Here is a 55,642-nt window from a genome sequence, read left to right on the forward strand (position 1 = left end):
TCGAAAGACCGGGTGTCACCTCATCGGCGGCGATCGCCGGGCCGGTTGCCGTTACGGCGGGCCGCCGGGCGGGCGCCCGGACGCGGGGTGGTGCCGGCCATCGCGGGAACGTCCGAGGCGGTGGCGTTCGCCGGGCGGGTCCGGTCGCGGGCCACGTCGTCGGAGCCCTTGGCCCGGCGCGCCAGGACCCGGGCGTTGTGCGCCTTGATCTTCGGCTCCTGGTCCTTCAGCGCGCTGAGCACCGGCGCCGCGAACAGGATCGAGGAGAGCACCCCGAAGCCCATGCCGACGAAGAGCACCAGGCCGAGGTCCTTCAGCGTGCCGGCGCCGAGCAGGCCGGCACCGATGAAGAGCAGACCACCGACGGGCAGCAGGGCCACCAGACCGGTGTTCAGCGAGCGCATCAGGGTCTGGTTGACGGCCAGGTTGGTCGCCTCGGCGTAGGTGCGGGTGCTGCCCGCGGTGATCCCGCGGGTGTTCTCCTGCACCTTGTCGAAGACGACCACCACGTCGTACAGCGAGTAACCGAGGATCGTCAGGAAGCCGATCACCGTGGAGGGCGTGACCTCGAAGCCGACCAGGGAGTAGACCCCGGCCGTCATCACCAGGTCGAACAGCAGCGAGGCGAGGGCCGCCACCGCCATCCGCACCTCGAACCGGATGATCAGGTACGCCACCACCAGCACCAGGAACACGATCAGACCGATCACGGCCTGCCGGGTGACCTGGCCGCCCCAGGCCGCCGAGACCTGGTCGTCACTGATCTTGCCGGCGTCCACCCCGAGGTCCTGGACGAGCGTGGCCTTGGCCTCCCTCGCCTCGTCGGTCGAGAGCGCCGAGGCCCGCACCGTGAAGGTGGCGTCGTTGCCGTCGCCGACCTTCTGGGTGGTGGTGATCGTGGCCTCCGGGGCCGCCTGCTTGACGGCCTTCTCGACCGCGGAGGACACCTCCTCCTGGGTCAGCGTCCTGGTCCCGGCCGCGGCCGGCACGCTGAACGAGGTGCCACCGGCGAACTCGATGCCGAGATCGAAGCCGCGGACCAGGAAGCTGCCGATGGAGATCAGCACCAGCGCGGCCGCGATCGTGAACCACATCTTCCGGCGGCCGACAATGTCGATGTTGGCTTCACCCGCGTAGAGGCGGGACGCGAGACCGGAACTGGCCATCTCAGGCCTCCTTCACACGCGAGGAGACGGACTCCTCGGTCGGGTTACGGCGCAGGACGCGGCCGAGACCGCTGACCCGCGGCGACAGGAACGCCTTGGTGTTGGCGAACATGGTCATGATCGGGTGCCGGAAGAGGAACACCACGAGCAGGTCGAGCACGGTGGCGAGACCCATCGCGAAGGCGAAGCCCTGGACCGCGCCGATCGACACGATGTAGAGGACCACCGCACACATGATGGTGATGGTGTTCGCCGAGATGATCGTCCGGCGGGCGCGGTGCCACGCTCGTGGCACGGCGCTGCGGGGGGAACGACCCTCGTGGATCTCGTCCTTGAGCCGCTCGAAGTAGATGACGAACGAGTCCGCCGCCACACCGAGCGACACGATGAACCCTGCGATACCCGCCAGGGTCAGCGTGTAGCCGATGGAGCGGCCCAGGAAGACCAGCGCACCGAAGGTGAGCAGACCGGAGAGCAGCAGGCTCAGGAAGATGACCGAGCCGAGCAGGCGGTAGTAGAAGAACGCGTAGATCGCCACCAGGCCCATGCCGATCGCGGCGGCGATCAGGCCGGCCTCGAGCTGCTGCAGGCCGAGGGTCGCGGAGATGGTCTGCGCCGGGCCGGACTCGAAGGTGACCGGGATGGCGCCGAACTTCAGCTGGTCGGCCAACTGCTTCGCGGACGTGGCGGTGAAGCTGCCGGTGATCTGCGAGGAACCGGTCAGCACGCCCTGGATCTGCGGCGCCGACAGGATCTCCTTGTCCAGCACGACCGCGACCGCGCAGTGGTCGGCCGAGCCGTAGAGCGACTGGACGGCGGTGAAGCACGGGTCGCTGGAGTTCGCGTTGTACGCCACGCGGGTCAGGTCGGCCCACTTCTTCTGGCCTTCGCTCTTGAAGTCGAGCGAGACGACCCACTGGCCGTTGGTCTGGTCGAGCTGCGGGCTGGCGCCGGAGATGTCGTCACCGACCACCTTCGCCTGGTCCAGCAGGACCTTGGCCTGACCGCTGTAGCACGCCACCACCTGCGAGTCGACCTTGTCGATCGAGCCGTTCGGCCGCTTGTCGAGCTGGTCGCAGCTGATCGTCGGCACGTACATCTGCATGTTCGGGCTCAGCACGGACACCTCGGCCGGCGTGAGCGCGTTGAACGGCTTGTAGACCAGGCCGGCCTTCGGGTCGGTGGTCAGGTCGACCGGGCCGGTCAGTGCGTTCGCCTGGGCCCAGAGCTTCGCGCCGATCTTCTTCTCGACCGCGGCACGCTGCTCCTGCACGCCGGCCGAAACCGGGGCCTCCGACGTGGCCGCGCTCGGGGTGGCCGCCGGGGCCGCGGCGGAGGCCGCCGGGCTCGGGTTCGCCGACGGGGTGGCGCTCGGCACCGCCTCGCCACCGCCCTGGCCACCGGTGCCGGCGGACGGGCCGGAGGTGATCGACGGGGCGCTGGCGCCGGCCGACGGCTTCACCGCGCCGGACGGGGCAGCCGAGGGAGCCGGGCCGCTCGCCGAGACGCTGGGCGACGGCGAGGCCGGGTTCAGCGCGCTCGCCGACACGTCCGGGGTGGTACCGACCAGCAGCCGGAACCGCATGTTGGCGGCCTGGGCCAGGTCCTTGAGCTGGTCGTCGGCCTTACCGGCCAGGGAGACCACGATGGTGTTCTTGCCCTGGACCACGACCTCGGCCTCGGAGACGCCGAGCGCGTTCACCCGGTTCTCGATGATCGTGCGGGCCTGCTCCATCGACTCCTGCGTCGGCGTCCCACCGGCCTGGCTCGCGATGTAGGTGGCCTGGGTGCCACCTCGCAGGTCGAGGCCGAGCTTGGGCTGCAGGCGGTCGGTGAAAGTGCCCTTGGCGTCACCGGCGAAGAAGACCAGCAGATACAGGACGACGAAGATCAGGCCGAGCACGCCGAGTTGGCGTCCAGGATGCATCTGTCCCTGTGGTGGTCGTGCCACGGCGTTAGGTCTCCCTGTGTTCGGCCGCGCGACCCGCGCGGCGCTGTCGATCGGTGGCCGGCCGTCGACTTCTCGGACGGCGGCCGGAGGGGACCGGACCCGTCGGCAGGGAAGCCGCGGGCCGGTCCGAGATGGATCTTGTCAGTCGTTCTTGCGGACGTCGACGACCGGGTTCGGCGTCTCCGTGAGGACAGTTTCCGTGCTGGTGACGGGCGCCTCGACGACCTCGTCCTCCGCCTCCGCGGCCGGCTCGCCGGCGCGGGTGACGACCCGGGCGATGGCCGGGCGGGCGAAGCGGACCTGCACCTCCGGCGCGATCTCCAGCAGGACCACGTCGTCCTCGATCGACACCACGGTGCCGTGCAGGCCGCCGATGGTGACGATCTCGTCGCCGGGGCCGAGCTTGTTCTGCAGCTCCATCGCCTCCCGGCGCCGCTTCTGCTGCGGCCGCATCACCAGGAAATACATCACGCCGATGATGAGGATGAACGGCAGGAACAGGCTCAGCGGGTTACCCCCGCCGGCGGACTCGGCCACGCTTAACACGAGAAAAAGCCTTCCGTAGGCCCCCGGGACCTCTGCGGAGATCGGGCCGGGGCGTCAAAACATCCGGGTTGAAGCGGGGGCGAGTCTAATCGGTCAACCTGGAGACTACGAATGCGGCACACGTCACGTTCACATCACGAGGGATATTTACGTATCTCGTGCGAACAGGTCCCCCTGAAACACCCCGGACCTGCCGTCTTGAGGCGGCGTCTTACCCAGATGCGCCCAACCGGCCTCGGTCGCGACCCGGCCCCGCGGCGTCCGGGCGAGCAACCCGGCCCGGACCAGGAAGGGCTCACAGACCTCCTCGACGGTGTCGGCCTGCTCACCGACCGCGACGGCCAGCGTGGAGAGGCCGACCGGACCACCCTTGAACGACTCGATCAACGCCCGCAGCACGGCACGGTCCAGACGATCCAGGCCGAGCGCGTCGACGTCGTACACCTGAAGTGCCGCTTTTGCGATGTCTGCGGTGACGACGCCGTCGCCGCGCACCTCGGCGTAGTCCCGGACCCGGCGCAGCAGCCGGTTGGCGATACGCGGGGTGCCGCGCGACCGGCCGGCGATCTCGGCGGCGCCCTCCGGCGTGATCGGCACCCCGAGAATGCGGGCCGAGCGGTGCAGCAGCGCGTCCAGGTCAGCCGGTGAGTAGAAGTCCAGGTGCGCGACGAAACCGAACCGGTCCCGCATCGGACCGGTCAGCAGCCCGGCCCGGGTGGTCGCGCCGACCAGCGTGAACGGCTCCACGTCGAGCGGGATCGCGGTGGCGCCCGGGCCCTTGCCGACCACCACGTCGACCCGGAAGTCCTCCATCGCGCTGTAGAGCAGTTCCTCGGCCGGCTTGGCGATCCGGTGGATCTCGTCGATGAAGAGGACGTCACCCTCGCTCAGCCCGGTGAGGATGGCGGCCAGGTCGCCCGAGCGCTCGATCACCGGGCCGCTGGTGGTGCGGATGCCGGTGCCCAGCTCGGCGGCGACGATGTTGGCCAGCGTGGTCTTGCCCAGGCCGGGCGGGCCGGAGAGCAGGATGTGGTCGGGCGGGGTGCCCCGGCCCATCGACGCCTTCAGCAGCAGTTCCAGCTGGTCACGGACGCGGTGCTGAGCGATGAAGTCGCTGAGCCGCCGTGGCCGGACGCTGGCCTCGGCATCGAGTTCCTCGTCGTGAACGTCCGGCGACAGATCACTCATCGGGTCTTGCCCAGCAACCGGATCGCCTGGCGCAGCAGCACCGGAACCGGCGGCACCTCACCGTCGATCGTCTCGCCGATCGCGGCGACCGCCTGATCGGCCTGCGTCGCACTCCAGCCCAGCGCGAGCACACCCTGCCGGACCTGCTCCTGCCACGCCCCGGCCAGCACGCTCGTGCCCGCGCCGTCGCCGAACCCGACCGGCCCGATCTTGTCCTTCAACTCGACGATCATCTTCTCCGCGCCGCGCTTGCCGATGCCCGGGACCTGCGTCAGCGCCGCGATGTCACCGCCGCCGATGGCACGGCGTACGGCATCGGGCTGATGCACCGCGAGCACCGCCTGAGCGATGCGGGGGCCGACACCGTTCGCCGTGAGGAGCAGCTCGAAGAGCTGCCGTTCGTCGTCGTCGGCGAACCCGTAGAGGGTGAGCGAGTCCTCCCGGACGATCAGCGTGGTGGCCAGCCGCGCCTCGGCGCCGTTGCGCAGCGAGGCCAGCGTGTTCGGCGTGCAGAACACGCGCATGCCGACACCGCCGACCTCGACCACGGCACTGTCCGGAAGGATCGCGGTGACGACACCGCGCACGCTGGCGATCATCGGCTGCTCCTGCGGGCGGCGGCGATCGCCGCGGCTTGGATCCGGGCCCGGGTGCCCCCGCGCCAGATGTGACAGATGGCGATGGCGATGGCGTCCGCCGCGTCGGCCGGTTTCGGCGGCGCGTCGAGCTTCAGCAGCCGGGTGACCATGGCGGTGACCTGTGCCTTGTCGGCGGTGCCGGAGCCGGTGACGGCCGCCTTGACCTCGCTCGGCGTGTACGTCTGCACGGGCAGCCCGGCCCGCGAACCGGCCAGGATCGCGACCGCGCTGGCCTGCGCGGTGCCCATCACGGTACGCGCGTTGTGCTGCGAGAACACCCGCTCGACGGCCACACTCTCGGGTTGGTGCCGGGCGACCAGCTCGGCGAGGCTCCGGTCGAGGTGGAGCAGGCGCAGCGCGATGTCCTCGTCCGGCTCGGAACGGACGACGTGGTAGTCGATCAGCGTTCCGGGACGGCCGGGCACCCCCTCGACCACACCGACGCCGCACCGGGTGAGACCCGGGTCGATGCCGAGCACGCGCACACGGCCTCCCCTCACGTACGTGTGTTCGACACCCTAGTACGGTCACCGCTTGCGCTCGCCGCCGACACGCTCCGACGATGGGGTGGGAGGTTCGCCGATGTGGCTCATACCACCGATGGACGAGGATCCACCGCCGGAGTTCGTCGAGGCCGTCGCCGCTCACGAGCACGAGCTGCGGCGCGAGGCACTGCGCCTGACCGGCGGCGACCCGATCGGCCACGAGATCTACCAGGAGTCGCTGATCGACCTGGCCGGCCACTGGCGCCGCCTGCGCCTGTGGGGACGGTTCACGCACACCGACGCGGCCGGCATCTACCTGCGCGAACGCCTCATCAAACGGACCACGGCGTGGCGCGACGACCAGGTCTACGAGGTCGAGGTCCGCGTGCTGCGCACGCCGGAGAAGCAGCTGGTCCAGGTGGGCGGCCCGGCCGCCAGCCTCGCTCTTCGCAAGGCCGCGGTGATCGACGGTACGGCCCGGGCGGGCTCACCGACCCTGGCGGACGCCACCATCGCGTGGTGTCACGCGTGGCGCCGTTCCCAGCAGCACCACGTCGCCCGCGTGATCCTCGGCGGCCTGCTCCTGGTCGCCGCCATGATCCAGTCGATGTCCTGGCTCGCCGGCCCGCCGTGAGACCGCGCACCGGCCGACCCGGCGTCGCCGCCCGGGCCCGATGACGCGGACGGGCCGGTCCCCGCACATGTCCGGAACACACCGGGAGAATGCGCGGGGACCGGCCCGTCCGGCCGATCGGACTCAGGCGTCGATCAGTGCCATGACCTCGTCGGAGACGTCGAAGTTGGCGTAGATGTTCTGGACGTCGTCGCAGTCCTCGAGGGCGTCGATCAGCTTGAGGACCTTACGGGCGGCTTCCTCGTCGACCTCGACCGTCATCGTCGGCAGCAGCGGCGACTCGGCCGAGTCGTAGTCGATGCCGGCGTCCTGCAGCGCGGTGCGGACCGCGACCAGGTCGGTCGGCTCGCTGACCACCTCGAACGACTCGCCGAGGTCGTTGATCTCCTCGGCGCCGGCCTCGAGGACGGCGACCATGATGTCGTCCTCGGTGAGCTCACCCTTGGGGACGATGACGACGCCCTTGCGGTTGAACAGGTACGACACCGAGCCGGCGTCCGCGAACGTGCCGTTGTTGCGGGTCAGCCGGGTGCGCACCTCGGTGGCGGCGCGGTTCCGGTTGTCGGTGAGGCACTCGATCAGCAGGGCGACGCCGTTCGGCCCGTACCCCTCGTACATGATCGTCTGCCAGTCGGCGCCGCCGGCCTCCAGGCCCGAGCCGCGCTTGACCGCGTTGTTGATGTTGTCGTTCGGGACCGACGACTTCTTCGCCTTCTGGATGGCGTCGTAGAGCGTCGGGTTACCCGCCGGGTCACCACCACCGGTCCGGGCCGCTACCTCAATGTTCTTGATCAGCTTGGCGAACATCTTGCCGCGCTTGGCGTCGACCACCGCCTTCTTGTGCTTGGTCGTCGCCCATTTGGAGTGGCCGGACATGCGAAACCTCCGTGTCTACCGTGCGGGTGCGGCCTGGCGGACCATCTCGACGAAGTACCGGTGGACGCGAAGGTCGCCGGTCAGCTCCGGGTGGAATGCCGTGGCGAGCAGGTTGCCCTGCCGAACGGCGACAATCCTACCGGCGTCGTCACCGGAGGCCACGCGACCCAGCACCCGCACGTCGGGGCCGACCTGCTCGACCCACGGCGCCCGGATGAAAACGGCGTGGAAATCGCCGCCCTCGATGCCCTCGATCCCCACCGCCGCCTCGAACGAGTCGACCTGCCGGCCGAAGGCGTTGCGCCGGACGGTCATCTCGATCCCCTGGAACGACTCCTGATCGGGACGCCCGTCCAGCACCGTGGTGGCCAGCATGATCATGCCGGCGCAGGAACCGTACACCGGCATACCGTCCGCGATGCGCTTCCGGATCGGGTCGAGCAGACCGAAAGTGATCGCCAATTTGCTCATCGTCGTGGACTCGCCGCCGGGGAGCACCAACGCGTCGACGTCGGCCAGCTCCTCGGGGCGGCGGACCGGTCGCGCCAGCACGTCCGACTCCGCCAGGGCCGACAGGTGTTCACGCACGTCGCCCTGCAGGGCCAGCACTCCGATGTTCACGCCGTCAACTCTAGGGGCCCCTCACGGCGTACGCGCAAATGGTCTTGACCTGGGGTTCGGCGCTAATTCAGGCCACCGGGGGGTCGATTGGCTATCGAGGTGGCCACCCGTCGCTCCGTAGCATCGCGCTACCGAACATTCGCACGAGGAGTCGTATGTCTGAGAACCAGCCCGCCGTCGGAACCGCCCGCGTCAAGCGCGGCATGGCGGAGATGCTCAAGGGCGGCGTGATCATGGACGTCGTCACCCCCGAGCAGGCGAAGATCGCCGAGGACGCCGGCGCCGTCGCCGTGATGGCGCTGGAGCGCGTCCCCGCCGACATCCGCGCCCAGGGCGGCGTGTCCCGGATGTCGGACCCCGACATGATCGACGGCATCATCAACGCCGTCTCCATCCCGGTCATGGCCAAGGCCCGGATCGGTCACTTCGTCGAGGCCCAGGTGCTGATGTCGCTGGGTGTCGACTACATCGACGAGTCCGAGGTGCTGACCCCGGCCGACTACGCCAACCACATCGACAAGTGGCAGTTCACCGTGCCGTTCGTGTGCGGGGCGACCAACCTCGGCGAGGCGCTGCGGCGGATCACCGAGGGCGCCGCCATGATCCGGTCGAAGGGCGAGGCCGGCACCGGTGACGTGTCGAACGCGACCACGCACATGCGCAGGATCCGGGGCGAGATCCGCCGGCTGCAGACGCTGCCGGAGGACGAGCTCTACGTCGCGGCGAAGGAGCTGCAGGCGCCGTACGAGCTGGTCAAGGAGGTCGCCGAGGCCGGCAAGCTGCCGGTCGTGCTGTTCACCGCGGGCGGCATCGCCACCCCGGCCGACGCCGCGATGATGATGCAGCTGGGCGCCGAGGGGGTGTTCGTGGGCTCGGGCATCTTCAAGTCCGGCAACCCGCGGCAGCGCGCCGAGGCGATCGTCAAGGCCACCACGTTCCACGACGACCCGGACGTGATCGCGAAGGTGTCGCGCGGGCTGGGCGAGGCGATGGTCGGCATCAACGTGGAGGAGATCCCGGAGCCGCACCGGCTCGCCGAGCGCGGCTGGTAAGGACCTCGATCGTGAAGGGCCGTCCTGGTGGGCGGCCCTTTTCGTGGGCTAGACGGCTTGAACCGGCAGCGCTTCCGGCGACGGGGCCGGGGACGGCAGCGGCGGCATCACCGGCTCGACGATGTCGAAGTAGCGGGGCTGCGGATACCGCCCCGGCAACCGCAGCACCCGCACCAGCTTGCGCCGCCGCGCGGTCAGCGCGTCCCGCACCAGGTCGGTGTGCACCTGCCGGGCCAGCACCACCCGGCGGCTGCTGACGATCAGGGTCCGGGCCGCCGGGTCCCCCGGGTCCAGGGCGATGCCCTGCAGCTGGCGGGTCAGGTCGTTCTCCGCGGATTCGCGCTCGTCGGGCTCGGCGTCGAGGGCGAGCCGGGCCGCGGCGTAGAGCTCGACCGATTCCGAGTGTTCGGCGACGACCGCGGCGGCGGCGGCCCGGCGGAGCAGGTGCGCGTCGAGGGCGCGTTCGGCGGACTGGGCGCGGGCGTGCACCCGTTCGACCCGCTGGGCGGTCCAGCCGAGGTATGCCGAGAAGATCGCGGCCAGCACGACGACACCCAGCACCCACCACATGCGGGGCATCGTAGTGCGGAATTGTGTCGGACCGTCACCTGCCCCGAGGCGATCAGGCCTCGTCGTCGTCGAAGACGCGCCCGTCGGTGGCCTCGATCGCCGTGGTGTAGACCTCGAGGACCCGCCCGGCCACACTCGGCCAGTCGAACGTCCGGACGACGTGACGTGCGCGGGAGGCCAGGTCAGCCCGGCGGGCCGAGTCGTCGAGCAGGTCGCCGAGGAGCCCGGTGAGTGCGTCGGCGTCGCCGGTGGGGAAGAGCGCGCCGGCGCGGCCTCCGTCCAATACCCGACGGAACGCGTCGAGGTCGCTGGCGGCGATCGCGGCTCCGGCGGCCATCGCCTCGGTGAGGATCATGCCGAAGCTCTCGCCGCCGGTGTTCGGGGCCACGTAGACGTCGACGCTGCGCAGCATCCGGGCCTTGTCGGGCTCACTGACCAGACCGAGGAACTCCACCCGGGCGTGCAACTCGGGCGGGATCTCGTCGAACAGCTCGTCGCGGTCACCCGGACCGGCCACGAGCAGGCGCAGGGCCGGGCGGTCACGGGCGAGCGCGACGAAGGCCGTACGCACGAGTGGGAAGCCTTTGCGAGGCTCGGTGAAGCGGCCGAGGAAACCGAGAGCACCGCCCGGGCCGGGCCATCCGGGCAAGGGCGGAGCCGAGGCGAACTTGCGCACCGCGACCCCGTTGGGGATCTCGACCGCGCCGCCGCCGAGGTGTTCGACCTGAACCTTGCGGGCGAGTTCGCTGACCGCGATCCGGGCGGTGATCTTCTCCATGACCGGCTGGAGGAAGTTCTGGGCGACGGCGAGCGCGCGGGAGCGGGTCATCGCGGTGTGGAAGGTGGCGACGACCGGGCCGCGTGCGGAGAGCACCGCCAGCAGGGACAGGCTGGGCGTGAGCGGTTCATGGACGTGCAGCACGTCGAACTCGCCGCGGGCCAGCCAGCGCCGGACCCGGGCGGTGGAGACGGGACCGAAGGCGATCCGGGCGACCGACCCGTTGTACGGCAACGGCAGCGCGCGCCCGGCCGGCACGAGGTACTCCGGCAGTTCCGCGTCCTCGTCGGCGGGGGCGAGCACGCTGACGTGGTGACCGAGTTCGATCAGCGCCTCGGCCAGGTCCATGATGTGGTTCTGCACACCGCCGGGTACGTCGAACGAGTACGGCGAGACGATCCCGATCCGCACGGCTACTCCTAGATCCAGATCTTCTGGAGCATGTGCCAGTCCTGCGGGTGTTCCCCGATCCCGGCCTCGAACGCGTCGGCCATCAGCTGCACGGTCCGCTTGACCCGTTCGTCGAGCGGCCCGTCGGCCGGCGGGGTGATCCGCCGCAGCCGCGCCTCGACGCGGTCCTCCGAGTACCACATGTCGACGGCGAACATCGGCGCACCGCTGCGGATGGCCAGGATCGCCGGGCCGGGTGGCATCTTGCTCCGCCCACCGAAGAACTCGACCTCGACGCCGCCGCGGGACAGGTCCCGGTCGGCCAGCAGCGGGACGACCCAGCCCTGCTGGAGGTGCTCGGTGAGCACGTCGAGCGGCGGGCGTTCGCCACCGGTGAGGGCCAGCACGCGCATGCCGAGGCTCTCCCGGTAGTCCATGAACTTCTGGAAGACCGCCTCCGGCTTGAGCCGCTCCTGCACGGTGATCATCTGCCAGCCGTTGGCGACCACCCAGGCCGCCGCCGCGTCCCAGTTGGCCACGTGCGGCAGGGCCAGGACCAGGCCGTTGCCCTCGGCGATGAGGCTCTTCATCTCGTCGTAGCAGTCCGGGCGCATGTGGAAGCCGGCCGCGTTCTGCTCGCGGGTCTTCGACGGGAGGCGGAACGCCTCCATCCAGTACCGCGCGTACGACCGCAGCCCGTCCCGGACCAGCGTCTCCGGCATGTCCGCGCCCACCACCTGCTGGTAGTTGCGCCGCAGCCGCTGGGTGCCCGGCCCGTTCTTCTTCCAGGCCCGATCGGCCGCCGCGGTGAACAGCGCCCGCGCGGCCGGCCGCGGCAGAGCGCGGACCAGACGCCACCCGGCGGTGAAACCGAGCGTGGTCAGCTGTTCCTTCACTCGGCCGGTTCCCTGACCTCGGTGCGCGCCGCGTTGATCAGCCGCTGGAAGACGGTGACCAGGGAGAGCGCGGCGAGCACCCAGAGCGCGGCGGGCAGGCCCCACTCCAGCCCGGCGGCGCCGAGCAGGCCACCGACGCCGACGATGAGCAGGCGTTCGAGGCGTTCGGCGATGCCGACGTCGGCGTTCAGGCCGAGGCTCTGCGCCCGGGCCTTCACGTACGAGACGACCTGACCGGCGACGAGGCTGATCAGCGCGGCGATCATTCCGCCGTACGGATTGCCCTGCCCGGCCATGTAGTAGGCGACGGCGCCGAAGACCGCACCGTCCGCGAGGCGGTCCATGGAGGAGTCGAGGAGCGCCCCGAATTTCCCGGTTCCGCCGCGCATGCGAGCCATCGTGCCGTCGAGCGCGTCGGTGAGAGCGAAGGCGGTTACGATCACGGTGCCCGCCAGGAGTTTTCCTTGGGCACCGAAGTAGGAACCGATGAGCACCCCGACGGTGCCCGCGACGGTGACGGCGTTGGGTGTAACGCCGATCTTGAGCAGGAAACGTGCGACCGGGTTGACGCCGTACGAGACGACGGCACGGGCCGTTACTTGAACGATCTTTGCCATGGCCGTCCCACCATAACGGCGCGGGCCTGGTCGCGGTACGGCTCGCCCCCTCGTTGGCCGGATCGTCACCATCCGGCATCCTCTGGTGGCTTCCGGTCCTTGCGACCGGGACAGCCCCGGGTGTGGGATTTGTAGAACAGCGGCGAAATACAGCTGAAACGACAGGAGCGCTCGGCATGGCGCAGAAGACTTCGGAGAAGGGGCTTGCCGGTGCGACAGCGCCGGTGGTGACCGAGCCCGGCAGAGTACGCAACGTGGTGCTGGTGGGCCACTCCGGCGCCGGGAAGACCACGCTGGTGGAGGCGCTGCTCGCGGCCACCGGCACGATCCCGCGGGCCGGCACCGTGACGGACGGCACCACGGTCACCGACAACGACCCCGCGGCGGTACGGCAGCAGCGCTCGGTCGCGCTGTCCTGTGCCCCGCTGACCCACCGCGACGTGAAGGTCAACCTGCTGGACACGCCCGGGTACGCCGACTTCGTCGGTGAGCTGCGGGCCGGGCTGCGCGCGGCGGACGCGGCGCTGTTCGTGATCTCCGCGGTGGACGGCGTCGACGAGGCGACGGTCGGGCTGTGGGAGGAGTGCGCCGCGGTCGGCATGCCGCGCGCGGTGGCGATCACCCGGCTGGACCATCCGCGCGCCGACTACGAGCAGGCGCTGCAGGACTGCCAGGACGCGTTCGGCGAGAACGTGATGCCCACCTACCAGCCGATGCTCGGCGACGACGGCCAGTCGATCGTCGGCCTGATCGGGCTGGTGTCGCTGCGGGTGCTGGACTACTCGAACGGGTACCCGCCGCGGGAGGGCGCGGCCGAGCCCCAGCACCTGAACCCGATCGCCGACGACCGGAACCAGCTCATCGAGGGGATCATCGCCGAGAGCGAGGACGAGACCCTGATGGACCGGTACATCGCCGGTGAGCTGATCTCCACCGCCGCGCTGATCCCGGACCTGCACAAGGCCGTCACGCGGGGCAACTTCTACCCGGTGATCCCGGTCTGCGCGGGCACCGGCGTCGGGCTGGACGCGCTGCTCGACGGTCTGACCGACGCCGCGCCGTCGCCGCTGGAGCACGAGCTGCCGGTCGTCACCGGGGTGGACGGCTCACCGCGGCCGCCGCTGACCTGCGACCCGGACGGCCCGCTGGTCGCCGAGGTGGTCCGCACCACGATCGACCGGCACGTCGGCCGGGTGTCACTCGTGCGGGTGTTCTCCGGCACGCTCCGGCCGGATCAGACGCTGCACGTCTCCGGGCACGGGATGGCCGGGCGCGGTCACCCCGACCACGACGCCGACGAGCGGGTGGCGCACGTCTACACCCCGCTCGGCTCGACGCTGCGCGAGGTGGGGCAGTGCGTGGCCGGCGACATCTGCGCGATCACCAAGTCGGGCAGCGCGGAGACCGGTGACACGCTCTCCGGCAAGGACGACCCGATGCTGATGGCGCCCTGGTCGATGCCGGAGCCGCTGCTGCCGATCGCGGTGGTCGCGAAGACCCGCTCGGACGAGGACGCGCTGGCCAAGAACCTGGGCCGGCTGGTCGCCGGTGACCCGACGCTGCGTCTGGAGCGCAACGCCGACACCCACCAGCTGGTGCTCTGGACGATGGGCGAGTCGCACGCCGACGTGGTCCTCGACCGGCTCCGCTCCGGGGGCGTCGAGCTGGACACCGAGCCGGTGAAGGTGTCGCTGCGGGAGACGTTCGGTGCCGCCGCCAAGGGGCACGGGCGGCACGTCAAGCAGTCCGGCGGCCACGGGCAGTACGCGGTCTGCGACCTCGAGATCGAGCCCCTCCCCCGCGGCAGCGGTTTCCAGTTCGTCGACAAGGTGGTCGGCGGCGCGGTGCCGCACAACTACATCCCGTCGGTCGAGAAGGGGGTCCGCGCGCAGCTGGAGAAGGGCATCGTCGCCGGTTACCCGGTCGTCGACCTGAAGGTCACGCTCACCGACGGCAAGGCGCACAGCGTCGACTCCTCGGACGCGGCGTTCCAGACCGCGGGGGCGCTGGCGCTGCGCGAGGCCGCCGGCGCGGGGCAGATGACGCTGCTGGAGCCGGTGGACGAGATCGTGGTCCGGGTGCCCGACACCTACGTCGGCGCGGTGATGAGCGACCTCTCCGGGCGCCGGGGCCGGCCGCTGGGCACCGACACCGAGGACGACGGCGGGCACAGCCTGGTCCGGGCCGAGGTGCCGGCGATCGAGCTGGTCCGTTACGCCGTGGAGCTGCGTGCCCTCTCCTCGGGATCGGGCACGTTCTCCCGTTCGTACGTCCGCCACGAGCCGATGCCGGCGCACCTGGCCGACCAGGTCCGGAAGGAGCACGCGGTCAGATAGTGATCGCGTTGGCCGCCTCGTGCATCGGCGCGAGCACCTTGTCGATCACCTTCTCCTTCTGCGGGTGGAACTTGAGGGTCCGCATCCCGTAGTTCCGGAAGGCGATGTTGAGGCGGCCACCGGGCACCATGTCCTTGACCATCTTCCGGCCGAAGGCCAGGTTCTTCTCGACGTACGTCCGCATCGCGCTCTCGTAGGCGGCGAGACCGCCCGGCTCACCGAGGTGCTGGGCCAGCACAAACGCCCCGACCAGCGCGAGACTCGTGCCCTGCCCGGACGCCGGTGACGGGCAGTGCGCGGCGTCGCCGAGCAGCACCACCCGACCCGACGACCAGGACGGCAGCTCGACCTGGCTCATCGAGTCGAAGTAGAAGTCATCGGCGGCGTCCATCGCGGCCAGGAATTCGTCGGACCTCCAGCCCTGGCCCTCGAACGCGGCACGGACCAGCTGTTTCTGCGCGGCCGGGTCACGCCGGTCGTAGGTCAGCTCCGGTGACGCGAAGACCATGCCCACCTTGGCCGGCCGGCCGGGCTCCATCGCGTAGGCGAAGACCAGCCGGCCCGGCCGTGAGTACATGACCTCCTCACGGACGACGCCGAGGTCGTTGGGGACCGAGAAGATCGAGATATACGCACCCAGGTAGCTCAGCGGGGTGTCGCCCAGCACCGTGCGCCGGGTCAGCGAGTGCAGGCCGTCGGCGCCGACCACGTAGTCGAAGCGGCGGGGCGCACCCTTCTCGAACGTCACGTCGACGCCCTCACCGTCGTCGGTCAGCGTCGCGACGGAGTCGCCGAACACATACTCCACCTGCTCGCGGGTGGCGTCGTGCAGGATGCGGCTGAGGTCACCACGCATGATCTCCAGGTCGTCGCCGCGGCGGCCCATCAGCAGGTCGGCCGGGAGCTGGGCGATCGGCTTGCCGCCCTTGTTCACGTAGGTGATCAGCTGCATCCCGGTGTCGGCGCCCTGGGCCGCGGCGAGCAGGCCCATCCGGCGCAGCACCTCGGTCGCGGCGCCGCGCACGTCCACCTTGTAGCCGGCCTCGCGCAGCTCGCCCGCGCGCTCCACGACGGTCACCTCGAAGCCCCGCTGCGCCAGCCAGAACGCCAGCGCCGGACCACCGATACCCGCACCTGAGATCAACACCCGCAAGTTCGTCATGCCAGTTACTATACAAACGTCTTATACGTTTGTATAGAAGTTAGGATCCACGACTATGGGGCATCGCGAGGAGCTGTTGAAGGGCGCCAAGAAAGCGCTGCTGGAGAAGGGTTACGCCCGGACCACGGCCCGTGACATCGTGGCGCTCTCCGGTACCAATCTGGCCTCGATCGGCTATCACTACGGGTCGACCGACGCGCTGATGACCGCCGCGATGCTCAGCGCCATGGAGGAGTGGGGCGACGCCCTGGGCCGCGCGCTGAGCGAGCCGGGCGACGGTGACGCCGACCCGATGCTCGACTTCTGGCGGCGGGTGATCCGGTCGATCCAGACCGACCGGCCGCTCTGGCTGGCCAGCGTCGAGGTGGCGTTGCAGGCCGAGTACAACCCCGCGCTGCGCGAGCAGCTCGCCGCGGGCGTCCGGGCCGGCCGCTCCGGGATGGCCGCGATGCTCAGCGGTGTCCCCGAGGATCAGGTCGACGACGCGACCGCGCGCTCGCTCGGCTCGGTGCAGATGGCCCTGATGTCGGGCGTGCTCACCCAGTGGCTCACCGACCCGGCGCACGCGCCCTCGGCCGAGGACATCGTGGCCGGGATCCGTGCGCTCAGTGGGCTGACCAGGCCTTCGACAGCATGAGTTTGGTCTCGGAGAGCAGCTGCGGCAGGATCTTGGTCTGACCGATCACCGGCATGAAGTTGCTGTCGCCGCTCCACCGCGGCACCACGTGCTGGTGCAGGTGCTCGGCGATCCCGGCGCCGGCCACCGCGCCCTGGTTCATCCCGAGGTTGAAGCCGTGCGGCCGGCTCACCGAGCGGATCACCCGCATCGCCGTCCGGGTCAGGGCGGCCGTCTCGACCGTCTCCTGCTCGGTCAGGTCGGTGTAGTCGGCGACGTGCCGGTACGGGCAGATCATCACGTGCCCGGGGTTGTACGGATACAGGTTCAGCACCGCGAAGACCAGCTCGCCCCGGGCCACCACCAGGCTCTCCGGCTCGGGCAGATCAGGAGCCAGGCACAACGGGCAGCCGGCCGGAGCGCGATCCCCGGTGACGTACGGCATCCGGTGCGGAGTCCAGAGCCGCTCCAACCCGTCCATCCTCCGCATCCTAGGCGGTCGTCGTCGCGGCATCGTCACCGTGGTGCGGCCGGTTCCGCCGCGCCCGGCGGCGTCCCTCGCGACGCCGCGGTCAGGTCACCCGCTCGCGGCCGGGAGGTTCTGCCTGCCGACGACCGAGAGCAGTTGTAATTTCTCGTGGCTCTCGCTGCCCGGAACGGCGGCGCAGCCCGGAGGTGCGGCGGCGCTGACCGCGCGGGAGCCCGACGTCCTCGGGTGGCGGTGACTCCCGGCGGCGGCGCAGGAACTCGGCCGGCCCGGCTCGATCGATCATCGTTCGGTTCTACCACCGATCGCCGGGCGCGTCCTGGGCCTGTCGATCCCCCCTTGACGGACCGCTCAACCCGGGATCGGCAGACCGTGGTTACGCCCGCGGATCCGGTGCAGCCTGAAACGGCAATCAGCTCCTGCGGGAAAGGCGAGAAAATGGCACGCACCACATCCGGGTTCACCGTTCCCGACCTCACCGGGAAGATCGCCGTGGTCACCGGGGCCAGCGACGGGATGGGGCTGGGGATCGCGTCCCGTCTGGCCGGGGCGGGCGCCGAGGTCGTCATGCCCGTCCGGAACCGCGGCAAAGGCGAGAAGGCGATCGCCCGGATCAGGCAGGAGCACCCGGCGGCAGCCGTCTCCCTGCGCGATCTCGACCTGTCGTCGCTGGAGTCGGTCGCCGCGCTGGGCCGCACGCTGCGCGACGAGGAACGGCCCGTCCACATCCTGATCAACAACGCCGGCGTGATGACCCCGCCCGATCGCATGACCACCGCCGACGGGTTCGAGCTGCAGTTCGGCAGCAACCACCTCGGGCATTTCGCGCTGGTCGCGCACCTGCTGCCGCTACTGCGGGCCGGGCACGCCCGGGTCACCTCGCAGCTCAGCGTGGCGGCCAACTCGGGCGCGATCAACTGGGACGACCTGAACTGGGAGAAGTCCTACGCCGGGGGCCGCGCGTACAGCCAGTCCAAGATCGCGTTCGGCCTGTTCGGGCTGGAACTGGACCGCCGCAGCCAGGCCGGGGGCTGGGGCATCACCAGCACCGTCTCGCACCCCGGCATCGCGCCGACGAACCTGCTGGCCGCCCAGCCGCACCTGGGAAGGACCAAGGACACCACGGCCGTACGGGTCATCCGGGCGCTCTCCCGCCGCGGCATCCTGACCGGCACGCCCGAGTCGGCGGGGCAGCCGGCGTTGCTGGCCGCGACCTCACCCGACGCGCGGGGTGGCCGGTTCTACGGGCCGAGCGGGCTGGGGCACCTGAGCGGGCCACCGGCCGAGCAGCCGGTCTACACCCGCCTGCGCAGCCCCGAGGACGCCCGGCGCATCTGGCAGATCTCCGAGAACCTGACCGGCGTCACGTTCCTCGCCACGCACTGATCGGGTGCCCTCACTCCGCTCCCGCCGCCGCACTGTGCGCGGGACGTCCGCCGTCAGGCGGCCGGCGGGAGCCGGAGTCGGGGATCAGACCGCCGACGGCCCGGTGTTGACCCGGGAGCGGACCACCTCGACGACGTGCGCGACGGCCTCGTCGACGGTGACGCCGTTGCGCTGCGAGCCGTCCCGGTAGCGGAACGACACGGTCCCGCCGTTGACGTCGTCGTCGCCGGCGATCGCCATGAACGGGATCTTCTGCTGCTGCGCGGTCCGGATCTTCTTCTGCATCCGGTCGGTGGAATGGTCCACCTCGGCGCGGATGCCCTGCTTGCGCAGCTTGGTGACGAACTCCTCCAGGTACTCGGCGTGGTCGTCGCGGATCGGGATGCCGACCACCTGCACCGGCGCCAGCCAGGCCGGGAACGCGCCCGCGTAGTGCTCCACCAGCACGCCGAAGAAGCGCTCGATCGACCCGAACTTGGCCGAGTGGATCATCACCGGCTCCTGCCGGGTGCCGTCGGCCGCCTGATACTCCAGACCGAACCGGGCCGGCATGTTGAAGTCGTACTGAATCGTCGACATCTGCCAGGTCCGGCCGATCGCGTCCGTGGCCTGCACACTGATCTTCGGGCCGTAGAAGGCCGCGCCACCCGGGTCGAGCACCAGTTCCAGGCCGGACTCCTTGGCCACCTGCTCCAGGACTCCGGTGGCGGTCTCCCACTGCTCGTCGGTGCCGATGAACTTGTCGCTCTTCGGGTCCCGGGTCGACAGCTCCAGGTAGTAGTCGTCCAGACCGAAGTCGTCGAGCAGCGACCGGACGAAGTTCAGCAGGTGCTTGATCTCGCCCGGGGCCTGCTCGGCGGTGACGTAGGAGTGCGAGTCGTCCTGGGTCAGGCCGCGCACCCGGGTCAGGCCGTGCACCACGCCGGACTTCTCGTAGCGGTAGACCGTGCCGAACTCGAACAGCCGCATCGGCAGCTCACGGTAGGACCGCCCGCGCGACCTGAAGATCAGGTTGTGCATCGGGCAGTTCATCGCCTTGAGGTAGTAGTCCGCCCCCTCCAGCTGCATCGGGGGGAACATCGTGTCCTTGTAGTAGGGCAGGTGGCCCGACGTCAGGAACAGGTTCTCCTTGGAGATGTGCGGACTGCCGACGTACTGGAAACCCTCCTCGATGTGGCGGGCGCGGACGTAGTCCTCCATCTCGCGCTTGATCACGCCACCCTTCGGGTGGAAGACCACCAGACCCGACCCGATTTCATCGGGGAAGGAGAACAGGTCCAGCTCCGTGCCCAACTTGCGGTGGTCCCGGCGCTCGGCTTCGGCCAGACGATTGAGGTACGCCTTCAGCTCGTCCCGTGACGGCCACGCCGTACCGTAGATCCTCTGCAGCTGGGGGTTCTTCTCCGACCCGCGCCAGTAGGCGGCGGCCGAGCGCATCAGCTTGAACGCCGGGATGAGCCGGGTCGACGGCAGGTGCGGGCCGCGGCACAGGTCGCCCCAGACCCGCTCGCCGTCCTTGTCGAGGTTGTCGTAGTGGGTGAGCTCACCGGCGCCGACCGCGGCGGCCTCGGCGTCCACGTCGCCCTTGATGTCGACCAGTTCCAGCTTGAACGGCTCGTTCTTCAGCTCGGCCTTCGCCTCGTCGAGCGAGGAGTACTCCCGGCGGCGGAAGGTCTGGCCGGCCTTGACGATCTCCTGCATGCGCTTCTCGAGCTTGCCGAGGTCCTCCGGCTGGAACGGCTTCTCGACGTCGAAGTCGTAGTAGAACCCGTCCCGGATCGGCGGGCCGATGCCCAGTTTCGCCTCCGGGAACACGTCCTGCACGGCCTGGGCGAGCACGTGCGCGGTCGAGTGGCGCAGCACGTCCAGCCCGTCCGGCTCGTCGATCGCGACCGGGGTGACCTCGGTGTCGGCGGCCGGCGCCCAGTTCAGGTCGCGCAGCCGGCCGTCGGCCGCACGGACCACGACGATCGCCTTCGGCCCGTTGGCCGGGAGCCCGGCGGCGGCCACCGCGTCGGCCGCCGTAGTCCCGGCCGGGACGACTAGTGGGTCGGCCACAGCGGGTGTACGGGGTGCAGACACGGTGATCTCCATTCAGAAAGTGACTTGGTGTCCTGATGCTATCCGCCTCAGGATCACTCTCCGCTCGCGGCGGGCAGCCACGCCGGGAGCGCTTCCCGGTTCGCCAGCCACTCGCGGGGGATTCCTTCGATTCCGGTGTACGCCGCCACGACGCCCCCGGCGATCGCCGCCGTGGTGTCGACGTCGCCGCCGGCCACCACGCACGCCGCCACCGCGGCCACGTAGTCGTCGAGGTAGCGGTCCGCCACCCAGAGCGCGAACGGCACGGTGTCCTGCGCGGTGGCCCGGCCGCCGTTGCCCAGCCGGGCCGCGGCCTCCTCGACGCCCTTGATCCCGGCCGCCTCCAGGAGACCGTCACGGACCACGCTCGGCGCGGTGTGCGCCGCCGCGGCCCGCACCAGCTGACCCGGGTCGGGCCGGTGACCGTTGAGCCGCGCGGCCGCCGCGAACGCCGCGGCCACCGACACCGCCACCCCACCGGCGATGCCCTCCGGGTGCGCGTGGGTCACCTCGGCGGCCCGTACGCCCTGGGCCGCCGCGTGCGGCAGGGAGTCGGCGTGCCACGCGCCGAGCGGTGCCGCCCGCATCGCCGCGCCGTTGCCGCACGAGCCCTGACCGTTGAACGCCGCGGCCGCCGCGACGGGCCACGGCAACCCGTCACGGATCTGCCGGAGCATCACGACGGCTCCCGGCCCGTACCCCCGATAGGGTTCGAAGACGCTGCCCAGGCGCTGGGCGAAGGCGTCGCGGTCGAACTCACCGTCGTCGAGGCCGGCGACCAGGCAGCAGGCCTGCTCGGTGTCGTCGGTCCACTCCCAGGGCGGGTCGGGGACACGGGCGTCGAGCAGGTCGGAGGGCTTGTTACCGGGCACGAAGTACTGGGCGCCGAGCGCGTCGCCGACACTCAGGCCGGCCAGGCTGTCCAGGGCCAGCGCGAGTCGCGTACCGGGGAAAAGGGTGAATGACATCGGTACTTCGGATCGTATTCCATCACTGAGGGTCATCAAAGCATCTCACTCCATGACCCTTTAGGTTATGCCCGCCGGAGTCGGTACGGTCTTCGCATGGCCACGGTGTTGCTCGTCGAGGACGACCATGTCGTGCGTGGCGCCATGCTCCGATCGCTCGCCGACCGGGGGCACGCCGTGCACGCCGTCGGCACCGCGCTGGAGGCCCTCCGGCGGGTCGCCGCGGAGACCCCCGACCTCGTCGTTCTCGACCTCGGACTGCCCGATCTGGACGGTTCGGACGCGCTGCGCATGCTGCGCGGGATCACCGACGTGCCGATCATCATCGCCACCGCGCGCGACGACGAGCAGACCGTCGTGCGGCTGCTGCGGGCCGGCGCCGACGACTACATGGTGAAGCCGTTCACCGGCGCCCACCTCGACGCGCGCATCGCCACGGTGCTGCGCCGGGTGGGCCGCGCCAGCCGGGCCGCCCAGCCCGCCGTTCACGAGGTGGGCGAATTGCGGGTTGACGTGGGCGAGCGCAGCGCTACGCTCGGCGATCAGCCACTGGCGCTGACGCGCAAGGAGTTCGACCTGTTGGCGTACCTCGCCGCCCGCCCGGGCCGGGTGGTTTCCCGTCGTGAGCTGTTGGAGGAGGTATGGCGGCAGCCCTCGGTCGGCGAGGACCAGACCATCGACGTGCATTTGTACTGGCTGCGCCGGAAACTGGGCGAGTCCGCGGCGAAGCCCCGCTACCTGCGCACCGTGCGGGGGGTCGGATTCCGGTTGGTGGCGCCGGACTGAGGTTGCGGCTGGCGTACACGACCGCCGCCACCACCGCCGTCGCCGCCCTGGTGTTCCTCGTGCCCCTGGGCTGGGGCCTGCGCTCCGACCACCGGGAGGAGGCGCTCGCCACCGCCGCGCGGCAGACCGCCACCGTCGCCGGCGCGCTCGTCGCCGGGGCCGGTGAGAAAGGCCTGGCCGCGGCGGTGACCTCGGCCGGCAACCCGGTCGTGCACACCCCCGGCCTGGCGCCCAGCGACGGCGGCCGGGTCACCGCCGCGGAGATCGACAAGGCCGCGACGGCCGGTGCGCCCACCCTGGTGGACGTCGCCGGTGGCGTCGCCCGGCTGGAACCGGTCAGCGCGAACGGCAAGGCCTGGGTCGTCGAGGTCTTCGTGCCCGCCGGCGAGCTGGGCGCGAACACCGCCCGCGACTGGTGGCTGCTGCTCGGGCTGGCGGTGGTGCTGGTCGGCGGCTCGGTGATCGTGGTCGACCGGCTCGCCCGCGGCGCCGTCAACTCGGCCAACAACCTGGTCGAGGCGGCCCTGGCGGTCGGTGACGGCGACCTGGGCGTGCGCATCCACCCCTCCGGCCCGCGCGAGCTGGCCGAGGCCGGTTACGCGTTCAACCGGATGGCGGACCGGCTGATCACGTCCCGCACCGACGAGCGGGAGCTGGTCGCCGACCTGTCGCACCGGCTGCGCACCCCGCTGACCGCGCTGCGGCTCGACGCCGAGGCCCTCGACCCGGACGACACCCAGATCATCGACCTGACCGCGGAGGAGGTCGACCGCCGCCGCGGCATCCGGCGCATCCGGCAGGCCATCGCCTCGCTCGACGACGAGGTCAACTCGCTGATCAACACCACCCGCCAGGCGGTCGCCGCGCAGGTGGCGTCGACGCCGGAGGAAGGCCTCTGCGACGCCAGCGAGGTGGTCCGGGAACGGATGACGTTCTGGTCCGCGCTCGCCGGCGACCAGGACCGGCAGTACCGGGTGATCGGCGCGCACCTGCGCATCCCGGTGCCGGTGCCCCGGGCCGAGCTGGCCGCCGCGCTCGACGCGGTGCTCGGCAACGTGTTCCGCTACACCCCGCAGGGCACGGCGTTCGAGGTGGCGCTCTCCCGCCGCGACGGCTGGGTGGCGCTGCGGGTCGACGACGCCGGCCCGGGCATCCCGGACCCGGAGAAGGCCCTGCGCCGCGGTCAGAGCCAGCAGGGTTCGACCGGCCTCGGCCTGGACATCGCCCGGCGGATGACCCAGTCCACCGGCGGCTCGGTCAGCCTCGACCGGGCCACCCTCGGCGGCGCCAGCGTGGTCATGCTGATCGCCGACGCCGAGGCCACCCCGAAGACACCCAGCCGTTTCGGCCTGGTCGGCCGCGGCCGGCTGGGAAGACGCCCGACGTGACGCGCAAGCCCCTTCCCCCGTACGGATCAGAAGTTGCTTAGATCTGTTTTAAGAGTGTTCCCCTGGCTCGCCCGGGCTGGCAGTGTTCGCTCCGATCCCGTCCGGCTCCCCGGCACGCCTACCGCAAGTCCCCATCGCCGCGGCCGGCGGAGCCCCGGCGCGGTGGGGGGCGGGCACCCCATGGCCCCCTCCCACCGCGCGCCGGCACCACCAGCACGGCCTGCTCGACAGTTCCGACAAGGAGACGCTTTGTCCGCGCATCGCCGGTCAGCGTTCCGCGGGTCGCCCATCGGGCGGCGCCGCGCCGGCGAGCAGCAGGGCCAGCCGCCACGCTCCGTCACCACCCGGCTGCTTCCGGTCGCGCTGGGCCTCGCCCTGCTCGGCGTCGGTGGCGTCGTCGGACCCAGCGTGATCGGCGCGACCACCAAGGACGACCCGACCGAGTTCGCGCTGACCGCACTCCCCAAGGACGCGCCGGACCAGGGCCTGGTCTACGAGGGACTGAAACCGGCCGCCACCAACGCGCTCTGCGCCGGGTCCTACCTGCTCTTCGACGAGACCTGCACGCACGGGCCGGACCGGGCGCCCACCGGCCTGTCCGTCCGCAAGGACGTCGCCCCGGTCACCGCCGCCGGCAAACTGCCCAGCACCGTGCGCACGATGCAGCCGGTGAGCGTGCCCTCCGACGCGGAGATCGCGCGGGACCTCGGCGGCAGCGCCATCACACCGGACGCGCCGGCCCTGATCGCCGACCCCGCGCCCGGCAACGCCGACTTCGTGCTCGGCCCGGCCGGTGTCGCCTGCGCCGACGACGGGCAGAGCGGCAAGCGGGTCCAGCTGCTCTACCTGTACGCGGCGGGCACCACCACCCGCTACGACAAGTACGTCAACTCGTTCCGCACCTGGGCCGCCGGCGTCGACGCGATCTACGACGCGAGCGCGGGCGAGACCGGCGGCTCGCGGCACGTGCGGTACGTGACCACGCCGGAATGCACCGTCGCGGTCTCCGAGGTGGAACTGCCGGCCGGCTCGCTCGACTCGTTCGCGTCGACCGTCAAGGCGCTCGGCAACCTCGGGTACAACCGGGCCGACCGCAAGTATCTGATGTTCTCCGACGCCAACGTGTACTGCGGCATCGGCACGTACGTCGACGACAACCGCCCGGGGCGGACGAACCGGAACAACGCCGGCCCGTCGTACGCGCGGGTCGACTCCGGCTGCTGGAGTTCCGCGATGGCCGCGCACGAGCTGACCCACGTTCTCGGCTCGGTGCTCAACGGCGCCCCCAACGGCACCGGCACCGGTGGCTGCACCGACGGCTACGACCTGCTCTGCGGCCCGGACCGCTCCGGCAAGGCGGTGAACCAGACCTGCCCGAAGGCGCACGAGGTGCGGCTGGACTGCGGGCACGACGACTACTTCAACACCAACCCGAAGCCGGGCAGCTACCTGGACAGCCACTGGAACGTGGCGCTCAGCGACTTCCTGCTGCGCAGCGACGGCGGCGACGACATCCCGGACGTGCCCGGTGCGGTCACCGCACCGCCCAGCGCCGCCGCCTCCGGCGCCCCCGTCCCGGCCCCGCCGTCAGCCGGCACACCCTCGCCGTCCCCCAGCACCGGCGCCGGCACCGTCCCGGCCGCACCGAGCCTCGCGCCGAGCACCTCCACCGCCCCCCTGCCGGGTGCGAGCGCGGGCGCCGGGCTCGACGCCGAGCAGGCCGCGTTCCACGCCGAGTCCGGCACCAGCGGATCCGGCGACCGGGACGGCGGCGCACCGGCCGCCGGGGACGGCCAGGCCGCCCTGGAGATCCGCGACGCGACCAGCATGTCGGTCCGGCTGACCTGGAGCGCCGCGTCCGACGACGCGACCTATCAGGTGTCGGTCGGTGGCAAGCCGGTCGCGACCACCAAGGCGACCCGGGCGCGGTTGATCGGGTTGAAGCCCGACTCGGTGTACCAGGTGGAGATCAGCAGCAGGACCGGCAACTATCGGGCCAAGGGGTCGGCCCGCACCGCCCCCGCCGCCCGGCCGGTGCAGAACTCCTGGTTCGTCCTGACCAACTCGCTCACCGGTGGCGCCGCCGACCTCTACGCGGCCCGCGCCGCCGACGGCACCCCGGCGACGCTGAGCACCGCCGACGGCGGCAACCAGCAGCAGTGGCAGCTGGCACCGGCGCCCGGCACCGACAACACGTACACGCTGATCTCCCGCGCCAGCGGCAAGTGCCTGATGCCGCTCGGCGGGACACCGGTCGCCGGTGCGCCGCTCATCCAGGGCGACTGCGCGGCCGCGGGCACCCGGTGGCGGCTGCAGGCCTCCTCGTTCGGCTTCACGCTGCGCACCGAGATCGGCGACCTCGCGGTCGGCGTCGGCGGGCAGCGCTTCGGCTGGCAGCGGGTCCTCGCCCTGGAACCGGACCTGAACCAGCGGCACCAGAGCTGGACCGCGGTGCCCAGCTGACCTCACTTCCCACCCCCACCCCGGCGAGCACCGGAGGAAACGACAGGAGACCGCGATGCGCGACGTGCTGAGCGAGCGGCAGACCGAGGAGGAGCCCCCGGCGCGCTTCAACCGCCGGAGGCTGATCCGCTGGGCGGTCATCCTCACCCTCGGAACCCTGGCCATGCTGGCCGTCTGGCAGGACCCTCTCTACCCCTGACGCCCGCCGCGAGTGGCTGGTTCTCCGGGTGCTTCCGCCCGGCTGAGGCACCCCGAGAACCAGCGAGAGGCGCACGCCGCTGCACCGGCCCGGCCACCCGCCCGCGCACGCCACCCGGCTGGACCCCAGCGGTGCTGCGGACAGCCCGGAGAACCAGCCACAACCGCGAGCCGCTGCACCGGCCCGGCCACCCGCCGGCTCCCGCCGGACGGTCAGCGGGCGTGGGTGGCGGTGTAGGTGTCGATCTCGGCGAGCAGGGTGGACTTGTCGGGGAGGAAGCTGTGGTGGACGGCGGCGCGGGCCAGCTCGGCCACGCCCTGGGCGTCCAGGTCGAGGAGGCCGGCGGCGACCGCGTACTCCTGCTCCAGCGACGTGCCGAACATGGGCGGGTCGTCGGAGTTGATGCTGAACGGCACACCGGCGGCGGCGAGCTTCGGCAGCGGGTGGTCGGCCGGCGTCGCCACGGCCCGGGTGCGCAGGTTGGAGGTGGGGCAGACCTCGAGCGGGATCTGGTGCTCGGCCAGGTACGCCATCAGCCGCTCGTCCTGAGCCGCCGCGATGCCGTGACCGATCCGCTCGGCGCCGAGGGACTGGATCGCGTCCCAGATCGTCTCCGGCCCGGTGGTCTCCCCGGCGTGCGGCACGCTGTGCAGTCCGGCGGCGCGGGCCCGGTCGAAGTACGGCTTGAACTGCGGCCGTGGCACCCCGATCTCCGGCCCCCCGAGTCCGAAACTGATCAGTCCCTCGGGCCGTTCCTCCAGCGCGATCCGCAGCGTCTCCTCAGCCGACGGCAGCCCCGCCTCGCCGGGGATGTCGAAGCACCACGCCAGGTCGACGCCGAAGTCCCGCCGGGCCCCGGTGCGCGCGTCCTCGATCGCCTCGCAGAACGCGGGGGCCGGGATGCCGCGGCGCACGCTGGAGTACGGCGTGACGGTCAGCTCCGCGTACCGCACCTGCTGCCGGCTCAGCTCCCGCCCGATCTCGTAGGTGAGCAGCCGCACGTCCTCGGCGTCCCGGATCAGGTCGACGACGCTCAGGTAGATGTCGATGAAGTGCGCGAAGTCGCGGAACTCGAAGTATTTCGCCAGCAGTTCCGGGTCGGCCGGCACCGGCGAGCTGCCCTCGTGCCGCGCGGCGAGCTCGGCCACGATCCGCGGGGAGGCCGACCCGACGTGGTGGACGTGCAGTTCGGCCTTGGGCAGGCCGGCGATGAACGAGGTCAGGTCGCTCAAGGTGATCCCCCTAGTTAGAAGCCACCACGAAGATACGGCGGAAGGGGAACGCCACGCGGCCGTGCCCCGCCGGATACGCCCCGGTGAGCCGTTCGCCCAGCTCGGCCCGGAATCGCGCCCACGCGTCGTCGTCGAGCGCCGCCCGCACCGGTCGCAGCGCGGTGCCTTCTGTCCACCGCAGCACCGGATGGTCCGGCCCGTCGACCGGCAGCAGGTGCAGATACGTCGTCTCCCAGGCGTCGACGGTCGCCCCGGCCAGCAGGTCCGCGTAGTCGGAGGGGTCGTCCACCGGGGACTCGCGCAGCACATGACCGACGCCGAAGTCACCGGCCACGGCCCGCAGCAACCTGTGTGAGGGCGCGTCGAAGTTGCCGGGGACCTGCATGGCGAGCCACGCTCCGGACGGTAGGGCGGCCAGCCAGCGTACGAGCAGATCTTGATGTCCTGGAACCCACTGCAGGGCCGCGTTGGTGACGACGACGCCGGTGTCCGGGCCGGGCTGCCAGTCGGCGAGGTCACCGATGCGGAAGTCGCCGTCACCGGCCTTGGCGATCATCTCGGGCGAGGAGTCGATGCCGGTCACGTGCGCGTCCGGCCAGCGGTCGCCGAGGGTGCGGGTCAGCGTGCCGTCGCCGCAGCCGAGGTCGACGACGACGCGAGGGGCGGTGGCCCCGATCCGCGCGGTGAGGTCGAAGAACGGCCGGGACCGCTCGTTGCCGAATCGCCGGTACACGGTGGGATCCCACATGACGCGCCTCCAGATCGTGGACAACAGCAAACCGTACGTACGTTTTGTTTCAACATAGCAGCTTGGCGGTAGGGTCTCCACGTGGAAAAACGAAGCTTTCGCCGGATGGGCCGCGACGCGTCGGTGATCGGCCTGGGCGCCTGGCAGCTCGGCGCCGACTGGGGCGAGGTCAGCGAGGCCGACGCGCACGCCACCCTGCAGGCCGCGGTCGACGCCGGGGTCACCTTCATCGACACCGCCGACGTCTACGGCGACGGGCGCAGCGAGCAGATCGTCGGCTCGTTCGTGAAGGGCAAACCCGGCCTCACGGTCGCCACCAAGATGGGCCGGCGCCTCCCCCAGGTCCCGGAGAACTACTCGCTCGACAACTTCCGCGCCTGGACCGACCGCTCCCGGGCCAACCTCGGCGTCGACACCCTCGAGCTGGTCCAGCTGCACTGCCCGCCGACGCCGGTGTTCCACAGCGACGAGGTCTTCGAGTCGCTCGACACCCTGGTGCAGGAAAAGCGCATCTCGGCGTACGGCGTGAGCGTCGAGAAGGTCGACGAGGCGCTCGCCGCGATCGCCCGTCCGGGCGTCGCCAGCGTCCAGATCATCCTCAACGCGTTCCGGCTGAAGCCGCTGGAGCGGGTTCTGCCGGCCGCCGCCGAGGCGGGAGTCGGGATCATCGCGCGGGTGCCGCTCGCCAGTGGCCTGCTCTCCGGGCGCTATGACGAGAACACCACGTTCGCCGCCGACGACCACCGCAACTACAACCGGCACGGCGAGTCGTTCGACGTCGGTGAAACGTTCTCCGGCGTCGACTTCTCTACCGGATTGGAAGCAGTTCGGCGGCTGCGTCCACTCGTTCCGGATGGGGTGACGATGGCGCAATTCGCACTGCGCTGGATCGTCGAACAGCCGGCCGTCACCGTCGTGATCCCAGGTGCGCGTAATCCCGAGCAAGCGCGCGCGAACGCGCACGCCGCCGATCTCGCACCGCTTTCACCGGAAACCCTGGAAAAGATCGCCGCGGTCTACGATGAGCTGATTCGCCCCCAGGTGCACGACAAATGGTGAACAATGAAACCGAAGCCCCGGCTGAGACCATCCGGTTGCGCGGCTGGCTGTCGATGTCGATCGGCCTGCTCGCCGTCGTGCTCGGCGCGGTCTGGACGCTGCAGGGGCTGAACGTGTTCGAGAACGAGCTGATGAGCGATCAGCCGGTCTGGGCCGCCGTCGGCGGCGCGGTCACCGGGGTCGGCCTGGCGCTCGTGGTGATCGGCATGCGGCGGCGCAGCAGCGGCAAGCCGGCGGCCTGACCAGCAGCAGACGACGACCCGGTCGCGCGGGGCGTGCGCCTCTGGGCAGGCGGGCGCCACCACGACCGGGTCGTCAGGGCATTGCCGACAACGCGGTGGGACAAAGGGTCGTACAGAAGAGGCCCCGCAACCTCGGCGAGGGTGCGGGGCCACTCGGTCAGGCCGGCCTCCGCCAGGCGACCGGCATGCCGGCCTCGCGACCGGCGGATTGGTCTCAGAGCGGGCGAACCTGCTCCGCCTGCGGGCCCTTCTGGCCCTGGGCGATCTCGAACTCCACCCGCTGGTTCTCCTCCAGAGTGCGGTAGCCGCTCGTCTGGATGGCCGAGAAGTGGACGAACACGTCAGCACCCCCGCCGTCGACGGTGATGAAGCCGAAGCCCTTGTCTGCGTTGAACCACTTCACGGTTCCTTGCGCCATGCTGAACTCTCCTTCTGAAAATGCCGGCCCGCCCGACCGCGGCAGCGGAGCGCGGGGCCGATGACCGTTTTCGAGCAGCGGCGCCGCGAGGCGGCCCTTTCAGAGGACGTCCCCTCCGTTCGGCTTTGCGGCACCTGTAGACCCTCCCGGGATCGGGTCGGTGTCGCGCCGCCTGGCGGAAGCAGCGAACCACATACGCAAAAACTGGCCACACTGTACCCGAAAAACAGCCCGCAAAGCTGCCCCTCGTGGGAATCCAAAAAAGCGTGGCAGATATGGAAAAGGCTCCCCACTTCGCGCTTACGAAGTGGGGAGCCGTCAAGACACCTGTCTATACCGGTGATGATCAAGGAACCGCTAGTCGGGCCAGGTACCCGTCAGACGTTTCGCGCTGATCGCGCCACCACGATGGACGGCGGCCTTCACCACCGCGAAGATCGCGCCCTGCAGCGCCGCCGCGGCGAGGATCTCGCCCCAGCCACGGTCCTCGTCACCGGCGTCGGGCGCGTCGTCGTCACCCGAAGCCAGCTTCCACACCTGCTTGAAGAGCGCCCCGGCCAGCGCACCGGCCGCGAGGCCGAGCGCCACGTTGACCGGTTTCAACGCGACCTTACCGAGCTTGCCCGCCATCAGCGCCTCCCCCGCACGATCAGGATCACTCCCACCACCGCGGCCACCCCGGCCGCGATCAGCACCATCGGCACCCGGCCCTCGCGCACCCGGACCGCCACGTCGTGAGCCGCGCCCTCGGACGCGGACGCGGTCTGCCCGGCGGCGTCCTTCACGTTCGCCGTCGCGTGACCGGCCACCTCCCGCAGCCGACCGGTGGCGAACGCGGCCTGCTCCAGCAGCCGCTGCCGGGTCTGCGTCACCTGCTCGCGCGCGCGGGCCTTGACGTCCGCCTTCGCGGCCAGGGCCTGCACCGTCTCCCCCAGGTCGGCGCGGGTCCGCTGGATCTCGGCGCGCAACGCCACCAGATCCGGCTTGCCGTCCGTCGTTCCATTGTTCTCGCTCATGCCGTCACCTCCGCTTCGCTCCGGCGCCGGCATGATTTCCGGACTGAGCTCGATGATTCGCTCACAAGCTCGCTCATGCCCGGCCTCGCTCCTTGACCGCCTGCTTGACCTCGTCGACATCGGCCTTCAAGCCCTCGATCGCGGCCTTCGGCTCGGGCGGGACGGCGCGACGGAACTGCGACCGGCCGATCAGCGCCAGCACGCCCGCCACCACGAAGATCACCGCGGTGATCACCAGGCTCGCCAGCCAGAGCGGCCAGACCAGGCTCAACGCGATGATCGCGGTCGCGATCGAGGCACCGACACCGTACATCGCGAGCACGCCCGCGCCGCTGAAGAGACCGACCCCGATGCCCGCGTGTTTGCCCTTCTCGGCAAGCTCCGCCTTGGCCAGGGTCAGCTCGTCCCGGACCAGCCTGCTGAGCTGCTCGCTCGCGCGCTGGACCAGTTCCGCCGTGGATTGATCAGACAAGGGCCGGGCGTGGCCGTCGATGACATCGGCCATCGTGTCCCCCTTTCGCTGTGTCCGGTGTATGCCCTGATCACCGGTAGCTCAATCCTTCCGGACGCGTCACCGCGCGGCCGGGACCGCATCGCCCGGCGCCGGCGCGTGTCCGTCCACCCCGCCGAACGCCGCACCCCGGGCCTCACCGTCGTCACCCCCGCTGAAGACGCGCGCATCCGCCGACGCGTCCGACCGCCGAGTCTGCCGCAGCGGCGCCACCCCGTCGTCGGACTCGTCCAGCTGAGTACGCATCCGCGGCAGGCCACCGCGCTGGTTCTCCCACATCCAGCCGACCAGGCGCTCGCGGACCAGGCAGCGCAGGTCCCACAGCGCCCCGGCGTCGGCCGCGCTGACCAGGGCCCGCAGCCGGACCATGCCGCCGGTCGCCTCGGTCACCTGCAGCACGCAGACCCGCTCGTCCCACAGCTCCGAGCCCTCGCAGACGCGGCGCAACTCGGCCCGCAACGGCTCGATCGGCGTGGACCAGTCCACGTCGATCTCGGCCGTGCCGAGCACCGCCGAGCTGCTGCGGGTCCAGTTCTGGAACGGCTTGGTGGTGAAGTACGACGTGGGCAGGATCAGCCGCCGGTCGTCCCAGATCTGCACCGCGATGTAGGTGAGGGTGATCTCCTCGATCCGGCCCCACTCGCCCTCGACGACCACCACGTCGTCGACCCGGATAGCGTCACTGAACGCGAGCTGGATGCCGGCGAAGACGTTGCCGAGAGTGCTCTGCGCGGCCAGCGCCGCGATCACCGAGACCAGACCGGCCGAGGCGAGCACGCTCGCACCCAGCGCCCGGATCCCCGGGAAGGTCATCAGCATGACACCGGCGGTCAGCACGACGATCGTCGCGACGGTCACCCGGCGCAGCATCACCACCTGCGTCTTGATCCGGCGGCGACGCAGATTGTCCGGCACGTCGGTGCTCCACCGGGCCAGCGTCGCGTCCTCCAGCACCAGCAGCAGGGCGGCCACCAGCCAGGCGAACGCGGCGATGCAGCCGATGACGAGCGCGTGCAGCACGCCGCCCCGGCCCGGGAACTCCCCGCCCCACACCCGGACCGCCTGTTGCACGGCGATCAGGGTCAGGGTCACCAGGAACGGCCGGTGCATGGTCTTCGCCAGGTCGGCGGCGAGCAACGATCGGCGCCCGAGCCGGACCATCACCTGGTGCGACGCCTCGACGATCAGGACGGCGGCGACAGCGGCCCCCGTGACGGCGAGCACGGCAGTCAGAACGCTGGACACGAACTTTCCTCTCCACGGTCGAGATGCGGTGCCAGCGCTCCACCTTGCCCGCCGCGGTGCCGGGCACACACCCGGACGGCGGATGTCGGACACACGTCACAGGGGACGGGCCACGGCCGTACGGGCAGATCGGGTCCTGAATCTAGATCTTGCGGTAACGGGACTGGGCGAAGCAGTAGATGCCGAAGGCCGCGATGCCGGCCGCGATCAGCGCCAGCAGCCAGACGCCCCACGGGTGCCCGGCCAGGGTCTTCAAGGCGGCGTCGAGGCCGCGCGCCTTGTTCGCGTCGTAGGTGACCGCGGCGGTGACGAACAGGACACCGGCGACCGTGTAGGCGACACCCTTGGCCATGTAACCGGCCATACCCAGCCGGATGATCGGCTTGCGGGTGCTCAGCGGCATCTCCTGCGTGTTCAGGTGCTTGGTGAACTTCTTGCGGAGGCCGTAGACGAAGATCCCGGCCCCGACGCCGAGCACCACCAGACCGGCGAACCCGACCAGCCAGCGACCGCCGGTGGACTGCATCAGCCCCGCCGACTTGCTCTCCGAGTTGTCGCCCATCGACGCGTTCGCGCCCTGGATCACCTTGATCGCGACCCAGCCCAGGTAGACGTAGAGGACCGCGCGGATGCCGGACATCACGCGCTCGGCGATCGCGGACTTCGTCTGCTCGCCGCTCTCCCCGACGATCGCCTCGAAGAGCTGCCAGATCGCCATCGCGAACAGGCCGACCACGATGATCACCAGCAGCGTCTTGCCGAACGGCTTGCTCGCCAGCTCCTGGAGAGCGCCGGACTGATCACTCTCCTTGCCGGAGCCGCCGAAGGCGACCTGCAGCGCGATCCAGGCGAAGAGCAGGTGGATGATGCCGTAACCGACGAAGCCGCCCCGGGCCAGGAACTCCAAGGGCTTGCTGTCCGCCGCGCGGGACGCGTGATATTTGACGTTCGAGGCAGTCGAGGACATGCCCCTCAATGTGACCGGACGCGACGATCGTCAAACTCCGGGTGTCAACGGGACACCTGCACCTGGATCGCACTCGGCGTCACACTCTCCAGCGACAGCTGCAGCCCACCCACCTCGACCGCCTGCTGCCCCTTGGTCAAGGTGACCTGCTGCCCGGCCACCTGCAGGGTGACGGTGTTGTCGTCGGCGCTGACGAACTCCGCCTCGACGCCCAGCACCTCGACGCTCGCCTTCGTCTCCCGCTGGATCGTGACCGTGCACTGATCCACGCCACAGTTGACGCCATCCGAACTGCAGCCGGTCAGAAGGGTGGCGGCGAGCACCGCGACGACAAGTGATTTTGAGATCGACACCCTTTTCACGGTACGAGGTCAGAGCCACCCTAAGCTGTGGATCGATCCCCTGAGGAGGACTTGTGAGCGACCACCTGGTCCACGACAACGTTGCGGCACACCGGTTCGAACTGGCCGTGGACGGCACGGTCGGCGCGCTGGCGTCCTACCGGATGCGCGGGGAGGACGTGATCGTCGTCCTGCACACCGAGACCGACCCGGACATGCGGGGGCAAGGGCTGGCGGGGGAGCTGGCTCGCAAGACGCTGGAACAGTTGCGGGAGCGGGGGCAGAAGATCGTGCCGGCTTGTCCGTTCTTCTCTCACTACATCAGTGAGCATCCGGAATATGCGGACTTGGTGGCCCACTAGCCTCGGCGGTCAGGCGGCTACCGGCTCGGGGATGTCGGCGCCGGCGATCAGCTCGGCGGCGGCCAGGCCGCAGGCGCGGGTCGCGCCGAACGTCGCCACGTGGACACCACCGGCGACCTGGACCGGGATGCCCATCTCGACCACGATCGCGTCGGGGCGGCGTTCCAGGACGGCGGTCAGCGTGTCCGCGATCCAGCGGTGCCGGTGCACGTCGCGGACGACCAGGATCAGCGGGCGACCGGCGGCACCGGCCAGGACGCGACCGGCCGGGTCGGCCAGGGGTGCCAGGTCTTCGGCGGAGAGCCGGACCGCGGTGGTGCCGGGCAGCAGCGAGGCGAGCGGCGCGCCGACGCCCCACGGGGTCTCCTCGCCGATCGCGATGTTGCGCGGCGGGGCAAACTCGACGACGTGCGGCACACCGATGATCGGCAGTTCGGGGCCGTTCTCCGAGCGGGTGACCCGCAGCGCGCGCCGGGCGGCGTTGTAGCCGATCTCCGACGCGGGTTGCGGTCCGCGGATCACTCCGGCTTCTTTCTGCGTACGGGTGGTCCACGCGCCGAGCGCACGGACCCGGGCGACGGCGTCCCGCAGCCGCGCCTCGGGCAGTTCCCCGGAGAGGACTGCGGCGACGATCGCGTCGCGCAGGTGGAGCGCGGTTTCCTCGTCGGCGTGGTCCCCGCCGACGCAGATCGCGTCGACGCCCGCGGCGAGCGCGCGGACGGTGGCTCCGGCGAGACCGAAGCGACGGCGTACGCCCTGCATCTCGATCCCGTCGGTGACGATCAGCCCGTCGAAGCCGAGCTCCTCACGCAGGAGTCCGGTGAGGATGCGCGGGCTCAGCGTCGCGGGCAGGTCGTCGTCGTAGGCGGGGACGAGCAGGTGGCCGGTCATCACGACCTTGACGCCGGCCGCGATCGCCGCCCGGAACGGCACGAGTTCGTTGGCGGCCAGTTCTTCCGCCGTACGGTCGATCAGCGGCACGTCGTGGTGCGAGTCGACGGCGGTGTCGCCGTGGCCGGGGAAGTGCTTGGCGCAGGCGGCCACGCCGTAGGTCTGCAGGCCCCGCACGAACGCGGCGGTGTGGCGCGCCACCAGGAAAGGTTCGGCGCCGAATGCCCGTACGCCGATGACGGGGTTGTCGGGGTTGTTGTTGACGTCCGCGTCGGGGGCGTAGTCCAGCGTGATGCCGGCCGCGGCCAGTTCGCAGCCGAGGTCACGGGCGACGGCCTCGGTCAGCAGCGGGTCGTCGATCGCGCCGAGGGCGAGGTTGCCGGGGCGGGAGCTGCCGTGGCGGGACTCGAAGCGGGTGACGTCGCCGGCTTCCTCGTCGATGGCCACGATCACGTCGGGGCGTTCGGCCCGCAGTTGCGCGGTCAACACGGCGACCTGGGCCGGCGACTCGACGTTGCGGGCGAAGAGCGCGACGCCGCCGAGGCCTTCGGCGAGCCGGCGGCGGATCCAGTCGGGAGCGGTCGTCCCGACGAATCCGGGTTGGAGAACCGCAGCGGCAAGTTCCGGCAATCCGCCGTGCTTCGACATGTCCCCCGTACCTCCGAATGCATACACGAACGTCTATGTGAACGTTCTCCCCCGTTCGGGGACCTATGGTCACACCACCCGCAGCATTTAGTCAACAAACCTTTCTATTAGCCGTGGCCGATACCCGATAGAGTGGCGACGTGCCGCCTACCCCCCTCGCGGAAGCAACCGTCGACTGGTCGGAGATCCACGCCGTCAAGCTCCTCGGCGTCGCACTCGCGCTGCTCTTCCTGCTCTGGGCCATACGCCGCATGTTCGGCGGCAAATAGGGGTACACAGGCCGCCCGATGAAACTCCCTATCTACGGCCCCCGACTGCGCAAGGTGGCCCGCACCCACTTCGGATGGCCGTCCCTGCGCCCCGGCCAGTTCAAGCCGATGCGCGCCGTGCTGCGTCGCAAGGACGCGCTCGTCGTGCTTCCGACCGGCGCCGGGAAGTCGGCCATCTACCAGATCCCGGCGGTGCTGCTCCCCGGCCCGACCGTGGTCATCTCCCCGCTCCTGGCCCTCCAGCAGGACCAGATCGCCGCGCTCAACGAGCACGACGACCCGAAGATCCGCGCGGTCCGGGTCAGCTCGGCCGAGACGCCCCGCGAGCAGCAGGAGGCGATCGAGGAACTGCGCGCCGGCAAGGCCGAATTCCTCTTCATCACCCCCGAGCAGCTCGCCAACCCGGAACGGCTCGCCGAGGTCAAGGCCCTCAAGCCCGGCCTGGTCGCGATCGACGAGGCGCACTGCATCTCGGCCTGGGGGCCGGACTTCCGGCCCGACTTCCTGGCGCTGGGCGACATGATCAAGGAGCTGGGCCGCCCGCCGGTGCTGGCACTGACCGCGACCGCGTCACCGCCGGTCCGCGAGGACATCATCAGCCGGCTGCAACTGCGCAACCCCGAGATCCACGTGTCCGGGCTGGACCGCAAGAACCTGTTCCTCGAGGTGACGTACTGCCCCGACGAGGCGTACCGGTGGCGGCGGCTGACCACGATGCTCGACGAGGGGCAACGACCCGGGATCGTGTACGTCGCCACGCGGCGCGCCGCCGAAGAACTCGCCGACAAGCTGACCCAGGCGGGCTACCCCGCCGAGTACTACCACGGCGGAATGGCGGCCGGCCTGCGAGAACAGCGCCACCAGGACTTCATCGACGACAAGGTCGACATCATGGTGGCCACGTCGGCGTTCGGGATGGGCATCGACAAGGCCAACATCCGCTGGGTGGCGCACATGGCCCTGCCCGATTCGCCGGACAGCTACTTCCAGGAGATCGGCCGGGCCGGGCGCGACGGCGAGCCGGGGCGCGTGCTGCTGCTGTGGCGCGCCGAGGACGAGGCGATCCAGCGCTTCTTCAACGGCGGCGGACCCGACGAGGACGAGCTGCGGGAACTGGCCGGGGTGCTGCACAAGGGCGCCGCGACCAAGACCGCACTGGCCAAGGAGACCGGGCTCGGCCCACGCCGCCTCGGGCAGTACCTCGCGTTGCTGGAACAGGTGGGCGCCGCCCGTACCGGAAAAGGCAGCAAGATCGGTGCACCGCCCGGCGCGCCCCTCCCGGCGAAGGCGGCCCGGGCCGCAATCGCCGAGTTCGAACGCCAGCAGACCGTGATCAAGTCGCGCACCGACATGATGCGGGGGTTCGCGGAGAGCCGGCAGTGCCGGACCGAGACGCTGCTCGCCTACTTCGGCGAGGAGATCCGGCGGATGTGCGGGCACTGCGACAACTGCGCGGACGGGAGCGCGGAAGAGGTGAACGCCGTCGAGGAGGAGGGTCCGTTCCCGATCCACAGCAAGGTGAGCCACGCGGAGTGGGGCACCGGGATGGTGATGGGCTACGAGGAGGAGAAGATGACCGTCCTGTTCGACACCGTGGGCTACAAGACGCTGTCGGTGCCGGTGGTCGTCAACCAGAAGCTGCTCACTCCGGCTTGATCGCCGCCGCCGCTTCGCGGAAGCGGGCGGCGGCCTCGCCGGAGATGGGCCGGCCGTGGCCGAAGACGGCGTGGTCGGCGTCGAACCCGGCGAGCTTCTCCACGGCACCGACGACCTTGCCGTTCCTACTGGTGGCGGCGTCGCCGGCGAACAGGACGCCGCCGGCCCGGGCGAGGTGGAACGACAGGTGGCCGCGCGTGTGGCCCGGGGTGTGGATCACGGTGAAGTCCGGGAGCGGCTCGGCGCGGTCGCCCACCAGCTGGTCGATCTTGGTGGGTTCGATCTTTTCGAGTCGTCGGAACAGGAACTTCCGCAGCCGCCCCTCCGGCTCCTCGGCCTGGAAATGGCCGGTCAGGTGCGGTGCCTCGGCCGCGTGCGCGATCAGCCGGGCGCCGGTGCGCCGGCGCAGGTCGGCCGCGCCGCCGGCGTGATCCGGGTGGTGATGGGTGAGCAGGATCGCCTGCACCGGGCCGAGCGGACGGGCGGCCTGCTCGATCGCGGCGGCCTGCCCGGGGAGCCCGGTGTCGACCAGGATCACCCCGTCGTCGGTGACGACCAGGTGGACGTTGACCACTCCGAGGCGGAGCTCGAAGACTCCGTCGACCACTTCGCGCACACCGGACAGTCTGTCAGGGCCCGTCCCGACAGCGGTGGACGGCTTCCTTGCGGGTGCGGACACCGAGCTTGGCCGGCACCGCGGCCACGTGCGCGTCGACGGTCCGGACCGAGAGGACCAGCTCGGCGGCGATCTCCGGGTTGCTCCGGCCGTCGGCGAGCAGGCGCAGCACCTCCAGCTGGCGCCCGGTGAGCCCGAAGGCCTCCTCGCGGAACACCCGCCGGTAGGCCCGGTGCCACGAGTCCTTTGCCGGGGACCCGCGCAGCCAGGCGGCCTCGGCCATCGCCGCTCCGGCCGGGCCGATGCGCTGCGCCTCACCGATGCCGAGCGCGAGCTCCCACGCCTCGGCGATCAGCTCGTCGCCGCCCGGGCGCCCCGTGCGCACCCGGGCGAGGCCCTGCACGACCAGGCCGGGCAGCGGATGTTCGCCGGCGCGCCGAGCGCCCAGCCCGCCTCGCGTCCGCGTCCGCGTCCGCCCACTCTCCGCGGGCCAGGTACAGGCGCCCCGGCCGACGTGCAGACAGCGCAAGAATCCGAGCACCTCGCGGCGCTCGGCGAAGTCGATCGCCTCGGTCAGCACCGCGTCGGCCTCGCCGGGACACAGGTAGTCGAGCAACAGCCAGGAGAGATTCGCGTACGCGCGGCACGCGTGATCGTGCTCGCCCGCCTCCAGGCCGACCGCCAGGCTCTCCGCGAGCAGCGCGCGGCCGGCGCGATCGTCACCGGCCTCCCAGCGGGCCGGCGCCGAGAAGTGCCGCAACCCGCCCCGGACACCGCTGAACGCCGGCCGGACCGCGACAGCTGGGCGCTCAGGGGTGTTTTGACGGGCTCCGGGCGGCGGTGGGTGCCGGCCGGGGGAAGCCTTGGGAGTTGCCGGTGGGGCCCGGTACCGGGTGGCGGGTGGGGTCCCCCGGGGCAACAGGGACTTAACACGGGGGCTGGGGTGAGCAACGACATGATCGGGTAGAGGGGTGGTGAGGACCGGAGCGGCCCGCCGGTGCGCAAGAATGCGCTGTCGGCCGCCGACGGAAGCGAAAGGAAACCCCGAGTGACGGACGAACCGCTCTACGCCCGGCTGGGCTTCACCGACGCCGAATGGGGGCTGCTGGTCGGCCTTCCGCACGCGGTGCTCACTGCGGCAAGCGCCGCCACCCACGACAGTGCCCGCAAGACCCGGGCGGAGAGCGCGGCCGGGCTGAGCCGCATCTCCGACGCCCGCGCTTCGGCCAGCACGCTGGTCACCGCGGTGGCCACGGCCGCCGTGGCCGAGGCCGGCGACCCGGAACTGGGCGAGGAGCCGCCGGTCATCGAGCCGGCCGACCCCGCCGCCTACTCCGCGGACGTGCTGAACCGCGCGACCGAGGCCGCCGGCCTGCTCGCGTCGAAGGCCTCGGTCGCCGACGCCGAGACCTACCGCCACTGGCTCCTGGAGGTGGCCGACGCGGTCGTCGGCGCCGCCTCCACCGGTGGCATCCTCGGCCTCGGCGGCGAGACCGTCACCGAGGACGAGCGCACCTTCCGCGACCACCTGGCCACCGCCCTGGCCGCCTGACCACCCGACCATCCCGGCCCGGGGCCCAGGCCCCGGGCCACCACCAGGCAGAACGCCAGCCTCGAACCGCCGCCGCCCAGCCGGGACGCCAGCCTCGAACCGCCGCCACACGGCCGGAACGCCAGCCTCGAACCGCCGCCGCCCAGCCGGAACACCGATCCCGAACCGCCGCCACACGGCCGGAACACCGATCCCGAACCGCCGCCACACGGCCGGAGCCCGGCCCCGATACCGGAGGGCCCGGCAGACCGGAAGCGACGCGCAGAACGGCCCACAGCGGTCGGCCGGCAGCGGACAGCGCCGGCGGCAGCAGACAGCAATGGCGGCAGCAGACAGCCGGTAGCGGACGGCGGTCAGCGTGAGGCGCCGCGGTAGGTGCCGAAGGACCAGAGGTTGCCCTCCGGGTCGCGGGCGGCGAAGTCGCGGGAACCGTAGTCCGTGTCGAAGGGCTCGCGGACGATCTCCGCTCCGGCGGCGCGGGCGCGGGCGGCGAGTTCGTCCGGTTCGTCGGTCACCGCGTAGGCCCCGAAGGTGCCCGGCGGCAACGCCCACGCGTCGTCCGCCCGGTCGCGGACCGAGCCGAGCATGACCCCGCCGCCCGGCGGCCAGTCCAGCTGGCAGTGGTCGACGCGGTCGCCCTCGCCGTAGGTCGCCGTCTCCTCGAAGCCGAACGCCTCCACCAGGAAGCGGATCAGCGCGCGGGCGTCCCGCGCCCGCAGCGTGGGCCACACCTGCGGCGGCGGTGGTGTCTTCTCGTCAGTCATGCACCTCATCGTCGGCATCGGCGGCCGCGGCCGCTTGGACGAAACCGAACTCGTCGGACAACCACCGGGACGGGGCACACCCGGCGAACGCCTGGAAGTCCCGCACGAGGTGGGACTGGTCGGCATAGCCCTGCTCGGCGGCGAGGTCGGCCAGGCGGACCCCGGGCCGCAGCGCCCGGCGGGCACGGTCGAACCGGACGATCCGCGCCGCTTCCTTCGGCCGCAGGCCCAGCTCGGCCCGGAACCGGTCGGTGAGGTGACGGGCGCTCCACCCGACCTCACCCGCGAGGTCGTCGATCGAACCGCCCCCACGGCGGAGCCTGCCCCAGACGTGGGCCACCCGATCCAGCCCGGCCGGGGCCGGCGCCGCCCCGAGCAGCCCGGTCAGCGCCGTGTCGAGGACCGCGAACCGGGCCGGCCAGCCGGGCGCCGTGCACAGTCGCTCCCGCACCTCGGCGACGAAGGCCTCACCGAGGAGCGCGGCCGGATCCACGTCGAGCTCGGCCAGCTCGGCGGCCGGCAGCCCGAGCAGCGCCCGGCAGCCCAGCGGCTGCAACGCCACCTGCACCCCGGACTGGCGCCCGTCGTGCGTGATCGTCGCCGGACGCCGGTGCAGCCCGCCGAGCAGCGCCTCGAACGGGCCCGGGGCCTGCCGCCGATCCGGGTGCTCGGCGATCACCAGCGGCTCGTCCATCGTGAAGATCAGCGTCAGGTACGGCGAGGGCAACCCGCGGTGCCGCCCGGGTGGGACACCGCGCTGTCGATAGCCGGAGTAGAACGCCACGTGCCCACGCAGGGCCGACGTGGGCCTGGCCTGCGCGTACTCGTCCACCAGCATGAGAACCCCCTTCCGTAGATCAAGGCTGCACCCTGCCCCGGGGGCAGAGTCAAGCCGCGGAACAGCGGGACCTGACGACCGGCCGGATTCGATTACGATCCTCGATGTCCGGCATCGGCGGAACGGGGGTGGGATGGAGAACCGGCCGTCGCTGTCCCGCACGCTGGCCGCCGCCACCGTCACCGTCGGGCTCGGCCTGATCGGCAACCTGATCACCAACGCGATCAGCCCACCGGCGGCGTGGCGACGCTGGTGGGTGCCGGCTCTCTGGGCGATCCTCGCGGTGCTGTTCGTCGCGGCGGTGGTGCTTGATCGCGTACGAGGGAAATCGTCTTTTGATCTTGAGCGTCAGCGCCGTCTCTTCGTCGGGGCCCTGATCGCCGAGGTCACCCGGATCAGTGCGAAGGACAACTGGCGCGACGACCGGTTCGCCGAGCTGCACGCCGAGCTGGAGGTGACGAGCGGCCGTCGCGGGCCACGCCGGGTGCGGTCACTGACCCGGGCGCTGCGCCGGAGCCGGGATCGGCTGATCCTGCTGCAGGGCGAGCCCGGGGCCGGGAAGTCCGTCGCGCTGCGGCACCTGGCGCTGCGCGAGCAGCGCGGGGTCATCCCGCTCTATCTCAACCTGAAGGAGCTGCGCCGGGACGGGAGCGAGCCGGTCGACGCGACCACCATCCGCGAGTTCGTCCTCGCCGCGCTGAACCGCTCGCGCAGTGCCGGGGTCGCCGAGTTCCTCGCCACCGAGCTGGACGCCGGGATGCGGAACGGCACCTGGGTGTTCCTGTTCGACTCGTTCGACGAGATCCCCGACATCCTGACCGCCACCGAGGTGGAGCCGGTCGTCGAGGAGTACGCCGACGCCGTCCACGCGTTCCTGCACACCATGAACGTCTGCCGGGGCGTCGTCGCCTCCCGCGAGTTCCGCGGCCCGCGCCGGTTCGGCTGGCCCCGGTTCACCATTCTTCGCCTGACCGACCGGCAGAAACGGCGGCTGATCCGGCGCGCCGGGCTGACCCCGGCCCAGGAGGGCCTGCTCGTCGGCGGGATCACGTCGGCCGGCAGCGTGCTGGGGCCGTTCTCCGACAACCCGATGCTGCTCGGGCTGCTGACCGACTTCGTGGCCCGCAACGACGCGCTGCCGCGGACGTCGCACGAGGTGTTCGAGGACTTCGTCGCCGGTCGGCTGGCCCGGGACCGTGATCGGGTCGAGCAGCGGTTCGGGCTGGACGCGGCGGCGCTGCGCTCGGCCGCGGAGATGGCGGCGTTCTGCATGGCGGCGTCGCCCGGTCTCGGACTCTCGCCCTCCTACGACGAGCTGGTGGCAGCGGTCGAGGGGCGGTTCGGGCCGCAGCCGGATCTGCGCGAGCGTCTGGAGGCGCTCGCCTTCGTGAAGCTGGCGTCGAGTGCGACCACGCCGGGCGGCGGGAGCGAGTTCAGCTTCGTGCATCGCCGCTTCCAGGAATTCTTTGCCACCGCTCGGGTGCTCTCCGCGAATGCGCAAGGGGTTGCGGCGTCCGCCTGGGCGCCCGAAGCGACCGCCCGGGTGCTCGAAGAGGCCGCCGCTGTCCCGCTCGAGCAACTTCTCACCGCCGGGCAGTGGCGCGAGACCGCGGTCACCCTGCTGCAGACCCGGGCGGACGACGACCTCCTCCGCACCACCGAACGCCTGGTCCGCGACGCGATCCCCACCCGCTCCCGGGCCCGGCGCTTCGCCTGGCCACCGGGCGCACTGCACCTGTTGTCCCTGCTCAGCGCCGGCCTGGACGAGGATTCGGTGGCCCGGCTCGACCCGCGGGTGCGCGGCCGGATCGGGCGGCTGCTCCGGCGGGCGTACGAGAGCGGTTCTCGCGCCGACCAGGTGTGGGCGATCGAGAACGTGTCCGCGGCCCCCGAGCCCGACCGCGACGAACTGCTCGATCAGGCCGCCGGCAGCCCCAGTCTGCTGTTGCAGGAGTCGGCGCTGGCCCAGGTCGGCCGGTTGCGGGTGATGCCGCCGTCGCTGGCCCGGCAGGTTCGCGGGGTGCTGATCGGCCGGGCCGGGCGGGGGCGGTTGTGGCGGGACCGGCACGCGATCCTCGCCGGGATCCGGCGGTTGCGCGATCCGCGCCCGTTCACGCGGTTGATCGGGGTGCTGCTGGCCACACCGGTGCTGGACGCCGCGGTGGTGGCCACGTTCGCCCTGGTGGCGCTGGTCCGGGGCACTCCGACGTGGCGGCTGCCGGTGATCGTGGCGGCGGCCGAGGCCGTGGCTCTGATCGGCTATCTCGTTCCGTGTCTGGCGGTCAGCATGTCAGCGGCCGAGTCCGCGGCCGGCCGGTGGCGCTCCTGGCGTGACCCGCTGGACTCGGTGGCCGTCATCGCCACGATCCTGCGTGCTTACGGCCTGGCCGTGCTCGTCGCGGCGATATCCGGCTGGCATCTGCTTCCGGCGCTTGTCACCTGCTACTCAGCCCTGTGCTTCCATACCTACTTGTCGACGGCCGCCTCCCCCGAACCACTGCCGCTGAACAAGTTCGTGACCGCGCCGGTGATCTGGACCGCCCGGGAAATCCGCGAGCTGCTCGACTGGCGGGACGGCTTCACCTGGATCCACAGCGAACCGAAACGCGCCGCCGTCAGGCTGATCCCACTTGTGGTCGCCCTGGCCGTCTCCACGACTTATTCCGTCGTCTCCGCGGAGCCGGTCGAGCGTTCCTCCCTCCGGCTGATCATCATCTTCCTCCTCGCCGTTGCCGTGGTAGGGACGGCGCAGGAATGCACCACCAGGACAAGGGCCCGCCGGGACCGGCGGCGGATCACCGAGGCCGGTGCTCTGGACTCCGCGGGCATCCGCGCCCTCCTCACCGGCCTGCACACCGACCGCGGCCTGTTCTTCCTGGTCCGCGGCCTGCGACGCAACGAGTTCACCGCCACCCCCGACGCCGTCCAGGAGCTGCGGACCCTGGACACCTACCGGGTCCGCCCGAGCCAGGAGACCCTCGACGAGATCGCCCGGCTGATCGCCGAGCGCCTAGTCGCGGCCGAGTAAGCCTCGCTCGAACGCTGCGGCCACTGCCGCCGCGCGGTCCCTGACCCCCAATTTCGCGTACGCATGCAGCAGGTGAGTCTTCACGGTCGCCTCGCTGATGAACAGCTTCCCGGCGGTCTCCCGGTTGCTGCAGCCGCGCGCGATCAGCGTCAGCACTTCGAGTTCCCGCTGGCTGAGCGGTTCTTTGTCGGGGGCGGGGGCCCGCAGCCGTCCCATGAGTCGTCCCGCCACCGACGGCGACAGCACGGATTCGCCGCGGTCGGCCGCGACGACGGCCCGGAACAGTTCTTCGCGCGGCGCGTCTTTCAGCAGGTAACCGGTGGCGCCCGCTCTGATCGCCGGCAGCACGTCACTGTCGGTGTCGTACGTGGTCAGCACCAGCACCCGCGCGGCCGAGCCGTTCTCCTTGAGCGACCGGATCGTGCTGACCCCGTCCATGACCGGCATCCGCAGGTCCATGAGGATGACGTCGGGGTTGACCGTGGCGGCCACGGCGAGCGCCTCCCGTCCGTCGCCGGCCTCGCCGAGCACGGTGAACCGGTCGTCCCCGGCGAACATGCCGCGCAGCCCGTCCCGGACCACGGGATGATCGTCCACGATCAGCAGCCCGATCACGCAACCTCCTCAGAAGAACCGTTGACCGGCGTGATCACGCCACCCCGCCGACCATGACGGCCGGTACGCAGGCCGACAGCGCCGTCCCGTTCCCCGGCTCCGACTCCACCGCCAGCGTCCCGGCGATCCGCGCCAGCCGTTCCCGCATCGCGCTGAGCCCGAACCCGCCGGTCGCGGTGACCTCGCGCGGCTGTTCCGGCTCGAATCCGTCGCCGTCGTCGCGCACGTCCAGCGTCACCACGTCCTCCATGTACGACAGGGTCAGCCCGACCCGGCCCGCGTTGGCGTGCCGGGCGACGTTGGCGAGGGCTTCCTGGGCCGTACGCAGAAGGGTCGTCTCGATCTCGGGAAGCAGTCGCCGCGCCGTACCCGTGGTGGTGAGGTCGGCTCGGACCCCGTGCAGGCCGGACCACGTCTCCACCACGTCGCCGAGCGCGTCGGGCAGCCCGGCGTCGTCGAGCTGGTGCGGGCGCAGCGCCTGCACCGAACGGCGTGCCTCGGCGAGGCTTTCCCGGGCGAGGCGTTTCGCGGCGGTGAGGTGGCGGTCGCGTTCGCCGGGGTGGGCTTCGGCCGCTTCCAGCTGGGTGACGATCCCGGTGAGGCCTTGGGCCAGCACGTCGTGGATCTCCCCGGCCATCCGTTGCCGTTCGTCGAGCACACCGGCCTCGTGGGCCTGGACGAGCAGCTGGGCGTGCAACCCGGCGTTCTCGTTGAGCGCCTCCTCGAGCTTCGCGTTCGCGTCGGCGAGGTCGTCGATCATCTGGATGCGCTGCTCGGTGGTCCGGATCTTGCCCATCTCGACCCAGGTCATGGTGGCCGAGATGCCCGCGTTGAGCAGGAACAGGACCAGGAACAGCATCCGCCCGCCGCTGGTGTGCAGGATCGACCAGCCGCCGGACTGGGAGCCGGCGGTGACCACGGCGACGGCGATCGCGCCGACCACCCGCCACCGGCCGGCCAGGGCGTAGACCGTGTAGAGGTAACCGGTCCAGACGAAGAAGCCGTAGAGCGGGCTGCACTCGACCAGCACCGCGCTCAGCGCGATCAGCAGGGCGAAGAGCAGGATCGACGGCCACCGCTGCAGGTAGGTCTGGGCCAGGCTGCGGAAGGCGAGGATCCAGATTGCGGTGAGCCCGGCCGCCACCAGCGTGAAGCCCATCGGCTGCTGGGGCAGGCCGGAGTCCCGGGCCAGCCAGGCGAGCAGGGTGGCCGCGGCCAGCAGGGCGAACGAGACACCGGTCAGTTTCCGGGTGGTCCACTCGGCACGGATGCTGTCTTCCATCGACGCTCCCCCTCCCCCGTCCGGCCCCAGTCTGTCAGTTCCAGCGGAACAATCGCGCGGCCCCGAACCCGAAGAGGACCAGGTATCCGAGGAGGACGACCGTGGAGAGCCAGTTCGGCCAGGTGCCGCTCATCGCGTCGTGCAGGGCCCGCTCGCCGGCGCCCATCGGGGTGAAGTCGCCGATCCGCTGCACCCAGTCCGGCATGAACTCGCGCGGCAGCCACAACCCGGCGAAGAACATCGACGGGAAGAACAGCAGCGTGCCGACCGCGTTGCCGGCCTTGCCGGTGGGCACGAGCGCGGCGATGAACAGCCCGATCGCGAACACGCCGAGGGCGCAGAGCACGAAGGCCAGGACGAAGCCGGGGAAGTTCTCGGCGAGACGGACCCCGTAGGCGAGCCGGCCGACCGCGATGCAGAGCGCGGCCGATACCAGCGCCATCAGGATCATCGCGGTCATCTGCGCGGCGAGCAACGTGATCGGCCGGACCGGGGTGGTGGCGATCCGGCGCAGGACCCCCCGTTCGCGGTAGGTGGCGAGCACCATCGGCAGCACCTGCAGGCCGAGCATGGCCAGGGTCAGGGCGACCCCGATGCCGACGTAGACGTCGATCGTGCGCAGGCCGTTCAGTTCCGGCGACGGCTCCCGGAACGCGGTGATCGCGCCGAGGATCGCGATCAGGATCGTCGGGAACAGCAGCGCGAAGAAGGCGCCGACCGGCTCGCGGAGGAAGAGCTTGATCTCGGTACGCGTGAGCTTGGCGAAGACGGTCACTTGTCACTCCCGTGAGTGCGGCCGGTCAGGCGGACGAAGGCGTCGTCGAGGCTGGCCTGTTCGAGGCGCAGGTCGTTCGCGACGATCTGGTGGACGGCCAGGACCGTGCTCACCGCCTGCAGCAGGTTGCCGGTGCCGACCACCTCGACGCGGTCACCGGTGTGCCGCACCTCGCGCACCTCGGGAAGGGCCGTGAGCAGGGCGTCGTCGAGCGGCTGGGAGGGGCGGAAGCGGATCGTCTGCTCGGTCTCGGCGCGCTCGACCAGGCCGGCCGGCGTGTCCAGCGCGATGACCGAACCCCGGTCGATCACGGCGAGCCGGTCACAGAGCCGCTCGGCTTCCTCCATGAAGTGCGTGACCAGCACGACCGTGACGCCGCGGTCGCGGACCGACTCGATCAGGTCCCAGGTGTCGCGGCGGGCGGCCGGGTCCAGCCCGGTGGTCAGCTCGTCGAGGATCGCGATGCGCGGGTTGCCGATCAGCGCGCACGCGATCGAGAGTCGCTGTTTCTGACCACCCGAGAGCTTCCCGTACGGCGTACGCAGCTTCTCCTCGAGACCGAGGTCACCGGCGAGCACACGCCAATCGGCCGGCTCGGGGTAGAAGGCGCTGTAGAGGTCGAGCGCCTCCCGTACCGTCAATTTCTCCTGGAACTGGGATTCCTGGAGTTGGACGCCGACCTCGGCCCGCAGCGAAGGATCGCGCGGAGCGCGTCCGAGCACCCGGATGCTGCCGCTGCCGGGCGTGCGCAGCCCGGCGACGCACTCGACGGTGGTGGTCTTGCCGGCGCCGTTCGGTCCGAGGATGCCGAAGATCTCGCCGGCCTCGACGGTGAACGACACGTCGCGCACCGCGACGGTGTCCCCGTAACGCTTGCTGAGGTTGCTGACCTCGATGACTGCCATGCATTGAGCGTCGCGGACCGGCCCGGGTGCCCGAATCGACCAGCGAGCGAACTCCTCCATCCACCAGTTGGTGGATGGAGGAGTACTACGCGACCGCTTCCGGCTCCGCCTCGGCCGGGCGGCGCAGGCCGGTCACCGCCGAGTAGACCGAGCCGATCTGCGCGGCCACCCGCTTCCACGAGTACGCCTGGCGGGCCCGGTCCAGCGCCGCCGTCGCGTACGTGAACCGGCGCACCTTGTCGTTGATCAGCCGGCGGACCGCGCCGCCGAGCGCCCGGGGATCGCGGGCCGGGACCAGGTCACCGGTCAGGCCGTCGACGACCGTCTCGGTCAGCCCGCCGACCGCGGTGCCGATCACCGGCACGCCGCAGGCCATGGCCTCCAGCGCGGACCGCTCGAACTGTTCCTCCCAGGGCGCCGCGACCAGCAGGTCGGCCGACCGGTACCAGCTCGGCATGTCGCGGTGCGGCACCGCGCCGACCAGCCGGAACCGGTCCGCCACCTGGAACTTCTCGGCCAGGGCGCGCAGCGACTTGGCGCCCGGGTCACTGCGGAGCTGGTCGGCCGGCGGGCCGCCGACGACCACCACCTCGGCGCCGGGGACGTACCGCATCGCCTGGATGACGTCGCTGTGCCCCTTGTGCTCGACGAGTTTGCCGACCGAGAGGATCCGCGGGCGTTCCGGGTCGCGCGGGACGGCCGGGCCCTCCGGGCTGAACCGTTCGCTGTCGACGCCGGCCGGGACGACGGTCAGCTGCGCCCGTGGCACCCCGATCCGGACCAGGCCGAGCAACTCGTCCTGGGTCTGCGCGACCACCCGGTCGACGGCGCGCCCGAGGGCCCGCTCGTAGCCGGTGCGCGACGGACCGGCCGTGCTCGGTCCCAGCGCGCCGATCTCGTGGAACGACTGCACGACCGGGATGTTGAGCTGCTTGGCGGCGGTGACCGCGGCCAGGCCGCTGGTCCAGAAGTGGGCGTGGGCGACGTCCGGCGTCCAGCCGTCGCGCTGCCAGTGCTCACCGAGCAGACGGGCGAACTCGGCCATGTGCGGCAGCAGTTGCTCGGCGGGCAGCGGGCGGGCCGGACCGGCCGAAACGTGGATGACCCGCACACCGTTCACGACCGTGGCCGTCTCGGCCTGGCCGGGATCGGTGCGGCGGGTGTAGACCCGCACCTCGTGTCCGAGATCGGCGAGCGCCGTGGACAGGTCGGCGACGTGAGCGTGCTGGTCGCCTACACCGAGCGGGCTGGCGTGCTCGGAGATCATCGCAATCCGCACGGGGTCTCCTCAGGCGACATGAAAGCAACGGTGACAACGGCGTGTTTCGTTGCCCGTCGACCTTCAGCGTAAACATCGGGACCGGCCACGACCGGTGATTACCACTCAGTCACCGACCCGGCGACGGCAGAACTCGACGTACTCGTCGAGCAGTGCCTCGACGTCAGCGGTGGCCGCATTCCGAAGGCGCTCGAAGAGATCGGGACACAGCCGGGCGTTGCCGCGGACCCGGCTCGGCTGCCGGCCGCGGCGGACAGCTCGCGACGGCTCCGGCTCTGGCCGGCGCTGCGCCCGGCCGCGGCCGGGCGCCGGGAACGGCGCCGTTAGGACCGGGCTTCGCAGGGTAAGTCCACCCCGTGGCTACCGTGACCCGCACCGTCGAGGCCCCACCCGAACGCGTCTTCGCCGTCCTCGCCGACGGCTGGACGTACAGCGACTGGGTGGTCGGCACCTCCCACATCCGTGACGTCGAGAAGACCTGGCCGCAGACCGGCTCCCGGCTGCACCACAAGGCCGGGCCGTGGCCGCTGTCGCTGCACGACTCCTCCACCGTGCTGGAGTGCGTCCCCGACCGTGGGCTCAAGATCCGGGCCGGGTTGTGGCCGCTCGGCGAGGCGATCGTGAACATCGTCCTGGAGCCGGAGCGCGACGGCCGGACCAAAGTCGTGATGCACGAGGACTTCGAGTCCGGCCCGCTGCTCTGGGTCCGCAACAAGATCAACGACCTGGTGCTGCATCAGCGCAACGTGGAGGCGCTGCGCCGTCTGGCCGACATCGTCGAGGCGCGCGCCTGACCCAGCACCATCCCGCGATCAAGACCCGCTTCTCCGGTACGGCGGTGAGCCGCGCGCGCCTCGGCGACGCGCGCTGCCCGCCTACCGGTAGATGGCCCGCTGCAGCCCGCCGATCACCAGTCGATACGCGTCGCCGCTGATCCCGCGGTCCCGGGCCAGCGCCGCCCGCGCCGCGTTCGCCCCCGGCGCCCCGTGCACCCCGCCGCCCGGGTGCGCCGACGAGCTGCCCAGGTACAGCCGGTCGACCGGTGTGTCGGCCCGTCCCAGCCCCGGGATCGGCCGGAAGAACAGCTGCTGGAACGCGGCCGAGGTGCCCCCGCCGAGCGCACCACCGACCAGCGACGGGTTCTCCCGTTCCAGGTCCCCGGGGGCGAACACGTGCCGCCCCACGACCGAGGCGCGGAACCCCGGCGCCTGCTCCTCGACGACCGCCTCCATCCGCTCGACGTGCGCCGCGATCTCGTCGGCGGGCCAGTCGCGCCGGTGCGGCAGGTGGGTGTACGCCCAGGCGCTCTCCGTCCCCTCCGGTGACCGGGAACGATCAGCCGTCGTCATCTGCCCGAAGAGCAGGAACGGGTGGTCCGGGACGGCCCCGGTGGCGATCTTCGCGGCGTACCGCGTCAGGCCGTTCAGATCCGCGCCCAGGTGCACCGTGCCGGAGCCGGCGACCTCCGGGTTCTTCCACGGGATCCGGCCGTTGAGCGCCCAGTCGACCTTCACCGTCGCCCCGTCCCAGCGGAAGTGGGCGAGGTCCTCCAGCATCCGCCCGGGCAGCCAGCGCTCGTCGACCAGGTCGAGCAGGAGCGCCGGGGCCGGCACGTCGGCGATCACCGCCCGGCGCGCCCGCCAGTCCCGCCCGTCCGCCGTCCGGACGCCCATCGCCCGCCCGCGCGCGACCAGGACCCGGCTCACCGGCGCCCGGTAGACGATCTCCCCGCCCCGTGAACGCAGCCGGTCGACCAGGGCGGACGTGAGTTTCCCGGCTCCGCCGACCGGCACCGGCCAGCCGACCTCCTGCCCGAGCATGGAGAGCAGCCAGCCGTAGACGCCACCGCCCGCCTCCTCCGGTGACAGGTCGGTGTGCAGCGCGCAGCCGGCCAGCAGCACCTGCGCGCCCTCACCGGCGAACAGCTCCGAACCCAGCTCACGCGCGGAGAGCACGAGCCGGCGCGCCAGCCGCAGCGTCTCACCCGTGCCCAGCTGCCGGACGAGACCGAGCCCGGCCCGGACCGGCGGGAACGGCCGCAGGATCGCCTCGAGCATGCGACCCGAGACAGCGGACCAGTCCTCGTACGCCGAAAGCCATTTCTCGCCGTCGCCGGGCGCGAACGCCTCCATCGACGCCATCGTCGCCCGCAGGTCCCGACTGACCGTGGCGGCGCGCCCGTCAGGCAGCAGATGACTGAAAACGTTCGGCGCGTGGGCCCAGCTCAGGCCGAACCGCTCCAGCTCCAGCTCGCGCAGCACCGGCGAGGCGAAACCGAGCGGGTAGAACGCGCTGAACAGGTCCGACAGGTAACCGGGTGCGGTGATCTCGCCGGATCGCACCGCCCCACCGGGGTCACCCGTCGCCTCCAGCACCCGGACCGACCACCCCGCGTCGGCCAGCAGATTCGCTGCCACCAATCCGTTGTGCCCAGCCCCGACGATCACCGCATCAACCATGTCCACATTCGCACGTTAGCCACGTTTAGCCCCTGACGGCGAGGGCACCCCGCAATCATGGAACGGGGAAACAGCAAACACGGCACGGTGCTCGACGAGCAGATGGCCCAGGAGGTGCGGGGCAGCATTCAGGGAGTCGCGGGTGGCCGCGCCGACGAATGGCACACGCCCGAGCCACCCGGCGAGGACCAGCCGCGGGTCACCATCGCACCCAACGGCGACTTCGGCCGCGGCATCCCGGACGGCGTGGGCAGCGCCCAGGGCGAGGCGCTGAGCCGGTTCGGGAGCTTCCTCGGCCGGAGCGCCTTCCCGGGCGACCGCGCCGCGCTGGAGGCCTCGGCGCGCGGCATGAACGCTCCCGACGACGTCCTGCGGCGGATCATGTCGCTGCCCGAGGGCCGGACGTTCGAGAACACCGCCGACGCATGGCATGCGAGTGAAGGAGGAACCGCGTGAGCACGGTCACCGAGTTCGTTGACGTCAACGTCCCGGTCCGCACCTGTTACGACCAGTGGACCCAATTCGAGGAGTTCCCGCGCTTCATGGAGGGCGTGGAGGAGATCAAGCAGCTGGACGACACCCACACGCACTGGAAGACCAAGATCGCCGGGATCGAGCGCGAGTTCGACGCGCAGATCACCGAGCAGCTCCCGGACGAGCGCGTCGCCTGGACCGCCACCGAGGGCGAGAAGCAGGCCGGGGTCGTCACGTTCCACCGCCTCGACGACACGCACACCCGGGTCACGGTCCAGATCGACTTCGACCCGCAGGGCCTCGTCGAGATCGCCGGCGACAAACTCGGCATCGTCGACCGCCGGATCAAGGGCGACCTGCACCGCTTCAAAGAGTTCATCGAGAGCCGCGGCGGCATCACCACCGGCGCGTGGCGCGGCCAGGTCGACCGGCCCGGCGCATGATCACTTCGTCATCCCACGACGGCCGCCCTCCGGGGCGGCCGTCATTTTTTCACCCCCTTCGCGCGTACGTCGTGAGCCGCGCTCCGAAGTCCGTCACCCACCCGGGCCGGCGTCGTTTCGCGAGCCGTCCCCCGGGTACGCGGAAGTCATGAGTGATCGATCCGAAGGCGCGTGGCGCGACGAAGAGAAACTGCCACTGAGCGAGCTCAAGCAGGCCATGGCGACGTGGGACACCGACGGGCAGAACGAGCCGAACGACAACGACACCGGCAACCAGCCGGGCGACGACGTGCGGCCCAGCACCGTGGGACCCAGCGGACCCCAGTGATCAGCGTGTTCGCGGCCGGCCCGGCACGCCCCGGCGCAGGATCACACTGCCCATCCCGGCCGCCGCGCGGACCTCGTACCGATCAGCGGCCCGGCGCCAGCCGTCCTCCTGGAGGACCCCGCCCGCAGGCGTCCCGTTGTTCACCACCCACGGGGTGACGACCGACCCGGCGCCCCGGTCCAGCCGGATCCGGAACGGCGCGGCCGGCCGCACCCGCCGCCGGCACGGAACCGCGCAGGCCGGCGACGCCGCGGCGGTCAGCACCGCGGTACCGACCCCGCCGGTGAACGTCACCGGCATCGTGCCGTCCGGCTCCGGCAGCCCGACCTCGGCCAGCCCCGAAGCGCCCAGCTCGACCCGGCTCACCCGGCCGTCCCGCAGATTCAGCTGCTGCTCGCCTGCCCCGGCCGGCAACCGGATGTCCCAGCGGACGTCCCGGTTCAGCACGATGCGTACCTCATCGAGACCGTCACTCCCGGTAGCCCGCAAACTCACCGAGACCCGGCCGCCGCGCCGGGTGACGACCGGCGCGACCCCCGCGTCCGCCGCCGCACTGACCCGGTAGAGCAGCCCCGGCAGAGCCGCCGTCAGCACCTGCACCCGGCTCGCCGCGTCGGTCACCGTGAGCCAGGCACCGCTCCGATCCAGCAGTGGACCCGACGCCACCAGCTCGGTCACCCCCGGTGGCGGAACCGTCACCGGGGCCGACTGATGCGCCGAACCGGCCATAACCGCTCCCACCAGCGCGGATACTCCGATCATGGCAGCTGTTGAGCGGGACGGACGCAATGCTGAGGGCACCATCGGACAACGCAGAATCGGCCGAACGGGTGACGGCACAACGGACTTATCGCGCCAGAATTTCCGGGTGCGATCTGCCGGATTCCTGTCTGAACGTCAGCGCCGCCTCGCCTGGGTGGGCTTCCTCCTAGCCGCTTTCCAGGCCCCGCTGGCCGCGAAGCTCATCGAAGACGCCTCTTGGTTCTTCGCCGTCGTCGTCGCCCTCGTGGTGGCAACGGTCATCATCGCCGACGACGCCCAGCGTCGCCGCCCCTCGCCGGCCGACTACCCGGAGTAATCCTGGGCGCGTCCACCCTGTGCCGCAGGCGGTGGTCGCAGCGCTTACCCACCGGGCGTCCACGCGCTACCCGGCTGGGGTCGCAGCGGCCTATCCGGCCCCGTGCCGCCGGGACGGCCACATGGAATTCTCTGCGCCACGCCCGATCGGCGCCGCAAGGTCAGTCCGGGTCGGTTCGCCGCGCGGCTCACCGTCTCAGGCTGGTCGTGCTGGGCGCTGTCCGGGCCGGGCAGCGCCTCGTGCCCGTGGCGGGCGGCCCGATGCCAGCTCCTGGCGGTCAGCCGGGCAACGCCTCGTGCCCGTGGCGGGCGGCCCGATGCCAGCTCCTGGCGGTCAGCCGGGCAACGCCTCGTGCCCGTGGCGGCCGTGAGTGCGGCGACGTTCCTTGAGCTCGGCCTCGTAGAGGTGCCGGCGTCCCCCGGCAAGCTCCTCCCGCGCATCCCGTTCCACGTGCCGGAACTCGCTGTAGTACCCGTCGTCGAACTCCTCGACGATCTGGAAGGTCCAGCGCCCCGGAATCACGTTGCGCCCGATCAGCTCCCGCTCGATCCGCTCGGCGATCTCGGTGTGCCCACCCTGCATGAACAGCGACACTGCCTCGTCGAGCATGAAGTCCGCGGTCCCGGTGAGCTGATGCAGCGAGTACAGGTGTCCGCGCACCCGCTCCACCGTCTCCAGCGCCTCACTCAACTTCCCGAGCGCCTGCACCGTCACGTCGTCAAGCCCGTCCGGCCGCCGATGCCCCTCATCCGGCCCGCCGTTCCCGGGGTTGCCGTCCCCTGCCCGTGACACTCCGCCGACCTCACCGTTCGCCGCCCCCGCCATGACACCCGTCCCCTTCCTCGAAACTTCTGCCTGTCGTACCCCGCTCCCCTCCCTCCCGAACGTCCTCCCACCCCTCCCCACTTTTCCGCCGAGCCGCAGCACCCCCCGCACCACCAGCCGAACAACACCGACTGGGCCACAGCGCTGCCTCCGACAGCCCGAAGCACCCCTCACCGCCGACCGGGCAACGTTGACCGGTGCTCAGCGCCACCTCCGACGGCCCGAAGCACCCTGGCGGGACAGCCGGGGCCGCGGCCTGGGGATTCGCGGTGTATCGGCCACTTGGAGGCGCAGCGGGGAGGGTCGGCCGGGGGCGGTGGGTGTCAACCGAGCTGCACCAGAACGGAGAATCGTTCGTCACCCCGGCGTCCGTAACTTTCTTCTCATGAATGGCCTGTTCAACAACTCCGCCGCCCGCGCCGCCCTCCGTTCCGCGCACGCCTCGCTCGCGGACCTCACCGCCGCCGTCGGCGTCAGCGGTCTCGCCGCAGCCCA

The 55,642-nt window shown here is 71.2% G+C and carries 60 protein-coding genes (1 of these 60 only partly in view); 22 read left to right on the top strand and 38 right to left on the bottom strand.

The annotated features are described in order from the left end of the window. Positions 1-20: 20 nt before the first annotated feature. The 6 genes from secF to ruvC all read right to left on the bottom strand — a co-directional run bounded on the left by secF (position 21) and on the right by ruvC (position 5,974). Complete coding sequence (gene secF, locus ACH442_RS25900) at positions 21-1,166, bottom strand: protein translocase subunit SecF (protein ID WP_396340687.1); 1,146 nt, start codon at positions 1,164-1,166, stop codon at positions 21-23. A 1-nt stretch (position 1,167) separates the two neighbouring features. Further along, complete coding sequence (gene secD / locus ACH442_RS25905; RefSeq protein WP_396340688.1) at positions 1,168-3,093, bottom strand: protein translocase subunit SecD; 1,926 nt, start codon at positions 3,091-3,093, stop codon at positions 1,168-1,170. Between the two features lie 165 nt (positions 3,094-3,258). Continuing rightward, positions 3,259-3,654: a preprotein translocase subunit YajC gene (yajC, locus tag ACH442_RS25910; RefSeq protein WP_396340689.1), complete on the bottom strand. Its 396-nt coding sequence runs from the start codon at positions 3,652-3,654 to the stop codon at positions 3,259-3,261. Positions 3,655-3,810: 156 nt separating this feature from the next. Then, the gene (gene ruvB / locus ACH442_RS25915; RefSeq protein WP_396340690.1) at positions 3,811-4,851 is read right to left on the bottom strand and encodes a Holliday junction branch migration DNA helicase RuvB; all 1,041 of its coding nucleotides are present in this window, start codon (positions 4,849-4,851) and stop codon (positions 3,811-3,813) included. Then, the gene (ruvA, locus tag ACH442_RS25920) at positions 4,848-5,450 is read right to left on the bottom strand and encodes a Holliday junction branch migration protein RuvA (protein ID WP_396340691.1); all 603 of its coding nucleotides are present in this window, start codon (positions 5,448-5,450) and stop codon (positions 4,848-4,850) included. Before ruvA ends, ruvB begins: the two co-directional genes overlap by 4 nt. Beyond that, a complete protein-coding gene (ruvC, locus tag ACH442_RS25925; RefSeq protein WP_396340692.1) occupies positions 5,447-5,974 on the bottom strand; it encodes a crossover junction endodeoxyribonuclease RuvC in 528 nt (175 codons plus the stop codon). Before ruvC ends, ruvA begins: the two co-directional genes overlap by 4 nt. A gap of 97 nt (positions 5,975-6,071) precedes the next feature. Here ruvC and ACH442_RS25930 point away from each other — a divergent pair, with 97 nt between their 5' ends. Further along, positions 6,072-6,608 carry a hypothetical protein gene (locus ACH442_RS25930; protein WP_396340693.1) on the top strand — a complete coding sequence of 179 codons (537 nt, stop codon included), beginning with the start codon at positions 6,072-6,074 and terminating at the stop codon, positions 6,606-6,608. Positions 6,609-6,731: 123 nt separating this feature from the next. Here the strand turns inward: ACH442_RS25930 and ACH442_RS25935 are convergent, their stop codons facing one another. Then, on the bottom strand, positions 6,732-7,484 hold the full coding sequence (locus ACH442_RS25935; RefSeq protein ID WP_396340694.1) for a YebC/PmpR family DNA-binding transcriptional regulator: 753 nt from the start codon (positions 7,482-7,484) through the stop codon (positions 6,732-6,734). A 15-nt stretch (positions 7,485-7,499) separates the two neighbouring features. Beyond that, positions 7,500-8,105, bottom strand: a complete 606-nt coding sequence (gene pdxT, locus ACH442_RS25940; RefSeq protein ID WP_396340695.1) for a pyridoxal 5'-phosphate synthase glutaminase subunit PdxT — start codon at positions 8,103-8,105, stop codon at positions 7,500-7,502. A 155-nt stretch (positions 8,106-8,260) separates the two neighbouring features. On the opposite strand from pdxT, the gene pdxS reads away from it, so the two are divergent. After that, a complete protein-coding gene (gene pdxS / locus ACH442_RS25945) occupies positions 8,261-9,157 on the top strand; it encodes a pyridoxal 5'-phosphate synthase lyase subunit PdxS (RefSeq protein WP_396340696.1) in 897 nt (298 codons plus the stop codon). Positions 9,158-9,205: 48 nt separating this feature from the next. Here pdxS and ACH442_RS25950 read toward each other — a convergent pair whose 3' ends face one another. Genes ACH442_RS25950 through pgsA form a run of 4 tightly spaced genes read right to left on the bottom strand, consistent with a single transcriptional unit; the run spans position 9,206 to position 12,408 of the window. Next, positions 9,206-9,736 (bottom strand): hypothetical protein, encoded by a 531-nt coding sequence (locus ACH442_RS25950; RefSeq protein ID WP_396340697.1) that lies wholly within the window; start codon positions 9,734-9,736, stop codon positions 9,206-9,208. A 43-nt stretch (positions 9,737-9,779) separates the two neighbouring features. Beyond that, complete coding sequence (locus ACH442_RS25955; protein WP_396340698.1) at positions 9,780-10,916, bottom strand: glycosyltransferase family 4 protein; 1,137 nt, start codon at positions 10,914-10,916, stop codon at positions 9,780-9,782. A gap of 8 nt (positions 10,917-10,924) precedes the next feature. Further along, positions 10,925-11,791 (bottom strand): phosphatidylinositol mannoside acyltransferase, encoded by an 867-nt coding sequence (locus ACH442_RS25960; RefSeq protein WP_396340699.1) that lies wholly within the window; start codon positions 11,789-11,791, stop codon positions 10,925-10,927. Further along, complete coding sequence (pgsA, locus tag ACH442_RS25965) at positions 11,788-12,408, bottom strand: phosphatidylinositol phosphate synthase (protein ID WP_396340700.1); 621 nt, start codon at positions 12,406-12,408, stop codon at positions 11,788-11,790. Before pgsA ends, ACH442_RS25960 begins: the two co-directional genes overlap by 4 nt. Before the next feature lie 176 nt (positions 12,409-12,584). On the opposite strand from pgsA, the gene ACH442_RS25970 reads away from it, so the two are divergent. Continuing rightward, on the top strand, positions 12,585-14,744 hold the full coding sequence (locus ACH442_RS25970; protein WP_396340701.1) for an elongation factor G-like protein EF-G2: 2,160 nt from the start codon (positions 12,585-12,587) through the stop codon (positions 14,742-14,744). On the opposite strand, the gene ACH442_RS25975 is transcribed toward ACH442_RS25970, so the two are convergent. Further along, on the bottom strand, positions 14,737-15,906 hold the full coding sequence (locus ACH442_RS25975; RefSeq protein ID WP_396340702.1) for an FAD-dependent monooxygenase: 1,170 nt from the start codon (positions 15,904-15,906) through the stop codon (positions 14,737-14,739). The genes ACH442_RS25970 and ACH442_RS25975 overlap by 8 nt on opposite strands. Positions 15,907-15,961: 55 nt before the next feature. On the opposite strand from ACH442_RS25975, the gene ACH442_RS25980 reads away from it, so the two are divergent. Further along, positions 15,962-16,543: a TetR/AcrR family transcriptional regulator gene (locus ACH442_RS25980; RefSeq protein WP_396340703.1), complete on the top strand. Its 582-nt coding sequence runs from the start codon at positions 15,962-15,964 to the stop codon at positions 16,541-16,543. Here the strand turns inward: ACH442_RS25980 and ACH442_RS25985 are convergent. Beyond that, on the bottom strand, positions 16,512-17,003 hold the full coding sequence (locus ACH442_RS25985) for an HIT family protein (protein WP_396340704.1): 492 nt from the start codon (positions 17,001-17,003) through the stop codon (positions 16,512-16,514). The two genes, ACH442_RS25980 and ACH442_RS25985, sit on opposite strands and share 32 nt — an antisense overlap. Positions 17,004-17,447: 444 nt before the next feature. Between ACH442_RS25985 and ACH442_RS25990 the strand changes: the two genes are divergently transcribed. Continuing rightward, positions 17,448-18,395 carry an SDR family oxidoreductase gene (locus ACH442_RS25990; protein WP_396340705.1) on the top strand — a complete coding sequence of 316 codons (948 nt, stop codon included), beginning with the start codon at positions 17,448-17,450 and terminating at the stop codon, positions 18,393-18,395. 84 nt (positions 18,396-18,479) lie between these two features. On the opposite strand, the gene thrS is transcribed toward ACH442_RS25990, so the two are convergent. Together thrS and ACH442_RS26000 are read right to left on the bottom strand one after the other, a co-directional pair. Beyond that, positions 18,480-20,477 carry a threonine--tRNA ligase gene (gene thrS / locus ACH442_RS25995; protein ID WP_396340706.1) on the bottom strand — a complete coding sequence of 666 codons (1,998 nt, stop codon included), beginning with the start codon at positions 20,475-20,477 and terminating at the stop codon, positions 18,480-18,482. 53 nt (positions 20,478-20,530) lie between these two features. Continuing rightward, on the bottom strand, positions 20,531-21,445 hold the full coding sequence (locus tag ACH442_RS26000) for an ADP-ribosylglycohydrolase family protein (protein WP_396340707.1): 915 nt from the start codon (positions 21,443-21,445) through the stop codon (positions 20,531-20,533). 96 nt (positions 21,446-21,541) lie between these two features. Between ACH442_RS26000 and ACH442_RS26005 the strand changes: the two genes are divergently transcribed. The 4 genes from ACH442_RS26005 to ACH442_RS26020 all read left to right on the top strand — a co-directional run bounded on the left by ACH442_RS26005 (position 21,542) and on the right by ACH442_RS26020 (position 26,281). Next, positions 21,542-22,231 (top strand): response regulator transcription factor, encoded by a 690-nt coding sequence (locus ACH442_RS26005; protein ID WP_043525920.1) that lies wholly within the window; start codon positions 21,542-21,544, stop codon positions 22,229-22,231. Between the two features lie 2 nt (positions 22,232-22,233). Continuing rightward, positions 22,234-23,619, top strand: a complete 1,386-nt coding sequence (locus ACH442_RS26010) for an ATP-binding protein (RefSeq protein WP_396340708.1) — start codon at positions 22,234-22,236, stop codon at positions 23,617-23,619. A gap of 249 nt (positions 23,620-23,868) precedes the next feature. Continuing rightward, positions 23,869-26,082 (top strand): RICIN domain-containing protein, encoded by a 2,214-nt coding sequence (locus tag ACH442_RS26015; protein WP_396340709.1) that lies wholly within the window; start codon positions 23,869-23,871, stop codon positions 26,080-26,082. Positions 26,083-26,137: 55 nt separating this feature from the next. Continuing rightward, complete coding sequence (locus ACH442_RS26020; protein ID WP_396340710.1) at positions 26,138-26,281, top strand: hypothetical protein; 144 nt, start codon at positions 26,138-26,140, stop codon at positions 26,279-26,281. A gap of 212 nt (positions 26,282-26,493) precedes the next feature. On the opposite strand, the gene ACH442_RS26025 is transcribed toward ACH442_RS26020, so the two are convergent. Together ACH442_RS26025 and ACH442_RS26030 are read right to left on the bottom strand one after the other, a co-directional pair. After that, positions 26,494-27,513: an adenosine deaminase gene (locus ACH442_RS26025; protein ID WP_396340711.1), complete on the bottom strand. Its 1,020-nt coding sequence runs from the start codon at positions 27,511-27,513 to the stop codon at positions 26,494-26,496. Positions 27,514-27,523: 10 nt separating this feature from the next. Continuing rightward, positions 27,524-28,261, bottom strand: a complete 738-nt coding sequence (locus tag ACH442_RS26030) for a trans-aconitate 2-methyltransferase (RefSeq protein WP_396340712.1) — start codon at positions 28,259-28,261, stop codon at positions 27,524-27,526. Between the two features lie 81 nt (positions 28,262-28,342). On the opposite strand from ACH442_RS26030, the gene ACH442_RS26035 reads away from it, so the two are divergent. Both ACH442_RS26035 and ACH442_RS26040 read left to right on the top strand, forming a co-directional pair. Then, positions 28,343-29,320: an aldo/keto reductase gene (locus tag ACH442_RS26035; protein WP_396340713.1), complete on the top strand. Its 978-nt coding sequence runs from the start codon at positions 28,343-28,345 to the stop codon at positions 29,318-29,320. Beyond that, positions 29,314-29,562, top strand: a complete 249-nt coding sequence (locus tag ACH442_RS26040) for a hypothetical protein (RefSeq protein ID WP_396340714.1) — start codon at positions 29,314-29,316, stop codon at positions 29,560-29,562. Before ACH442_RS26035 ends, ACH442_RS26040 begins: the two co-directional genes overlap by 7 nt. A 214-nt stretch (positions 29,563-29,776) precedes the next feature. Here the strand turns inward: ACH442_RS26040 and ACH442_RS26045 are convergent, their stop codons facing one another. From ACH442_RS26045 to ACH442_RS26075, 7 genes are all read right to left on the bottom strand, one after another. Next, a complete protein-coding gene (locus ACH442_RS26045; RefSeq protein ID WP_011905669.1) occupies positions 29,777-29,980 on the bottom strand; it encodes a cold-shock protein in 204 nt (67 codons plus the stop codon). Between the two features lie 357 nt (positions 29,981-30,337). Further along, positions 30,338-30,610: a DUF4235 domain-containing protein gene (locus tag ACH442_RS26050; protein WP_396340715.1), complete on the bottom strand. Its 273-nt coding sequence runs from the start codon at positions 30,608-30,610 to the stop codon at positions 30,338-30,340. Then, complete coding sequence (locus ACH442_RS26055) at positions 30,610-30,996, bottom strand: DUF3618 domain-containing protein (protein ID WP_396340716.1); 387 nt, start codon at positions 30,994-30,996, stop codon at positions 30,610-30,612. The genes ACH442_RS26050 and ACH442_RS26055 overlap by 1 nt, the downstream gene beginning before the upstream one ends. Before the next feature lie 73 nt (positions 30,997-31,069). Then, a complete protein-coding gene (locus tag ACH442_RS26060) occupies positions 31,070-31,501 on the bottom strand; it encodes a phage holin family protein (protein ID WP_396340717.1) in 432 nt (143 codons plus the stop codon). A 66-nt stretch (positions 31,502-31,567) separates the two neighbouring features. Continuing rightward, positions 31,568-32,752, bottom strand: coding sequence for a mechanosensitive ion channel family protein (locus tag ACH442_RS26065; RefSeq protein WP_396340718.1), 1,185 nt, complete (start codon positions 32,750-32,752; stop codon positions 31,568-31,570). Between the two features lie 142 nt (positions 32,753-32,894). Further along, positions 32,895-33,719 (bottom strand): DUF1206 domain-containing protein, encoded by an 825-nt coding sequence (locus ACH442_RS26070; RefSeq protein ID WP_396340719.1) that lies wholly within the window; start codon positions 33,717-33,719, stop codon positions 32,895-32,897. Positions 33,720-33,763: 44 nt separating this feature from the next. Then, a complete protein-coding gene (locus tag ACH442_RS26075) occupies positions 33,764-34,072 on the bottom strand; it encodes a hypothetical protein (RefSeq protein WP_396340720.1) in 309 nt (102 codons plus the stop codon). Positions 34,073-34,134: 62 nt separating this feature from the next. Between ACH442_RS26075 and ACH442_RS26080 the strand changes: the two genes are divergently transcribed. After that, positions 34,135-34,422, top strand: a complete 288-nt coding sequence (locus ACH442_RS26080) for a GNAT family N-acetyltransferase (protein ID WP_396340721.1) — start codon at positions 34,135-34,137, stop codon at positions 34,420-34,422. Positions 34,423-34,431: 9 nt separating this feature from the next. On the opposite strand, the gene ACH442_RS26085 is transcribed toward ACH442_RS26080, so the two are convergent. Further along, positions 34,432-35,961, bottom strand: coding sequence for a glycoside hydrolase family 3 protein (locus ACH442_RS26085; RefSeq protein ID WP_396340722.1), 1,530 nt, complete (start codon positions 35,959-35,961; stop codon positions 34,432-34,434). Positions 35,962-36,101: 140 nt separating this feature from the next. On the opposite strand from ACH442_RS26085, the gene ACH442_RS26090 reads away from it, so the two are divergent. Together ACH442_RS26090 and ACH442_RS26095 are read left to right on the top strand one after the other, a co-directional pair. Then, positions 36,102-36,230 (top strand): hypothetical protein, encoded by a 129-nt coding sequence (locus ACH442_RS26090; protein WP_396340723.1) that lies wholly within the window; start codon positions 36,102-36,104, stop codon positions 36,228-36,230. Positions 36,231-36,248: 18 nt separating this feature from the next. After that, positions 36,249-37,886: a RecQ family ATP-dependent DNA helicase gene (locus tag ACH442_RS26095; RefSeq protein WP_396340724.1), complete on the top strand. Its 1,638-nt coding sequence runs from the start codon at positions 36,249-36,251 to the stop codon at positions 37,884-37,886. On the opposite strand, the gene ACH442_RS26100 is transcribed toward ACH442_RS26095, so the two are convergent. Then, entirely contained in the window at positions 37,873-38,502 is a 630-nt protein-coding gene (locus tag ACH442_RS26100; protein ID WP_396340725.1) for an MBL fold metallo-hydrolase, read from the bottom strand. The genes ACH442_RS26095 and ACH442_RS26100 overlap by 14 nt on opposite strands. 13 nt (positions 38,503-38,515) lie before the next feature. Further along, positions 38,516-39,262: a response regulator transcription factor gene (locus tag ACH442_RS26105; RefSeq protein WP_396340726.1), complete on the bottom strand. Its 747-nt coding sequence runs from the start codon at positions 39,260-39,262 to the stop codon at positions 38,516-38,518. Between the two features lie 288 nt (positions 39,263-39,550). Between ACH442_RS26105 and ACH442_RS26110 the strand changes: the two genes are divergently transcribed. Continuing rightward, positions 39,551-40,054 carry a hypothetical protein gene (locus tag ACH442_RS26110; RefSeq protein WP_396340727.1) on the top strand — a complete coding sequence of 168 codons (504 nt, stop codon included), beginning with the start codon at positions 39,551-39,553 and terminating at the stop codon, positions 40,052-40,054. A gap of 353 nt (positions 40,055-40,407) precedes the next feature. On the opposite strand, the gene ACH442_RS26115 is transcribed toward ACH442_RS26110, so the two are convergent. Then, a complete protein-coding gene (locus ACH442_RS26115; RefSeq protein WP_396340728.1) occupies positions 40,408-40,818 on the bottom strand; it encodes a VOC family protein in 411 nt (136 codons plus the stop codon). Then, positions 40,811-41,656 (bottom strand): helix-turn-helix domain-containing protein, encoded by an 846-nt coding sequence (locus ACH442_RS26120; RefSeq protein ID WP_396340729.1) that lies wholly within the window; start codon positions 41,654-41,656, stop codon positions 40,811-40,813. Before ACH442_RS26120 ends, ACH442_RS26115 begins: the two co-directional genes overlap by 8 nt. Before the next feature lie 133 nt (positions 41,657-41,789). On the opposite strand from ACH442_RS26120, the gene ACH442_RS26125 reads away from it, so the two are divergent. Next, on the top strand, positions 41,790-44,684 hold the full coding sequence (locus tag ACH442_RS26125; protein WP_396340730.1) for an NACHT domain-containing protein: 2,895 nt from the start codon (positions 41,790-41,792) through the stop codon (positions 44,682-44,684). Here the strand turns inward: ACH442_RS26125 and ACH442_RS26130 are convergent. From ACH442_RS26130 to ACH442_RS26150, 5 genes are all read right to left on the bottom strand, one after another. Further along, positions 44,667-45,299 carry a response regulator gene (locus tag ACH442_RS26130; RefSeq protein WP_396340731.1) on the bottom strand — a complete coding sequence of 211 codons (633 nt, stop codon included), beginning with the start codon at positions 45,297-45,299 and terminating at the stop codon, positions 44,667-44,669. The genes ACH442_RS26125 and ACH442_RS26130 overlap by 18 nt on opposite strands. A 34-nt stretch (positions 45,300-45,333) precedes the next feature. Next, positions 45,334-46,581: a sensor histidine kinase gene (locus tag ACH442_RS26135; RefSeq protein WP_396340732.1), complete on the bottom strand. Its 1,248-nt coding sequence runs from the start codon at positions 46,579-46,581 to the stop codon at positions 45,334-45,336. A 34-nt stretch (positions 46,582-46,615) separates the two neighbouring features. Further along, on the bottom strand, positions 46,616-47,356 hold the full coding sequence (locus tag ACH442_RS26140; protein WP_396340733.1) for an ABC transporter permease: 741 nt from the start codon (positions 47,354-47,356) through the stop codon (positions 46,616-46,618). Continuing rightward, complete coding sequence (locus ACH442_RS26145) at positions 47,353-48,261, bottom strand: ABC transporter ATP-binding protein (RefSeq protein WP_396340734.1); 909 nt, start codon at positions 48,259-48,261, stop codon at positions 47,353-47,355. The genes ACH442_RS26140 and ACH442_RS26145 overlap by 4 nt, the downstream gene beginning before the upstream one ends. Before the next feature lie 85 nt (positions 48,262-48,346). Beyond that, positions 48,347-49,540 (bottom strand): glycosyltransferase, encoded by a 1,194-nt coding sequence (locus ACH442_RS26150; protein ID WP_396340735.1) that lies wholly within the window; start codon positions 49,538-49,540, stop codon positions 48,347-48,349. 356 nt (positions 49,541-49,896) lie between these two features. Between ACH442_RS26150 and ACH442_RS26155 the strand changes: the two genes are divergently transcribed. Further along, positions 49,897-50,334 carry an SRPBCC family protein gene (locus ACH442_RS26155; RefSeq protein WP_396340736.1) on the top strand — a complete coding sequence of 146 codons (438 nt, stop codon included), beginning with the start codon at positions 49,897-49,899 and terminating at the stop codon, positions 50,332-50,334. 81 nt (positions 50,335-50,415) lie between these two features. Here ACH442_RS26155 and ACH442_RS26160 read toward each other — a convergent pair whose 3' ends face one another. Beyond that, positions 50,416-51,999 (bottom strand): phytoene desaturase family protein, encoded by a 1,584-nt coding sequence (locus ACH442_RS26160; protein ID WP_396340779.1) that lies wholly within the window; start codon positions 51,997-51,999, stop codon positions 50,416-50,418. Between the two features lie 57 nt (positions 52,000-52,056). On the opposite strand from ACH442_RS26160, the gene ACH442_RS26165 reads away from it, so the two are divergent. The 3 genes from ACH442_RS26165 to ACH442_RS26175 all read left to right on the top strand — a co-directional run bounded on the left by ACH442_RS26165 (position 52,057) and on the right by ACH442_RS26175 (position 53,244). Continuing rightward, positions 52,057-52,455 carry a DUF2795 domain-containing protein gene (locus ACH442_RS26165; RefSeq protein WP_396340737.1) on the top strand — a complete coding sequence of 133 codons (399 nt, stop codon included), beginning with the start codon at positions 52,057-52,059 and terminating at the stop codon, positions 52,453-52,455. Continuing rightward, positions 52,452-52,916 (top strand): SRPBCC family protein, encoded by a 465-nt coding sequence (locus ACH442_RS26170; protein ID WP_396340738.1) that lies wholly within the window; start codon positions 52,452-52,454, stop codon positions 52,914-52,916. Before ACH442_RS26165 ends, ACH442_RS26170 begins: the two co-directional genes overlap by 4 nt. Before the next feature lie 148 nt (positions 52,917-53,064). Next, positions 53,065-53,244, top strand: coding sequence for a hypothetical protein (locus ACH442_RS26175; protein WP_396340739.1), 180 nt, complete (start codon positions 53,065-53,067; stop codon positions 53,242-53,244). On the opposite strand, the gene ACH442_RS26180 is transcribed toward ACH442_RS26175, so the two are convergent. Next, positions 53,245-53,973, bottom strand: coding sequence for a hypothetical protein (locus ACH442_RS26180; protein ID WP_396340740.1), 729 nt, complete (start codon positions 53,971-53,973; stop codon positions 53,245-53,247). It lies immediately after the preceding gene. 31 nt (positions 53,974-54,004) lie between these two features. Here ACH442_RS26180 and ACH442_RS26185 point away from each other — a divergent pair, with 31 nt between their 5' ends. Then, on the top strand, positions 54,005-54,322 hold the full coding sequence (locus tag ACH442_RS26185) for a hypothetical protein (protein WP_396340741.1): 318 nt from the start codon (positions 54,005-54,007) through the stop codon (positions 54,320-54,322). Between the two features lie 333 nt (positions 54,323-54,655). Here ACH442_RS26185 and ACH442_RS26190 read toward each other — a convergent pair whose 3' ends face one another. Next, positions 54,656-55,114, bottom strand: coding sequence for a hypothetical protein (locus ACH442_RS26190; protein ID WP_396340742.1), 459 nt, complete (start codon positions 55,112-55,114; stop codon positions 54,656-54,658). A 418-nt stretch (positions 55,115-55,532) separates the two neighbouring features. Between ACH442_RS26190 and ACH442_RS26195 the strand changes: the two genes are divergently transcribed. Beyond that, a protein-coding gene (locus ACH442_RS26195; protein WP_396340743.1) for a DUF6401 family natural product biosynthesis protein crosses the window boundary here: on the top strand, positions 55,533-55,642 show its 5' portion. 247 nt of this gene lie beyond the right edge of the window; 110 of the gene's 357 nt are visible here — the first part of the coding sequence; its start codon is at positions 55,533-55,535; its stop codon lies off the right edge, out of view.

Source organism: Actinoplanes sp. NPDC020271 (genome assembly GCF_044388125.1).
Taxonomy (GTDB): Bacteria; Actinomycetota; Actinomycetes; order Mycobacteriales; family Micromonosporaceae; genus Actinoplanes.

Coding starts and splice junctions, on each gene's coding strand:
- secF (WP_396340687.1), bottom strand. CDS start 1,166: ATGGCCAGTTCCGGTCTCGCGTCCCGCCTCTACGCGGGTGAAGCCAAC.
- secD (WP_396340688.1), bottom strand. CDS start 3,093: ATGCATCCTGGACGCCAACTCGGCGTGCTCGGCCTGATCTTCGTCGTC.
- ruvB (WP_396340690.1), bottom strand. CDS start 4,851: ATGAGTGATCTGTCGCCGGACGTTCACGACGAGGAACTCGATGCCGAG.
- ruvA (WP_396340691.1), bottom strand. CDS start 5,450: ATGATCGCCAGCGTGCGCGGTGTCGTCACCGCGATCCTTCCGGACAGT.
- ACH442_RS25930 (WP_396340693.1), top strand. CDS start 6,072: ATGTGGCTCATACCACCGATGGACGAGGATCCACCGCCGGAGTTCGTC.
- ACH442_RS25935 (WP_396340694.1), bottom strand. CDS start 7,484: ATGTCCGGCCACTCCAAATGGGCGACGACCAAGCACAAGAAGGCGGTG.
- pdxS (WP_396340696.1), top strand. CDS start 8,261: ATGTCTGAGAACCAGCCCGCCGTCGGAACCGCCCGCGTCAAGCGCGGC.
- ACH442_RS25950 (WP_396340697.1), bottom strand. CDS start 9,736: ATGCCCCGCATGTGGTGGGTGCTGGGTGTCGTCGTGCTGGCCGCGATC.
- pgsA (WP_396340700.1), bottom strand. CDS start 12,408: ATGGCAAAGATCGTTCAAGTAACGGCCCGTGCCGTCGTCTCGTACGGC.
- ACH442_RS25970 (WP_396340701.1), top strand. CDS start 12,585: ATGGCGCAGAAGACTTCGGAGAAGGGGCTTGCCGGTGCGACAGCGCCG.
- ACH442_RS25975 (WP_396340702.1), bottom strand. CDS start 15,906: ATGACGAACTTGCGGGTGTTGATCTCAGGTGCGGGTATCGGTGGTCCG.
- ACH442_RS25980 (WP_396340703.1), top strand. CDS start 15,962: ATGGGGCATCGCGAGGAGCTGTTGAAGGGCGCCAAGAAAGCGCTGCTG.
- ACH442_RS25985 (WP_396340704.1), bottom strand. CDS start 17,003: ATGGACGGGTTGGAGCGGCTCTGGACTCCGCACCGGATGCCGTACGTC.
- ACH442_RS25990 (WP_396340705.1), top strand. CDS start 17,448: ATGGCACGCACCACATCCGGGTTCACCGTTCCCGACCTCACCGGGAAG.
- ACH442_RS26000 (WP_396340707.1), bottom strand. CDS start 21,445: ATGTCATTCACCCTTTTCCCCGGTACGCGACTCGCGCTGGCCCTGGAC.
- ACH442_RS26005 (WP_043525920.1), top strand. CDS start 21,542: ATGGCCACGGTGTTGCTCGTCGAGGACGACCATGTCGTGCGTGGCGCC.
- ACH442_RS26020 (WP_396340710.1), top strand. CDS start 26,138: ATGCGCGACGTGCTGAGCGAGCGGCAGACCGAGGAGGAGCCCCCGGCG.
- ACH442_RS26030 (WP_396340712.1), bottom strand. CDS start 28,261: ATGTGGGATCCCACCGTGTACCGGCGATTCGGCAACGAGCGGTCCCGG.
- ACH442_RS26040 (WP_396340714.1), top strand. CDS start 29,314: ATGGTGAACAATGAAACCGAAGCCCCGGCTGAGACCATCCGGTTGCGC.
- ACH442_RS26045 (WP_011905669.1), bottom strand. CDS start 29,980: ATGGCGCAAGGAACCGTGAAGTGGTTCAACGCAGACAAGGGCTTCGGC.
- ACH442_RS26050 (WP_396340715.1), bottom strand. CDS start 30,610: ATGGCGGGCAAGCTCGGTAAGGTCGCGTTGAAACCGGTCAACGTGGCG.
- ACH442_RS26055 (WP_396340716.1), bottom strand. CDS start 30,996: ATGAGCGAGAACAATGGAACGACGGACGGCAAGCCGGATCTGGTGGCG.
- ACH442_RS26060 (WP_396340717.1), bottom strand. CDS start 31,501: ATGGCCGATGTCATCGACGGCCACGCCCGGCCCTTGTCTGATCAATCC.
- ACH442_RS26070 (WP_396340719.1), bottom strand. CDS start 33,719: ATGTCCTCGACTGCCTCGAACGTCAAATATCACGCGTCCCGCGCGGCG.
- ACH442_RS26085 (WP_396340722.1), bottom strand. CDS start 35,961: ATGTCGAAGCACGGCGGATTGCCGGAACTTGCCGCTGCGGTTCTCCAA.
- ACH442_RS26095 (WP_396340724.1), top strand. CDS start 36,249: ATGAAACTCCCTATCTACGGCCCCCGACTGCGCAAGGTGGCCCGCACC.
- ACH442_RS26115 (WP_396340728.1), bottom strand. CDS start 40,818: ATGACTGACGAGAAGACACCACCGCCGCCGCAGGTGTGGCCCACGCTG.
- ACH442_RS26120 (WP_396340729.1), bottom strand. CDS start 41,656: ATGCTGGTGGACGAGTACGCGCAGGCCAGGCCCACGTCGGCCCTGCGT.
- ACH442_RS26125 (WP_396340730.1), top strand. CDS start 41,790: ATGGAGAACCGGCCGTCGCTGTCCCGCACGCTGGCCGCCGCCACCGTC.
- ACH442_RS26135 (WP_396340732.1), bottom strand. CDS start 46,581: ATGGAAGACAGCATCCGTGCCGAGTGGACCACCCGGAAACTGACCGGT.
- ACH442_RS26145 (WP_396340734.1), bottom strand. CDS start 48,261: ATGGCAGTCATCGAGGTCAGCAACCTCAGCAAGCGTTACGGGGACACC.
- ACH442_RS26160 (WP_396340779.1), bottom strand. CDS start 51,999: ATGGTTGATGCGGTGATCGTCGGGGCTGGGCACAACGGATTGGTGGCA.
- ACH442_RS26165 (WP_396340737.1), top strand. CDS start 52,057: ATGGAACGGGGAAACAGCAAACACGGCACGGTGCTCGACGAGCAGATG.
- ACH442_RS26175 (WP_396340739.1), top strand. CDS start 53,065: ATGAGTGATCGATCCGAAGGCGCGTGGCGCGACGAAGAGAAACTGCCA.
- ACH442_RS26180 (WP_396340740.1), bottom strand. CDS start 53,973: ATGGCCGGTTCGGCGCATCAGTCGGCCCCGGTGACGGTTCCGCCACCG.
- ACH442_RS26185 (WP_396340741.1), top strand. CDS start 54,005: ATGGCAGCTGTTGAGCGGGACGGACGCAATGCTGAGGGCACCATCGGA.